General features: G+C 42.0%; 42 protein-coding genes and 1 pseudogene (1 of these 43 running past the window's edge). 21 read left to right on the forward strand and 22 right to left on the reverse strand.

Translation table 11 applies throughout. The annotated features are described in order from the left end of the window. Nucleotides 1–5: 5 nt before the first annotated feature. Complete coding sequence (locus tag AC1F2U_RS04155) at nt 6–3,182, forward strand: hybrid sensor histidine kinase/response regulator (protein WP_480260174.1); 3,177 nt, start codon at nt 6–8, stop codon at nt 3,180–3,182. A gap of 217 nt (nt 3,183–3,399) precedes the next feature. Then, nucleotides 3,400–5,469 (forward strand): prolyl oligopeptidase family serine peptidase, encoded by a 2,070-nt coding sequence (locus tag AC1F2U_RS04160; protein WP_480259970.1) that lies wholly within the window; start codon nt 3,400–3,402, stop codon nt 5,467–5,469. A 28-nt stretch (nt 5,470–5,497) separates the two neighbouring features. Here the strand turns inward: AC1F2U_RS04160 and AC1F2U_RS04165 are convergent, their stop codons facing one another. Continuing rightward, nucleotides 5,498–8,110 (reverse strand): hybrid sensor histidine kinase/response regulator, encoded by a 2,613-nt coding sequence (locus AC1F2U_RS04165; protein ID WP_480259971.1) that lies wholly within the window; start codon nt 8,108–8,110, stop codon nt 5,498–5,500. Between the two features lie 54 nt (nt 8,111–8,164). Next, nucleotides 8,165–9,403 carry a YlcI/YnfO family protein gene (locus tag AC1F2U_RS04170; RefSeq protein ID WP_480259972.1) on the reverse strand — a complete coding sequence of 413 codons (1,239 nt, stop codon included), beginning with the start codon at nt 9,401–9,403 and terminating at the stop codon, nt 8,165–8,167. 161 nt (nt 9,404–9,564) lie between these two features. Between AC1F2U_RS04170 and AC1F2U_RS04175 the strand changes: the two genes are divergently transcribed. Beyond that, entirely contained in the window at nt 9,565–10,041 is a 477-nt protein-coding gene (locus tag AC1F2U_RS04175; RefSeq protein WP_480259973.1) for a Uma2 family endonuclease, read from the forward strand. Nucleotides 10,042–10,433: 392 nt separating this feature from the next. Here the strand turns inward: AC1F2U_RS04175 and AC1F2U_RS04180 are convergent, their stop codons facing one another. Next, nucleotides 10,434–10,901, reverse strand: coding sequence for a hypothetical protein (locus tag AC1F2U_RS04180; RefSeq protein ID WP_334898484.1), 468 nt, complete (start codon nt 10,899–10,901; stop codon nt 10,434–10,436). A 384-nt stretch (nt 10,902–11,285) separates the two neighbouring features. Between AC1F2U_RS04180 and AC1F2U_RS04185 the strand changes: the two genes are divergently transcribed. Further along, nucleotides 11,286–14,102 carry a M16 family metallopeptidase gene (locus AC1F2U_RS04185; RefSeq protein WP_480259974.1) on the forward strand — a complete coding sequence of 939 codons (2,817 nt, stop codon included), beginning with the start codon at nt 11,286–11,288 and terminating at the stop codon, nt 14,100–14,102. Between the two features lie 299 nt (nt 14,103–14,401). On the opposite strand, the gene AC1F2U_RS04190 is transcribed toward AC1F2U_RS04185, so the two are convergent. Next, entirely contained in the window at nt 14,402–15,418 is a 1,017-nt protein-coding gene (locus tag AC1F2U_RS04190) for a sulfate/molybdate ABC transporter ATP-binding protein (RefSeq protein ID WP_480259975.1), read from the reverse strand. Between the two features lie 95 nt (nt 15,419–15,513). After that, a complete protein-coding gene (gene yidD, locus AC1F2U_RS04195) occupies nt 15,514–16,020 on the reverse strand; it encodes a membrane protein insertion efficiency factor YidD (protein WP_480260175.1) in 507 nt (168 codons plus the stop codon). 193 nt (nt 16,021–16,213) lie between these two features. On the opposite strand from yidD, the gene chlP reads away from it, so the two are divergent. From chlP to AC1F2U_RS04230, 7 genes are all read left to right on the forward strand, one after another. Beyond that, a complete protein-coding gene (chlP, locus tag AC1F2U_RS04200) occupies nt 16,214–17,434 on the forward strand; it encodes a geranylgeranyl reductase (RefSeq protein WP_322684096.1) in 1,221 nt (406 codons plus the stop codon). Between the two features lie 248 nt (nt 17,435–17,682). Continuing rightward, complete coding sequence (locus AC1F2U_RS04205) at nt 17,683–19,893, forward strand: argonaute PAZ domain-containing protein (protein ID WP_480259976.1); 2,211 nt, start codon at nt 17,683–17,685, stop codon at nt 19,891–19,893. Nucleotides 19,894–20,108: 215 nt separating this feature from the next. After that, the gene (locus tag AC1F2U_RS04210; RefSeq protein WP_480259977.1) at nt 20,109–21,470 is read left to right on the forward strand and encodes a DUF3370 domain-containing protein; all 1,362 of its coding nucleotides are present in this window, start codon (nt 20,109–20,111) and stop codon (nt 21,468–21,470) included. A 104-nt stretch (nt 21,471–21,574) separates the two neighbouring features. Continuing rightward, a complete protein-coding gene (locus AC1F2U_RS04215) occupies nt 21,575–22,927 on the forward strand; it encodes a pentapeptide repeat-containing protein (RefSeq protein WP_480259978.1) in 1,353 nt (450 codons plus the stop codon). 404 nt (nt 22,928–23,331) lie between these two features. After that, nucleotides 23,332–24,051, forward strand: coding sequence for a hypothetical protein (locus AC1F2U_RS04220; protein WP_480259979.1), 720 nt, complete (start codon nt 23,332–23,334; stop codon nt 24,049–24,051). Between the two features lie 224 nt (nt 24,052–24,275). Continuing rightward, nucleotides 24,276–25,043 (forward strand): DUF1350 family protein, encoded by a 768-nt coding sequence (locus tag AC1F2U_RS04225; protein WP_480259980.1) that lies wholly within the window; start codon nt 24,276–24,278, stop codon nt 25,041–25,043. A 362-nt stretch (nt 25,044–25,405) separates the two neighbouring features. Next, the gene (locus tag AC1F2U_RS04230; RefSeq protein WP_480259981.1) at nt 25,406–26,542 is read left to right on the forward strand and encodes a PP2C family protein-serine/threonine phosphatase; all 1,137 of its coding nucleotides are present in this window, start codon (nt 25,406–25,408) and stop codon (nt 26,540–26,542) included. Here AC1F2U_RS04230 and AC1F2U_RS04235 read toward each other — a convergent pair whose 3' ends face one another. The 4 genes from AC1F2U_RS04235 to AC1F2U_RS04250 form a co-directional block, all read right to left on the reverse strand. After that, the gene (locus tag AC1F2U_RS04235; RefSeq protein ID WP_480259982.1) at nt 26,543–26,869 is read right to left on the reverse strand and encodes an STAS domain-containing protein; all 327 of its coding nucleotides are present in this window, start codon (nt 26,867–26,869) and stop codon (nt 26,543–26,545) included. An 865-nt stretch (nt 26,870–27,734) separates the two neighbouring features. Further along, nucleotides 27,735–28,400, reverse strand: coding sequence for a nucleotide exchange factor GrpE (gene grpE, locus AC1F2U_RS04240; protein ID WP_480259983.1), 666 nt, complete (start codon nt 28,398–28,400; stop codon nt 27,735–27,737). A gap of 101 nt (nt 28,401–28,501) precedes the next feature. Beyond that, the gene (locus AC1F2U_RS04245; RefSeq protein ID WP_289799395.1) at nt 28,502–28,993 is read right to left on the reverse strand and encodes a Dps family protein; all 492 of its coding nucleotides are present in this window, start codon (nt 28,991–28,993) and stop codon (nt 28,502–28,504) included. Between the two features lie 149 nt (nt 28,994–29,142). Beyond that, nucleotides 29,143–29,406: a ParB N-terminal domain-containing protein gene (locus tag AC1F2U_RS04250; protein WP_194043156.1), complete on the reverse strand. Its 264-nt coding sequence runs from the start codon at nt 29,404–29,406 to the stop codon at nt 29,143–29,145. Between the two features lie 115 nt (nt 29,407–29,521). On the opposite strand from AC1F2U_RS04250, the gene AC1F2U_RS04255 reads away from it, so the two are divergent. Beyond that, a complete protein-coding gene (locus AC1F2U_RS04255) occupies nt 29,522–31,219 on the forward strand; it encodes a SpoIID/LytB domain-containing protein (protein ID WP_480259984.1) in 1,698 nt (565 codons plus the stop codon). 269 nt (nt 31,220–31,488) lie between these two features. On the opposite strand, the gene AC1F2U_RS04260 is transcribed toward AC1F2U_RS04255, so the two are convergent. After that, complete coding sequence (locus tag AC1F2U_RS04260) at nt 31,489–31,788, reverse strand: ferredoxin (protein WP_480259985.1); 300 nt, start codon at nt 31,786–31,788, stop codon at nt 31,489–31,491. A 625-nt stretch (nt 31,789–32,413) separates the two neighbouring features. Between AC1F2U_RS04260 and AC1F2U_RS04265 the strand changes: the two genes are divergently transcribed. Together AC1F2U_RS04265 and map are read left to right on the forward strand one after the other, a co-directional pair. Next, entirely contained in the window at nt 32,414–33,430 is a 1,017-nt protein-coding gene (locus AC1F2U_RS04265) for a Gfo/Idh/MocA family protein (protein ID WP_480259986.1), read from the forward strand. Beyond that, complete coding sequence (gene map / locus AC1F2U_RS04270) at nt 33,430–34,215, forward strand: type I methionyl aminopeptidase (protein WP_335001411.1); 786 nt, start codon at nt 33,430–33,432, stop codon at nt 34,213–34,215. The genes AC1F2U_RS04265 and map overlap by 1 nt, the downstream gene beginning before the upstream one ends. A gap of 200 nt (nt 34,216–34,415) precedes the next feature. Here map and AC1F2U_RS04275 read toward each other — a convergent pair whose 3' ends face one another. The 4 genes from AC1F2U_RS04275 to psaK all read right to left on the reverse strand — a co-directional run bounded on the left by AC1F2U_RS04275 (nt 34,416) and on the right by psaK (nt 38,025). Beyond that, the gene (locus AC1F2U_RS04275) at nt 34,416–36,338 is read right to left on the reverse strand and encodes a M48 family metallopeptidase (protein WP_480259987.1); all 1,923 of its coding nucleotides are present in this window, start codon (nt 36,336–36,338) and stop codon (nt 34,416–34,418) included. Between the two features lie 6 nt (nt 36,339–36,344). Further along, nucleotides 36,345–36,932: a LemA family protein gene (locus AC1F2U_RS04280; protein WP_322675516.1), complete on the reverse strand. Its 588-nt coding sequence runs from the start codon at nt 36,930–36,932 to the stop codon at nt 36,345–36,347. A 464-nt stretch (nt 36,933–37,396) separates the two neighbouring features. Beyond that, nucleotides 37,397–37,648 (reverse strand): hypothetical protein, encoded by a 252-nt coding sequence (locus tag AC1F2U_RS04285; RefSeq protein WP_480259988.1) that lies wholly within the window; start codon nt 37,646–37,648, stop codon nt 37,397–37,399. Nucleotides 37,649–37,764: 116 nt separating this feature from the next. After that, nucleotides 37,765–38,025 carry a photosystem I reaction center subunit PsaK gene (psaK, locus tag AC1F2U_RS04290; RefSeq protein ID WP_480259989.1) on the reverse strand — a complete coding sequence of 87 codons (261 nt, stop codon included), beginning with the start codon at nt 38,023–38,025 and terminating at the stop codon, nt 37,765–37,767. Between the two features lie 579 nt (nt 38,026–38,604). Here psaK and AC1F2U_RS04295 point away from each other — a divergent pair. The 5 genes from AC1F2U_RS04295 to AC1F2U_RS04315 all read left to right on the forward strand — a co-directional run bounded on the left by AC1F2U_RS04295 (nt 38,605) and on the right by AC1F2U_RS04315 (nt 44,326). Continuing rightward, complete coding sequence (locus AC1F2U_RS04295; protein ID WP_480259990.1) at nt 38,605–39,915, forward strand: efflux RND transporter periplasmic adaptor subunit; 1,311 nt, start codon at nt 38,605–38,607, stop codon at nt 39,913–39,915. A 615-nt stretch (nt 39,916–40,530) separates the two neighbouring features. Continuing rightward, nucleotides 40,531–40,974, forward strand: coding sequence for a hypothetical protein (locus tag AC1F2U_RS04300; protein ID WP_480259991.1), 444 nt, complete (start codon nt 40,531–40,533; stop codon nt 40,972–40,974). A gap of 489 nt (nt 40,975–41,463) precedes the next feature. Further along, the gene (locus tag AC1F2U_RS04305; RefSeq protein WP_480259992.1) at nt 41,464–42,204 is read left to right on the forward strand and encodes an SDR family oxidoreductase; all 741 of its coding nucleotides are present in this window, start codon (nt 41,464–41,466) and stop codon (nt 42,202–42,204) included. A gap of 75 nt (nt 42,205–42,279) precedes the next feature. Further along, nucleotides 42,280–43,374, forward strand: coding sequence for an alkene reductase (locus AC1F2U_RS04310; protein WP_480259993.1), 1,095 nt, complete (start codon nt 42,280–42,282; stop codon nt 43,372–43,374). A 238-nt stretch (nt 43,375–43,612) separates the two neighbouring features. Then, the gene (locus AC1F2U_RS04315) at nt 43,613–44,326 is read left to right on the forward strand and encodes a rubrerythrin family protein (RefSeq protein ID WP_480259994.1); all 714 of its coding nucleotides are present in this window, start codon (nt 43,613–43,615) and stop codon (nt 44,324–44,326) included. Between the two features lie 269 nt (nt 44,327–44,595). Here the strand turns inward: AC1F2U_RS04315 and AC1F2U_RS04320 are convergent, their stop codons facing one another. Both AC1F2U_RS04320 and AC1F2U_RS04325 read right to left on the reverse strand, forming a co-directional pair. Further along, nucleotides 44,596–45,171, reverse strand: a complete 576-nt coding sequence (locus AC1F2U_RS04320; protein WP_480259995.1) for a TMEM175 family protein — start codon at nt 45,169–45,171, stop codon at nt 44,596–44,598. A gap of 124 nt (nt 45,172–45,295) precedes the next feature. Next, nucleotides 45,296–45,511 (reverse strand): hypothetical protein, encoded by a 216-nt coding sequence (locus tag AC1F2U_RS04325; protein ID WP_480259996.1) that lies wholly within the window; start codon nt 45,509–45,511, stop codon nt 45,296–45,298. A 1-nt stretch (nt 45,512) separates the two neighbouring features. On the opposite strand from AC1F2U_RS04325, the gene AC1F2U_RS04330 reads away from it, so the two are divergent. Further along, nucleotides 45,513–45,752 carry a DUF1877 family protein gene (locus AC1F2U_RS04330; RefSeq protein WP_480259997.1) on the forward strand — a complete coding sequence of 80 codons (240 nt, stop codon included), beginning with the start codon at nt 45,513–45,515 and terminating at the stop codon, nt 45,750–45,752. Nucleotides 45,753–45,929: 177 nt separating this feature from the next. On the opposite strand, the gene hisS is transcribed toward AC1F2U_RS04330, so the two are convergent. The 6 genes and pseudogenes from hisS to pbpC form a co-directional block, all read right to left on the reverse strand. Next, a complete protein-coding gene (gene hisS, locus AC1F2U_RS04335; RefSeq protein WP_480259998.1) occupies nt 45,930–47,324 on the reverse strand; it encodes a histidine--tRNA ligase in 1,395 nt (464 codons plus the stop codon). Between the two features lie 89 nt (nt 47,325–47,413). After that, nucleotides 47,414–47,860: a DUF3598 family protein gene (locus tag AC1F2U_RS04340; protein ID WP_480259999.1), complete on the reverse strand. Its 447-nt coding sequence runs from the start codon at nt 47,858–47,860 to the stop codon at nt 47,414–47,416. 92 nt (nt 47,861–47,952) lie between these two features. Continuing rightward, nucleotides 47,953–49,371, reverse strand: coding sequence for an aldehyde dehydrogenase family protein (locus tag AC1F2U_RS04345; RefSeq protein WP_480260000.1), 1,419 nt, complete (start codon nt 49,369–49,371; stop codon nt 47,953–47,955). A gap of 306 nt (nt 49,372–49,677) precedes the next feature. Next, the gene (locus tag AC1F2U_RS04350) at nt 49,678–50,442 is read right to left on the reverse strand and encodes a red chlorophyll catabolite reductase (protein WP_480260176.1); all 765 of its coding nucleotides are present in this window, start codon (nt 50,440–50,442) and stop codon (nt 49,678–49,680) included. Nucleotides 50,443–50,753: 311 nt separating this feature from the next. After that, nucleotides 50,754–50,996: pseudogene (locus tag AC1F2U_RS04355) on the reverse strand (hypothetical protein); the annotation flags it as partial. A 10-nt stretch (nt 50,997–51,006) separates the two neighbouring features. After that, nucleotides 51,007–53,346, reverse strand: a complete 2,340-nt coding sequence (pbpC, locus tag AC1F2U_RS04360) for a penicillin-binding protein 1C (protein ID WP_480260001.1) — start codon at nt 53,344–53,346, stop codon at nt 51,007–51,009. Nucleotides 53,347–53,842: 496 nt separating this feature from the next. Here pbpC and AC1F2U_RS04365 point away from each other — a divergent pair, with 496 nt between their 5' ends. Next, nucleotides 53,843–57,671 carry the 5' portion of an alpha-2-macroglobulin family protein gene (locus AC1F2U_RS04365; RefSeq protein ID WP_480260002.1) on the forward strand. It continues 1,841 nt past the right edge of the window, so the window shows 3,829 of its 5,670 coding nt (coding positions 1–3,829); the start codon lies at nt 53,843–53,845; its stop codon lies beyond the right edge, outside the window.

A 57,671-nucleotide genomic window follows, 5' to 3' on the forward strand; every position in this document is an offset into this window, starting at 1 on the left:
ATACTGTGGATGAACTATCAGAAACTATTAGTTTTGGGGAAACTTCAGATTCAGCATTATCCGAAGCACAGCTAGGTGAGTTGTTCGACTCTGAAGATGTCGCAACAAATGAATTGACCTATATTCAGATGGACACCACAGAGAATACTGTGGATGAACTATCAGAAACTATTAGTTTTGGGGAAACTTCAGATTCAGCATTATCTGAAGCACAGCTAGGTGAGTTGTTCGACTCTGAAGATGTCGCAACAAATGAATTAACCTATATTCAAATGGACACCACAGAGAATACTGTGGATGAACTATCAGAAACTATTAGTTTTGGGGAAACTTCAGATTCAGCATTATCTGAAGCACAGCTAGGTGAGTTGTTCGACTCTGAGGATGTCGCAACAAATGAATTGACCTATATTCAAATGGACACCACAGAGAATACTGTGGATGAACTATCAGAAACTATTAGTTTTGGGGAAACTTCAGATTCAGCATTATCCGAAGCACAGCTAGGTGAGTTGTTCGACTCTGAAGATGTCGCAACAAATGAATTGACCTATATTCAAATGGACACCACAGAGAATACTGTGGATGAACTATCAGAAACTATTAGTTTTGGGGAAACTTCAGATTCAGCATTATCCGAAGCACAGCCAGGTGATTTGTTCGGCTCTCTCGATGAAAATCCCCAACTGCTGTTTGAAGATGTCGCAACAAATGAATTGACCTATATTCAGATGGACACCACAGAGAATACTGTGGATGAACTATTAGAAACCATCAGTTTTGGGGAAACTTCAGATTCAGCCCAGACAAGTCCAGAAGTTTTAGAGACTGAGGAAAATAATAATTTAGAAACTACCTTTGATACAAGACAAAACACAGTTGTTGAAAATAATTTATTGTTTACAAAAACTACTGAAATAGTTGCTCAAGAAGATGAATTTGCAGACTTGGCAGCATTATTAGGAGAGGACGTAGCACCCATCCCCAAAACTAAAAAGATACCAGAAGTAGATTTTGCTGCCTTGGAAGACTTGCTAAGTACAGATAACAACAGCGATGTCTACGACGGGCTACGCCAACGCCAGCCCTTCAACACTCAACCAGTCTCAGCTAAAAATGCTATTCCATCACCAGCCATAAAAGATGAATTTGGTGACTTAGAGAAATTGCTGGCAGAAGCGAATCAAACAATATCCCATTCTACTGTAGTAAAATCGAACACTAGCCAAGCTACCCGTCCCTCTACTCGTCGGGCTGCGAGATTTGAAGAAACTATGAAGGTTCCAGTTAAGCAACTGGACGATATGAGTAATTTAGTTGGGGAGCTAGTGGTAAATCGCAATACCTTAGAGCAGGATCATGAACGACTGCGACAGTCATTAGATAACTTGTTAATTCAGGTACAACAACTCTCAGATGTAGGCGCAAGGATGCAGGAGTTGTACGAGCGATCGCTACTGGAAGCTTCTCTATTAGCTGGACGTAAAAAGAAAGATCCTGGCGGCTTACAAGCCCCTGATTCCAATGCCGATAGGGGTTTTAGCGAGTTAGAAATGGATCGTTTTACTCCCTTCCATACGCTGTCCCAGCAGATGATTGAGCGTATTGTGCGAGTGCGTGAGTCAGCAAGTGACATTGATTTTGTTACCGAAGAAACCGAGCGCGTAGCAAGGCAGTTCCGCCAAGTAACCACCCAGTTACAAGAGGGATTAACGAGAGCGCGAATGGTGCCTTTTGCTCAAACTATCGATCGCTGGCGGCGAGGAGTGCGCGACAACGCCATCAAGTGTGGCAAACAAGTAGAGTTGGTGATCGAAGGTGGTGATACCTTAATTGACAAGATGATTTTGGATCATCTTACCGATCCGTTGACTCACATGCTGAACAATGCGATCGCTCACGGTATTGAAACGCCAGAAGAGAGGCAAACTGCTGGTAAACCACCTGTAGGAATCATTACTATCCGTGCTTTCCACCAAGGCAACCAAACGATCATTTCTGTAGGCGATGATGGCGCAGGCATCGATTCCGCTAGGGTTAAGGCTAAGGCGGTGAAGATTGGCATGATTACAGAAGCGCAGGCAAAAGCCATGTCTCGTCTGGAAGTCTACGATCTACTGTTCCAGTCTGGTTTTACGATTAAAGACCAAGCCGATGAAATTTCCGGTCGTGGTGTGGGTATGGACGTAGTGCGCTCCGAGATTAGCGAAATTCGGGGAACAGTTAACACCGATTCTGCGATTGGAAAGGGAACCACCTTCACCATTCGTTTACCACTGACTCTAAGTATTTGTAAAGCTCTCTGCTGCGTCTCCGATCGCTCCAGGATCGCCTTCCCAATGGATGGTGTAGAAGATACGCTGGATATCCCAGTCAAAAATATTCAGCATGATGCCAATGGGCAATCATTTATTTCCTGGCGCGATACGGTGTTACCATTCCGACCTCTGAAGGAACTTTTAACCTTCAATCGCCAAATCAGTCGCGGTAATGTCTATGGCGGCACCAGAGATGATGATATGGTTTCTGTGGTTGTGGTGCGATCGGCAAATACCTTGATTGCTCTACAGATTGACCTGGTGTTAAGCGAACAAGAAATTGTAATTAAGCAATTTGAAGGGCCAGCACCTAAACCGATTGGTGTTGCTGGTGCTACAGTCCTGGGTGATGGTCGGATTATGCCCATTGCTGACGTGCTAGAAATAATTGACATCTTCCAGGGACGGATTTCTACTCAAGCTGGTGGCAATTCTTGGCAACAGAAACTCACTCCTCCAGATACCTCTCCCGCGAAGATTGACCCGACAGTGTTGATTGTCGATGACTCAATCACAGTCCGAGAATTGCTATCGCTGACATTTAACAAAGCAGGTTATCGCGTAGAACAGGCACGTGACGGTCAGGAAGCTTGGGATAAACTCCGTTCTGGTCTGCCTTGCGATATCGTATTTTGCGATATCGAAATGCCCCGTTGCGATGGACTGGAATTACTCTCTCGCATCCAGAAGGACTCTAACCTTAACCACTTACCGATCGCAATGCTCACCTCGCGCGGTGCAGACAAGCACAGACAAATTGCCGCTCAACTCGGTGCTAGTGGCTACTTTACCAAGCCCTATCTCGAAGAAGCTCTACTTGAAGCCGCAGCGCGGATGCTGAAAGGAGAGAAACTCGTTAACTAAATCATCCAAAAGACTTCGATTTTAAGGAAAACTCTACACGCTTCTACCTGGATTAAAGCTGATACTATTTTTTAGTAGTACAATTGTTCTATAAGCAAAAATAGCACGTATTGCCCCGTCAGAAGCCGGGGCTTTCTTTTTGAGAGCAATTAGAGTGTATACCCCAAGTCTTGGGTCTATCTTTGTAGTATGTAAAGAAGCACTTTGACCTAAGACTATGCCTTCTTCTGAAAAATCTCTCACTTATCCAACCAGCCATAAGAGCAATCAAGCTGATAATTACCACGGTACTTTAGTCGCAGATCCTTACCGTTGGTTAGAAGATCCTGACTCTGAAGAAACAAGAACTTGGATTGAGGCACAAAATCAAGTTACTTTTGCCTACCTGAGTGAAATTCCTGCTAGGGAAAAAATTAAACAGCGCCTCACCAAACTTTGGGATTATGAAAAATACGGTATTCCTTTTAAAGAAGGCGATCGCTACTTTTATTTCAAAAATGACGGACTGCAAAATCAAAGTGTCTTTTACACCTTGAAAACCCTCGACGACCAACCCCAAGTTTTACTCGATCCCAATAAACTCTCAGAAGATGGCACTGTTGCTCTTTCGGGATTGTCGATTAGCGAGGATGGTAAACTTTTAGCTTATGGTCTATCCTCCTCCGGTTCTGATTGGCAAGAGTGGAAAGTCCGCGATGTTGAAACTGGTGAAGACCTTCAAGACCATCTGAAGTGGATTAAATTTTCTGGCGCATCTTGGACACACGATAATCAAGGTTTTTTCTACAGTCGCTACGATGAACCAAATGAAAAAACTCGATTAGAAGATGTTAACTATTATCAAAAGCTCTACTATCATCAACTAGGGAAACCCCAATCAGAAGACGTACTAATTTATCATCGTCCTGACCAAAAAGAATGGGGTTTTAGTGGCGGCGTTACTGAAGATGGACGCTATCTAATAATTTCAATTTGGCTAGGTACTGACTCTAAAAATTTGGTTTTTTCCAAAGATTTAACTAACCCTAATGCGGAAGTTGTAGAACTAATTAATCAATTTGAGGCAGATTATAGCTTTATCGACAATGATGATAGCGTCTTTTATTTTCGCACAGATTTAAATGCACCAAGGGGAAGAGTTATTGCGATTGACACGAAAAACCCTGCGCCAGAAAATTGGCGAGAAATCATCCCTCAATCAGCAGAAACTTTGGAAAGTGTCGGTATACTTAACAATCAATTCGTTGCTGATTACCTCAAAGATGCTCACAGTCAAATCAAAATTTTTGACCTCAAAGGTGCATTTATTCGAGAGGTAGAACTACCCGGACTCGGTTCAGCCGGAGGCTTTGGTGGTAAGCGTTATGATACTGAAACTTTTTATAGTTTTACCAGCTTTACCATACCAGGCACTATTTATCGCTACGACATGGCGACAGGAAAAAGTGAGATTTTCCGTCAACCACAGGTAGATTTTAATCCTGATGAGTACGAGACAAAACAAGTCTTTTATCACAGCAAAGATGGTACTAAAGTACCAATGTTTATTACCCATAAAAAGGGCATTAAATTAGATGGAAATAACCCTACTTATCTCTATGCTTATGGTGGTTTTAATGCTTCAATGACACCTGGCTTTTCTGTGAGTCTGTTGGTGTGGATGGAGATGGGTGGTGTCTATGCTATGCCTAATATCCGTGGCGGTGGAGAATACGGCGAAGAATGGCATCAAGCAGGAATAAAAGATCAAAAGCAGAATGTCTTTGATGACTTTATTGGGGCTGCTGAGTGGTTGATTGCTAACAAGTATACTAAGACTGAGAAGCTAGCGATCGCAGGTGGTAGTAACGGCGGTTTATTAGTGGGTGCTTGTATAACGCAACGTCCCGATTTGTTTGGTGCAGCAATACCCGCCGTCGGCGTCATGGATATGTTGCGGTTCCACAAATTTACCATCGGTTGGGCTTGGACTTCTGAATATGGTTCAGCAGATAATCCAGAAGAGTTTCCAGCGCTGTATGCTTATTCGCCATTACACAACATCAAACCAGATACAGCTTACCCAGCAACCTTAATTACCACAGCCGATCATGACGATCGCGTTGTCCCTGCTCATAGTTTCAAATTTGCCGCCGCTTTGCAAGAGGCTCATAGAGGTGATGCGCCAACCCTAATTAGAATTGAGACTAAAGCCGGACATGGTGCGGGTAAACCCACGGCTAAAATTATCGAAGAAGCCGCAGATAAATGGGCTTTTTTGGTACGTGCTTTAGATGTGAAATTTTAGCAATTTTGTCGGGTGGGCATTGCCTACCCTACGCGACTAAACTAACTATCGCCCTCACTAACTTCTCTGGCTCTACAGGTTTTGTAATGTGAGTTTGAAATCCTACCTGAAGTGCTCTTTGTTGGTCAATTTCTGCGGCATAAGCGGTCAGTGCGATCGCTCGAATGTTTCCTCCTTGATTCGGTGGGCGAGATCGAATCTGCTGCATCAGCATATAGCCGTCCATCTGTGCCATACCTATATCACTCACTAGCACGTCAAAAGTGAACTGCTCTAGAGCTTGCAAAGCTTCTAAGCCAGAAGCGACGGCTGTCACATTTGCCCCGCTTTGTGATAGCACAAATGCCTGAAACTCGCGGGTATCTGGTTCATCATCCACCAGCAAAATTTGAACGCTGTCTAAAAGCACTTCTGTTTTTGTCTGTGTGTGGATTGGCTCGCATGGGTTGAGCTTTGCTCTTGCCGCAGGCATCGATGTTGCCTGCTGCATGAGGGGCAATTGCATGATGAAGGTTGCGCCTTGATTTTCACCCTGACTTTCTGCTGTAATCCTGCCTCCATGCATTTCTACAATTTGTCGCACGATCGCTAGCCCCAATCCCAACCCGCCAAATTTGCGTGTCGTTGAGCCGTCTTCTTGCCGAAAATACTCAAAGACATGGGGCAAAAACTGTGGATTGATGCCCTTGCCAGTATCGATTACCTGAATCTGAGCTAGCCCATCAAGTTGGCGCAGTTCAATGGTCACTTGTCCGCCGTTAGGTGTGAACTTAACCGCATTGGTAAGCAAATTCCACACCACTTGCTGCAAACGGGCTGCATCCCCAAAAATCGGAGCGATCTCAAAGTCAAGATCGAGAGCGATCGCAATATTTTTTGCTTCTGCTGCCAAACGCACTGTTTCAACGGCGGCAGAAATCACAAAGGTCAACCTGACTGGAGCCGCTGTTAAACTTAGTTTGCCCTGCATGATCCGCGAGATGTCGAGCAAGTCTTCGATTAGTCGCGTCTGTAAATTGGCATTGCGCTCAATAATTTTCAAGGCTTCGGCTCTACGGGTTTCGCTCAGTTTGCCGTTTTGTAGTAAGTGCGTCCAGCCCAAGATCGGGTTGAGAGGCGATCGCAATTCATGAGACAGTACCGCTAAAAACTCATCTTTGATCCGATTGGCGCGATCGGCTGTCTCTCTTGCAGCTTGTTCGCGGGCAAGGAGTTGTTCTCGTTCTGCCTGAATGCGTTTTTGCTCAGTGATATTGAGTACAGTGCCGACAAAGCGCTGTGGATTGTCGGCAGCATCAAAGTAAGCCTGTCCTCTTGCCGCAATCCACCGTTCAACTCCATCCTGAATCCCGATCGTGCGATATTCTACGTCATATTTGCCGCTGCTTTTTGGATTCAAAGTCCATTGCACCACCTGTTCTAGTCGTTCGCGATCGTCAGGGTGCAGTCCGGCAAAAAAGACCTCAATACTGCTCTCGGCTTCTGGTGGTAAGCCAAACATGGCTTTGCAACCCTCATCCCAAATCAATTGATTAGTGATGAGATTCCAGTCCCAGGTGCCTAATTGGGCAGATTCGATCGCCATGCGAAAGCGGTTTTCGCTGTCGCGCAGTGCTGCTTCGGTGCGGGCGCGTTCGACTGCCGCCCAAGTACGCTCGGCTACTTCTTCCGCCAAGGACACCTCGTTTGGTGTCCAAGCTCGCGACGCAGATGTGTGAACTGCCAGACCTGCTACAAATTCTCCCTCTTTGACCAGGGGTATGCCGATGTAAGCACCGATCTCAATGGCGGCGTAAGCCGATCGCTGATCTGGGGAGAGGTTGGGATCGGCTTGCACATCGGACGCGAACACGGCGCGACCAGTGCGGTAGGCTGCGAGCAGTTTGGGGCCGAACGAATCAATCGGGTAGTTGCCAGCGAGTGCTGCGGCTTTGTAAACATAATCACGCTCAACGACATAATCAGCGCCGCGAACCTCGAAGTACGCTACACGGTTCGCGCCGAGATATTCGCCAAGCACACGGCTGGCTGTAGCCTGAATCTCTACTGGGTCGGCAAGTGGGCGAAGCGCGTCGGAGAGAGAGACGCGGAAAGCATTAAATTCGGCGGTTCGCCACGAAAGTTCTTCTGAGAGTTTGCGATCGCTAATATCTTTGAAGACAATGGCAATTTTTCGCGCCTCCGGCTCACCCATACGACAGGCATAGACATCGAACCATCGGTTCATTGCAACAGAGCCATTTTCAAAGCGAGCAGGTTCACCCGTTAGAGCAACTTGACCGTAAATTTGAATCCAATGGTCTTCTAAATCTGGAACTAACTGACGCGCCGTTTTCCCGACTGCTTGTCGAAGTCCCGTTTGTTGCTCAAAGATAGGATTGATCTCTAAGAAGCGGTAGTCGATCGGCGTATCATTTTCGTCAAATAGCACTTCAATAATGCAGAAACCTTCATCAATCGACTCAAACAGCGTCCGGTAGCGTTCTTCGGATTGACGCAGGGTTGTGGCAGTTTGAATCTGCTCGGTAACATTCCTGAAATAAACGGCGATCCCATTTGGAGCGGGGTAGGTGCGAACTTCGTACCAGCGATCGTGATCCGGGTAAAACGCGGTCATTGACGCAGCCACACGATCGCGCATAGCGCTCCAGTAAATCTGCTCCAACTCATTGCCAATCAGTCCTGGATATTCTTCCTATAAATTCTTGCCAACTAAATCGCCTGGAGTGCGATCAAGTAGTGTTTCGGCAGATGGATTCATATAGGTAAACTGCCAGCTCTCATCCAGTGCAAAGAAGGCTTCAGCGATACTCTCCAAAATATTTCGAGTCTGCTCCTCGCTTTGGCGCAAGGCTTGCTCTACCTGTTTGCGCTTGGTGATGTCTCGCGCCACACCTGCCACTGCATCTACTACGCCGTTTATACCCATAATTGGTACAAAAATGTATTCATAGGCGCGCATACCGATTGCGCTAGTGTAGGACATTTCATCCTTGAGCGGCTGGCGCGTGGCGATCGTCTGTTCAATCTGTTGCTGATGTCGGGTCGCTAAATCGGTTGGATAATCCAGTTCAAAAAAGTTCTTTCCCAAAGCTTCATCCGAAGTTTTCTGCCAAAGATTGAGCAACGCCGGGCTGACATACGTGAACCGTCCCGCCAAATCAAAGGTGTAAATAAAATCGGGAATTGCCGCGACGATCGCGTTGAACTTCCGCAGTTGCCCTTCGATTTCGGTGCGGCTCTCACGTAATGCTGCTTCAGCACGGGCACGCTCAACGGCGGCCCACGTCTGCTCTGCTGTTTCCTCGACTTGTTTCACTTCATCTTCCGTCCACTGGCGAGGGTTTGCCTGATGCACTGCCAGCAAAGCGACAAATCGATCATTCTTGATCAGCGGCACATCAATATGCGCGGCAATATCGATCGATCGATACCTTGCCTTTTCGCTGGCTGTGTATTTAGGGTAGTTGGCCACATTGGGAACGATCGCCGTTCGCCCTGCTCGATGGTCGTCTGTCAGGTTGCGTCCGAAGTCTTCTAGATGGTACAGGCCACTCAATTCGGCAACGTCGTTCGTGTAGTTTTTATGAACGATGACCTCCTTGCCACCAGGTAACACTTCAATGTAAATGACGCGGCTTGCGCCTAGAGACTCGCCTAGAATACGGGCAGCGATCGTCTGAATCTCATTAGCATCAGTCAGCGGGCGTAGCGCATTGGTGAGCTTGACTCGAAACGCATCGGCTTGGGTAACTTGAGGCAGGGAGTTTTCTGCCCTTGCCTTGCGATCGGCAGCCCATCTCTGGCGGTGTTGCATTTCCCGTTCTAAAGCCTTAACTATTAAATCATTAAATGATTCGCTACCTTCCTTGAGTTTCCTGGCTTTTGCAAGCAAGTCAGGCGGAAAACAGATTGTTAAGGCTTCGCGTTCCATAGCAATGAGTGTAACTAGATATCGATACCATTTATTGTATTGTGCCCATAGAATAGTACGACTGAATTTGGTTTCACTCTCCTTATCTGCAATCAGAGGGTGAGTCTTAATATTGATAGATGAGTTAAAATTCAATCAATCACTCTAGGCAGATATTAACCATGAGATGGGAAGAAGTTTGCGAACACAAACAATTACAAGATTTACCCTTCAAAATTGAATTAAATAAATGGGGACAAATTGTAATGAGTCCAGTCAAAATTAAATATTCTTTTTATCAAGGAAGAATCCAACGTTTATTAGAATCTTTATTGAATACGGGAGAAGTAATGCCAGAATGTGCTATCAACACATCAGACGGTGTGAAAGTTGCTGATGTTGTCTGGTGTTCAGAAGAAAAATTTTCTCAAATTGAAGATGAAGTATCAGCATCTATTGCACCAGAAATTTGTGTAAAATTCAAATCTAGTGGTAACACTTTGGAAGAAATGGAATTTAAAAGAAATTTATATTTAGAAGCTCAAGCTGTGGAAATATGGTTATGTAATGAACAAGGTCAAATGACATTCTATAATGAGCAAGGGGAGTTAGAGCAATCTTTGTTAGTTTCTAAGTTTCCTAGACAAATTAAACGGTAATTTTAGAGAATAAGGGAGAAAGCGATCGCCTAAATTAATTATTTTTAAAATGTATCTTAAAAGTCTTGATAATCTTTAATTAAAACTTGCATAGAATAACCTTTACTTAATTTAAATTATCATCTATTTCATAAATAATGCAATATCAACCTTAACAAAGGGTTAAGCAATAATGATGAAGGCAAACAATTATTTACCTTCACCCTCAATACGCTTCGGTTAAGATTTTTTGATGAAAATTCTAGATTATTAAAGATGCGATAAATCACCCTCTCTACGAAGGAATGATTATTGTAGAGACGGCGATTCATCGCGTCTTGTCTTAATCGAACAGTATTACCGCTTTTCCCGATGCGAGCAAGAAGTTTAATATTTTTATCCTTCTTGTGTAGTTAAAACGCGACAGCTTGGGCTGTACCAGTCAAATGGATTGTCGTATAAGTTTGTCTTTGCCCCTGGTTGAATTTAGGAATCACAGAAAAGAGGTTTGTTGTTGTGATTCCCTTAGTTTCTACTGCGGCTGAGTTGCTTTTTCCAAGGTTTACACGGGGTAAGATCAAAGTAAACACGGTATTGCCAGTATCTACTGTCTTACGGATAGTCACAGTTACTAGTGTACCAATTTCTGTTTCTACACTACGGATCTGCTCAGTACCTTGAAAGTTTAATGTCTGTTGCTTATCTTTATAGGTAAAAAGGGGCTTGCCAATAAAGCTTGTCGTTGAGTAACTAATGCTGACATTCTTACCTTGAAACTGGTATAAGTTTGGTATTACTTCTGAGGCATTAGCTGATAATACAGGTATTGCTGTTAACAGCATACCTAATGTAAACGATCCAATTAAGTTTCTTGTTTGCATATCTAAAAAAGTTTTTGCTAGTTTGACAGAGATACTTACCCGAATGGGATGACAATAAGTATCAAACTAATTTTAAAAGTAAATATTACTACAGTCGTGTAAAATGGAACACATTGCAATGCTTGTTAATATATTTGCAATAATTTCTAATATTCTGTAAAAGTTCGATCTGCGAACCTGATAACCCTTGGGTAGTTTTAACAAATGCACCCAGATATGCTATGGGCAAAAAGTAGTGCAGCAATAAATTTATATATTCTCTCCTTTGAAGGGATTTGATTTCATTTTTGTCTTATTCCCTCAATAACTAGCAACTTGAGTTAGATTTAAATTTTGAAATACCCTTTGGGGTTTTATTTTAAAATTGGAAATTTTGTATTGCTTATGAAACGGCGATCGTACATGCTTTTAGGATTTTTCCTCAGTCTTATTTTAACTATCGTGCCAATGCCTGGCAATTTCACTAATGCTGCAACACCAACAGCAGTAACACCTGTCTCAGCTCTCTCATTCACCCAAGGAGTGCAAAAAACGGTATTAGACAACGGCTTAACGGTGTTAACCAAAGAAGTTCATACTGCTCCAGTGGTGAGTGTGCAAGTTTGGTATAAAGTTGGTTCGCGCAACGAGGTAAAGGGAGAGAATGGTATTTCTCACCAGCTAGAACATTTGATGTTCAAAGGTACAAATGACCGTCCTGTACAGTTTGGACGGTTGTTTAGTGCTTTGGGTAGCCAGTTCAATGCTTTTACTAGTTATGACGAAACAGCTTACTTTGGCACAGTGCAGCGAGACAAATTGGAAGCACTGCTGACACTAGAAGCCGATCGCATGGAAAATTCCTTAGTTGGGCCTGAACAACTCACAAGTGAAAAGCGGGTGGTAATCTCCGAGTTACAGGGATACGAAAATTCACTAGGTTATCGTCTGAGTCGGGCAGTGATGCGAGCTGCTTTCCCCAATCGAGCTTATGGCTTATCGGTGGGAGGCACAAAAGCCGATGTAGAGAAATTCACGGTGGAGCAGGTACGGAATTATTACCAAACCTACTACAGCCCAGAAAATGCCACGTTGGTGATTACCGGGGATTTTGCTACAAAACCCGCACTCAAAGTTGTCCAAGAAACTTTTGGTAAGTTATCGCAACGGGCAAAAAAGGATACGGCACTCCCTAATGCCAGGAGAGCAATTGATAATTCCTCGGCATCTTCTTCCATTGCTGACGCTTCTCCGTCTACCCCTGTTGCGAAAAAAGCACCGATTGTCCTCAAGCAACCTGGAAGTGCAGCACTATTGCAAGCGGTGTATCCTCTGCCAGATATCAAACATCCTGATGTCCCAGCAATTGATTTGATGGATGCCATTCTTACAGGTGGACGTAGTTCTCGACTTTATCAGGCTTTGGTGGAATCTGGACTCGCTAGTTCAGTGAGTGGTGGTGCTGCCGAACTCATCGAACCGGGTTGGTATGAAATTGATGCTACGGCGGCTCCCGGTCAAGAGTTGGGGAAAATTGCCCAGGTACTCCAGGAATCTTTAGTAAAATTGCAACAGCAGCCAGTTACCTCAGAAGAGTTGAAGCGGGCGAAGACGCAACTGCAAGCTTCGTATATTTTGGGAAACCAAGATATCACTAGTCAGGCTAATCAACTGGGATATAACCAAACGATCGCAGGGGATTATCATTTTATTGAAAGGTATCTGGCTGCGATCGCGAAAGTGACTCCTGCTCAAGTCCAGAAAGCAGCGAAAACTTATCTCAATCCGGCTCAACAAACCATCGGCTTTTTTGAGCCGACTCAACCAGATGGTAAACCAGGAACTTCTAGCGCTGGTTCTAGTCGCACGGTGGAAAATTTCAGCCCTGGTAAGCCTGTAGATCCAGCAGAACTGGCAAAATATTTGCCACCTGCTACATCAGAGACAGATTCCAATAAACAATCACTACCAGAAGAGTTTACCTTAAAGAATGGTTTGAAGGTTTTGCTGTTGAGCGATCGCAATCTTCCCACTATTAACTTAAGCGGACAAATTGACGCTGGTACTGAATTTGATGGCAATCAAAAAGCTGGATTAGCGAATCTAACTGCAAGCAACTTAATGAATGGGACGCAGACTAAAAATGCTCTGACCCTAGCAAAAACCTTAGAAGACCTGGGAGCCGGTTTGAGCTTCAGTGCTAGCCGTGAGGGAGTTAACGTTAGCGGTGAGGGACTTTCAGCAAATTTGCCAATATTGATTCAAACTCTGGCAGATGTGTTAGAAAACGCCACTTTCCCCGCAGATCAGTTAGAACTGAGTCGCCAAAGGGCATTGACAAGTCTGAAAGTCCAACTGGATGACCCTAGAGGTTTGGGAAGGCAAGTATTCCAACAGGCAATTTACCCTGAAAATCATCCATTCCACAGCTTTCCCACAGCCGAGAGTTTAAAGACTATTACTCGTGATGATTTGCTTGGTTTCTACCAGACACACTACCGACCGGATACTACGACGATCGCAATAGTTGGAGACTTTGATTCAGTTAAGGTAAAACCTTTGCTAAATGAGGTGTTTGGTAAATGGCAAGCCACAGGTAAGCCACCTGTTCTCAAAATGCCGACCGTAAAATCACCACAAACTTTGACACAACTAAACAAAATAATTCCCGGTAAATCTGAGGCTGTCACCTACATCGGCTATAACGGCATCTCTCGGAAAGACCCACGTTATTATGCAGCACTGGTGCTAAATCAAATTTTGGGTGGTGATACCTTATCGAGCCGCCTGGGTACAGAAGTGCGCGATCGCCAAGGTTTAACCTACGGTATATATAGTGCTTTTGCCGCCGGGATTAATCCCGGGCCGTTCTTGATTCAAATGCAGACTGCTCCTGGAGATGCTCAAAAAGCGATCGCCAGTACTCTCGCTTTACTAAAACAGTTACGCGAGCAAGGAGTAACTGAAGCTGAATTCAACACAGCAAAACGCTCAATTACTAATAGCTATCCTGTGGATTTAGCTAATCCTAGTGATGTATCAAGTATCATTTTGGATAATGCTGTTTTAGGGCTTTCACGCTCAGAAATCCGAGAGTTTCCCCAGCGGATTCAAGCAGTCACTATGGCTAATATGCAACAGGCAATTGAAGATTTAATTAAGCCAGAAAATCTGGTGATTGTCACCGCCGGGCCTGGAGATAGTGTAACCAAGGGTAGCTAATTATTTCAGAATAGCAGGAGGCAGGAGGCAGGAGGCAGAAGGCAGGAGGTAAAAACCTTGCTATTCCTGAGATTTACGCTTGTCATTATGTCCTAATCTACCTGGCAACTGCTATAAATAACAATCCTATCTGATTGGTAAAAATCGCAATAAAAAGATCCCCAACTTCTCTAAGAAGTCGGGGATCTTTTTGTTCACGAATGATTTATACCATTTTACGAAATGCTTGATACAAATGATTTGTCTCTAACTCTGCTCCCCTGCTCCCCTGCTCCCCTGCCTCCTGCCTCCTGCCCCCTTCAAATTGAATAAGACACTGGAAAAGACTTTGCATCCTTTGGCTTCACATACACTCGTTGTAGAGGTTCTAACTCTAAGTCATTAAAGCGATCGCGTGTTAAATGCGCCATCACTACTTGCCCGTCATCGAAAGTTAATTCCACCTGAATTTCCCAACCCAAATGTATTAATCGGCTTACTGTTGCAGGTGTAGTGGTACCGTTAGCAGCCTTTTCTAAAATCACATCTTGCGGGCGCAAAAATACTTGTGGGTGTGGCGCATCAAACCCGCTGCTTTGAAAAATCTTCGAGGTGCTGGGTAACACATTCACCGGGCCGATGAAGCTCATTACAAATGCCGTGGCAGGATTATCGTAAATTTCTGCTGGTGTCCCCACCTGTTCCACACGTCCTTTATTCATCACCACAACCTCATCGGAAACTTCCATTGCTTCTTCTTGGTCGTGGGTGACGAAAACTGTGGTAACATGAACCTCATCATGGAGGCGGCGTAACCATGCCCGTAAGTCTTTGCGGACTTTAGCATCAAGTGCGCCAAAGGGTTCATCTAGCAATAAAACTTCCGGTTCTACTGCCAATGCCCTGGCTAAAGCTACCCGTTGTCTTTGACCGCCAGAAAGTTGTGATGGATAGCGATCGCCTAATCCAGTCAATTGCACCAATTCGAGTAACTGTTCTACTCGTCCTTTAATCCTCTTTGGCTGTGCCTTACGAATTTCTAAGCCAAAGGCAATATTTTGCTTAACAGTCAAATGCTTGAATAGGGCATAGTGCTGAAATACAAACCCAATATTTCGCTGTTGCACACTTTGGTATGTAGCGTCCTTACCGGTAAGCAGAATTTTGCCGCTATCTGGCATTTCTAAACCGGAAATCAACCGTAATAGCGTAGATTTACCCGATCCCGATGGCCCGAGTAACGCAACTAGCGAACCACTCTTAATTTCCAGGCTGACCTCATCAACTGCCTTGAAACTCCCGAATTGTTTGGAGACGTTCTCAACTACTATACCCACTGCTACTATAACCTCTGCAACTAAATCTACAGATCCTTGGTAGGATTACTGTGTCCTACATATACCATATATCGTTATTTATGGATGAACAAGATTTAGCTACTGCAACTGCCGCAATCGAGGAAGCTACAGTCAGCACCACTGCAATCTAGGGAACTACAATCAGCAGCACCACAATCTAGGGAACCACAATCGGGAGTTATGCTAACGATCTCGACACAATTACAGCCCAAATCGGCACAATCAAAACAGTTAGTATTGTCGCTACTAATAAACGAGGATTTTTGAGCAACTTTACCACGTGCTTGTCGTTGCTGTATGTCCGCTTCATCCTGTGTGGATTCTTCTGAGTTTTCGCTCTGCATTCGCAAAATTTGGTTGGCTTGCTTGCAAGCTTGAAATCGTTCGCGGGAATTAACAAAAGCTGCTTTTAACCCTTCCTTGACAACTACTTGCTTAATGTATTGAGAGCAAGATTCGCCGCCATATAGTCTTCTGTAGGCACAAGCAAAACCTTTGTGCGGAGAAATATGTTTTTGATATCGATTAATTGCGACAGTACTAACTTGTCTAGTAAAAGAATCGAATAAGGAAATCTGCATATTGAGGACTGGGGACTGGGTAGGCAATATTCTTCATTCTTCCCAATCCGCAATACCCAATCCCCAACCGCCATTCGTATCGAAACATTAAGGAATATTGCATTTGTGCAGAAACCTAGAGGAAAAGCGCCAAATCACTAGAAAGACCGTGGTAGTATGCTCTCGGTAAATGTGAAGATTGGGAGAAAGACCTTTGACACTACGGGTTGCTGTTATTGGGTCAGGCCCTGCTGGTTCATCTGCCGCTGAAACACTGGCAGCCTCTGGGATTGAAACCTACCTGTTTGAGCGGAAGCTAGACAATGCAAAGCCTTGTGGGGGCGCAATTCCCCTGTGTATGGTGAGTGAATTTGACTTACCACCAGAGATTATCGATCGCCGAGTACGGAAGATGAAAATGATTTCGCCTTCCAATCGCGAGGTTGATATCAATCTGGTAAATGAAGATGAATATATAGGAATGTGCCGCCGGGAAGTGCTAGATGGCTTTTTGCGCGATCGCGCGGCAAAAGTCGGCGCAAATTTAATTAATGCAACTGTTCATAAACTCGATATACCAGGAAACAATACCGATCCCTATACGATTCATTACATTGACCACACAGATGGTATATCACAGGGTATTGCCAAAACTCTGAAAGTGGATCTGATTATTGGGGCAGATGGGGCTAATTCCCGCGTTGCCAAAGAAATGGACGCTGGAGATTACAATTATGCGATCGCCTTCCAAGAGCGAATCCGCTTACCCGAAGACAAAATGGCCTACTATAACGACCTCGCCGAAATGTATGTCGGTGATGACGTTTCTACTGACTTCTACGCTTGGGTTTTCCCCAAATATGACCACGTAGCTGTCGGTACTGGCACAATGCACATCAATAAAGCCAGCATCAAACAGTTACAAGCTGGTATCCGCGCCCGTGCTTCCGAAAAGCTAGCTGGCGGTAAAATCATCAAAGTCGAAGCCCACCCAATTCCCGAACATCCCCGTCCCCGTCGTGTCGTCGGTCGCATTGCTTTGGTGGGAGATGCTGCTGGTTACGTTACCAAGTCCTCTGGTGAAGGTATTTATTTCGCTGCTAAGTCTGGGCGGATGTGTGCCGAAACCATTGTGGAAGCATCTAACAGTGGTAGCCGTATTCCTACAGAAGGCGACCTCAAGGTTTACCTAAAACGTTGGGATAAAAGATACGGACTCACTTACAAGGTGCTGGACATTCTGCAAACCGTATTCTATCGTTCTGATGCTACCCGCGAAGCCTTTGTGGAAATGTGTGATGACCTCGATGTACAACGGCTAACATTTGATAGCTATTTGTATAAGACGGTTGTCCCAGCTAATCCCATCACCCAATTGAAGATTACTGCCAAAACCATTGGTAGTCTAATTCGGGGTAATGCCCTTGCACCTTAATTGAGGGCAAAGGACTGGGAATTCCAACAAATAAATTACTCAATTTTGTGGGGTGGATATCTTGCGCGCTGATTAATCAGGGCGGCAAGATGCCCACCCCACAATATATATTGTTATCATTTGATAAGCTTTTTGATATATCTTGTTACTTTAAATAACAGTATTTTATACAGAATGCATATCCAGTAACGGTTACAGCCTTAGCCTAACTATCTGTACGATTGCTCATTTACCTCCTCAATCTCCTTATGATAATTCCACTTAATTTTAAAGAAGTTTCTATCGTATTGAATCGTTTTTTCGTTAAGCAACTTACCAAGCCCGATCTTACAGTTCATGAATATAATTGCAGCTTCAATCAAAACCCCGAACATGGAGAAGAACAGAAAGCGATTGCTAGAGTTTGCTACAGACTTGGAACTCCTGCGATTCGATTGGGTAATAAAATTATTACCAAAACCCCCATCCATTCAGATTACTTGCAGGGAGATGGTTGGAAAGTAGAGTTGATTGCCGAAAGAATTTTGGATTGTACCAATCCTGCTGAACGGAAGGGAATTGAGCAGTTAGAAAGAAAAATACTAGAGAATGGCCTAAAAAAGTGGAACAAAACTTCGATTGAAAAGGCTCCTGAAGGTGGGTTAATTTGGTGGGTTACGGGAGAAGCAGGAACAGAAAAATGTGGTCAAGGCTGGGAAATACACAAGGGAAGAAGAATAGATGTGAGTATTGGCATCGATTCTACACTTTACTTAGAAGTAGACATACATCATCACTTTTATACTCCTTGGACACTCCATCAATGGCAAGATGAATACCCTGACGCACCGATTAATTATGTACGCAACACCTACAAGGACAAAAATCAACAATACATCAATTGGCAATATGAAGATGTTTCCGACCAACAACCAGATAAATTTATTCTAGAAGGTTTAGGAATAACGCTTGCGGATTATCATCGGCAAATAGGAGCTACTGAAGAAGAAACTCAAAACTCTCGCGTTGTCTATGTAAAACGAGCTAATGATTGGAAGACACAATTAACTGCTCACTTATCTCGTCGGCTTTCGCCTTGTTTGACAATGGAGATGTTAGCTAGGGTTGCGGAAATATCTGACCTTGAAGAGAAGCAAAATGTACAAGGAGTATTTGATTATATTAGAAAGTCTTTAGATGTTCGCCTCAAAGAATCAGAGAAAACCGCAAACCGAATTATTAATCAAGTTTATTCAATTTCTACAATTTCTCAAGCGTCGGTTGTAACTGGATACATCCTACCTCAAGGAAAACTCTTTGGTAAAAATGGAGAAGTGGATAAAGCTGGTCAGGTTCGCTATAAAGGTTGTGTAAAAGTTGGAGAAAGTAAGTTTGGCTGTCTTAATCTCTATAATGATCGGCCAAAATATCCCGACGAGGTTGAAAAGTGTCTAAAAGAAGTAGCTAAAAATAGTGATGCCGCAATTGAATATGAATCTTATAAAACATTAGAACAACTGCCGCAAGACGATCTAGATCGACAAATGTTTTGGCTAGAATGGGCACAAACTGGTATACAAACAATTTTGGTTGTTGCTCCTTGGTTGCCTAATGCTCGTAAGAAGCAAATAAGAGTTGAGGCATTACAACATGGCATTGCTACCCAATTCATGTTGCCTTTGCCGAAGGCTAATGCATATAAGGCTATAAATGTAGTTTTGGGATTGCTATGCAAAGCAGGATGGCAAACTGTACGCTTAGAGCCACTGGAGCATCCTCAAGCCGCAGACTTGATTATTGGTTTTGATACGGGAACGAACCGTGAGCTTTATTATGGCACATCAGCTTTCGCAGTACTGGCTGATGGGCAAAGCTTAGGATGGGAACTACCTGATGTGCAGAGAGGAGAGCGTTTTTCAGGACAAGCAGTTTGGCAAACAGTCTCTAAACTCATTCTTAAGTTTCATAGGATGTACAATCGCTATCCCAAACGCTTGCTGTTGATGAGAGATGGATTAGTTCAAGAAGGAGAATTTCAACAATCCATAAAAGCACTACAGCAGAAAGGTATTCCTGTTGACCTTGTGGGTGTTCGCAAAAGTGGTGCAGGAAGAATGGGGTGTGAAGTTTCGGGAGCATCAGAAAAAGTATATCGTGATGCCCAAATTGGTAGTGTTGTGTTTATGCCTCAAGAGCGTTCTTTTATTTTAGTAACAAGCAAACCAATCCAGACAAAGACAAAACAAATTATTGGCAGTGCCAGACCTATACGGGTTGTTCATGAGTATGGTGATACCCCTCTGGAGTTATTAGCCTTGCAGACATATCATTTAACTCAATTACATCCTGCTAGTGCCTTTAGTTCTTCCAGGTTGCCTTGGGTTCTGCATTTGGCAGATAAAAGTAGTAAAGAATTTCAGCGTATTGGTCAGATTGGTATTCTCCAAAGCCTTAATCGAGAGAAACTAATTGCTGTTTAAATGATCCTACAATTATCCTTAACTGAACCGTATTTATTGGGTATTGCCCCTAAAACGAATACTCATTTACCTCGACGAAGGAGTAAGCATAATAAAGTGATTGCTCCAGACTGTTAAAGTCAGAGTTTTGGCAAACCTCTTCTAACTTGTCATGCTTGGGTGGAGGTTAGGTATGCTGTATTCTGAACTTCAGCGATAAATTGCTTTTTGAATAAATGCTTAATTTTATTTCCTATTTGTTTTTAGCTCAAGCATCGCCTTCTCCTGCACCGCAAGAAATCTTCGTTCCCCAACAAACAAGACCTTTAACAGGACATCTTGACGAAGTACCAGTATTTAACAGTAATAATCCAGAAGTAGTTAAGAGTGAAGGAATTCTGCTATCTACATTTCCTCCTCAAGGCAAAAAAGTGCCCAGCGCCCACCTAAACTTTCCATTTCAGGGAAGGTTTGATTTATTTTCTCACCATATTGCTAGAGCGATTGAGACGCCAAATGATTTGCGGACTCTTTATTTGGGAGTGATTGTTTACAATCCCAGCGATCGCTCTGCAACTGTCAACATCTTGCAAGCAGCTAGTTATGTGAGTCAACCTGATGCACCTTTTGTCAAGCTGCCTCCTATGCTGTCAAATAATTCGGGAAACATTTATGCTGGGCCGGGCGATCGCGTCATGAATGATCTGCTACGAGTCAGACGACAAGGATGGCCAGCCCAGTTGGTAATTCCACCAAAACAAAGCCGGATGTTAATGAATCATCCAATTCCAGTGCGGACTTTAACGCCGCCATTAAATGGACGTTCTACTTTGTTACGTTTGTATAGCGATCGTCCTGTTTATATGGCGAACCTGGCCATGTTTGCCAAACCCAATCCCGATGGTAGTGAAAGAGCGCCTACTTTAGAAGAATGGGAGAATTTATTAGAAAATAGTGATTTTGCAGGGCCCCGCGAATCGGCTCCCAGTCCTCCAGATAAACTTGCAGGGGCAACAGAAATTTACGGACGGGTAGCAGGGGTAGCTGTTGGCTCTCGTTGGCAAGCACAAGTTACCGACTCTAATAGTTCATACCTGACAATTCCCGAATCAGGACAAGCTTTTTCTTACGGTTTAAGTACTCTTTTGGCTGGCAAAATGGGTACTGGACAAAACCAAACTGCTAAACTCGTAGCGCGTTATCCTGGTACTGCTTACGAAGCTCACGGCAACTACGGCATTGAATACAACATCTCTCTACCATTATTCAACAATACGGATAAGCCGCAAACTATAAATGTACTTTTCCAAACGCCTATCAAAGAAGATGAGTTAAGTAAACCAGGGCTTCGCTTTTTTTCACCACCCGCACCATCTGTCTTTTTCCGAGGCACAGTTCGTATTCGGTACAATGACGATAATGGCTTACCCAGAACTCAATATTGGCATTTAGTTCAACAACGGGGACAGATGGGAGAACCGCTTGCTCAATTAAAAATATCTCCTGGACAGCGCCGACTGGTAGAAGTGGATTTTCTCTACCCACCTGATGCTACGCCCCCTCAAATGTTGACAATTCAAACTGTAGACCAAAATTAACAATTTAAAATTCCAGAAGTATTGTAGGAATACAAGTCTTGAGTTGAGTGCAATTTCTGATAAAACAGATGTTGTTCTGAATCTACTGGGGCAAAATAGAAAACATGACGATTGAATCCAATTCCTCTAATCTACCAACCCCAGAACCAGGCCCCGAAAACGATTCGCAACCAGATGACTTTGACGGGAGTGCAGCCCAGAAGAACCTAAACTCAGAGGCACTAGCGACGCAACAAGCTCTAGCGGCGATCGCATCTTTAAAATCTCCACAAAATACAACTGCTTTACAACAAGCCCGTTCTGACTTCAAACAACCCATTAGCAAGCAATTCACAGTTAAGCCGAGGGCATTGCTGATTATTTTAATAGCGATCGCCATCACCTTCATTGGAATTATCCTCAATAACTGGATCGTCGGCATTATCGGCACGCTGATGGCTTTGCTGTTATCCCTTGCGATATTATTGCCTTGGTTGCAAGAAGTTTTAGACGAATGGTTTTCACCCCAAGAACGTACCCTGTTTGTGGCCTTTTTGGGACTAATAGTAGCCATCATCGGCACGATTAGGTTCACAGGTATAGGCGATCGCTTGCTGCTTTTAGGACGCCAGATTAACTGGGAAACTGCTGGTAGCCTTGCAGAATGGTTTGGCGCTTTGGGGCAAATTCTCATCGCCATCATTGCCGTTTACGTAGCATGGCGACAATATGTTATTTCCAAAGACTTGACAATTCAGCAAAATATGCTGACAGTTCAGCAAAATATCATTACCCAGCAACAGACAATTGATTCCTACTTCCAAGGCGTTTCAGACTTGGTATTAGATGAAGAAGGATTATTAGAAGATTGGCCCCAAGAAAGAGCGATCGCTGAAGGACGCACTGCGGCAATTTTAAGTAGTGTCGATGGTAGTGGGAAAGCGAAAATTCTCCGTTTTTTGTCACGTTCCAAGTTACTGTCACCCCTAAAACGCGATCGCTTATTAGGTCGAGCCATTCTTGATGGAACTGGCGGATATGCAGAAGACCGCCTCGAAGGTGTGCGCGTCATCGATTTAGGCGTAATGCTAGCCGCAGCCGACCTTTCTGGTACTGATTTACGTTGGACTGACCTCAGCGAAGCTAATCTTGTCCGCGCCAATCTGAGCGGTTGTGATTTAGTAAAAGCCAACCTCTCCCGCACAATTTTATATGGTGCGAATCTCAATGATGCTGACATCAACGGGATTCGCCTATTCTATGGTGTAGTAGATAAAGCCTCACCCCGCAGTCGCACTGAACCACCAGATTATGAAACAGGCGAACAAACCGGCGCTGTGGTAGAAAATGCCGATTTCAGCAATGTGCAACGAATGTCTGAATCTACACGTAACTACTGTTGCACTTGGGGTGGCGAAAAAACTAGAGGTACTATTCCTGGTGGTTGTGAAGGTATTCCGAATAAGTTGGGAAGATAGTTACAGCAGAATTTAGAATTCAGCAGTAAAACACCCTTTAGGGACTTCCAGACAATCAAATATACAAGCAATAATAATGATAATTATTATGAGAGAGGTTGCCGTTAGCAGCCTCTCCTTTACCCCTTTTTATAGCAAATTCGATGATTCAATTTTGGGTGCTTTATGAAATACACAAGCTAAGTCTGTTACCCAGGTATAAAGTGTGTTTTACTCCTAGATTCTGAATTCAGAATTTAGGAGTAAATAGTTATTCTGGCAAAAGAGTATCATATTGTACAAAAATTCTTGACATTGCCTACAAGTATTAATGTGCTTGAAAAAGTTTAGACAAAATGCCAGCATTATAGAAATTTGATTGCTATATTAGATTAAATAACTATTCTGGCAAGGGTTTAAAAGCTGTGCGGGATGATTTACAAGGATTGGAAATTAGTCAAAACGATCTGCAAAAGCTGACTAATTTACCTGTCAATGAGAAACTTTTAATCATTACAAATCCTCTCAAGAGATTAGTAAATTTATATATACAAAAACTTCAAAGCTCTGAAGGAGCGACTGTAGTTTTTATTGGATTTTCTACATTTCTTTTTGTCTATATTTTATTCGATCTAATTATTAAAATATTTGTTACGTGGATAACAATTCCATCATGGATATTATTAATTTTTTTAGGGATTTGGGTTGGTGGTCTGACGCAAAGCATCTTATATTTTATCTGGAAAACTAAAAGTAAGCTTGTTAAAGCTAATATGACAAAATCTCTGCAAATCTTGTTAAACGAGGTTAGTAGATATAATACTGTTATTAGAGTTATAGATATCAATGACCAAATAGAAGAAGCTGGTAATCCAGAAGCGATTATAAAGGAAAGAGAGGATGTAATCGAAGCACTTAAACTCACCAAAGCTGATTTAGTTCGCGCTTTAAAGACAGAAAGGATTTTGAGAGAAAATAAGAATTTTATCCTCAGTAATACAGAACTATTTGTCAACAATTTAGCAACTTTAACAGCTATGCAAGTAACAGAGGAGGCTACTGAACATGGAAGGTTACTTAATGAAGCATTACAAATTGCATTAGATGTGCAATACGAAATGAAAAGATTACAGACTCAACGTTAAGATAATTCGTAATTCGTAATTCGTAATTCGTAATTAAGTTTTGTAATGGGGTAGGAAGAGTTGGAGAAAGCGTAGGTGCTTCTGATAAATCCATAGACGCTGCTGGGTGGGTTGGTTTCCAAGCTACTCGCGAGAGATTATCAATGGCTTTTTCCATAATCTTTCCCACGGTTGCAATCCCCGGTCTAACATAAAGAATAATTGTAAAGCGATCGCTTATCCGTATGGACTGGAAAGAAATTAGAGGGAACTGGGTAATCATTCCCCGAAATCCCATAGGTATCGTTCATTTTTTAGGAGGTGCATTTGTCGCCACTGCACCGCACATCACTTATCGCTGGTTACTCGAACAACTAGCGAGTAAAGGCTACGTTGTAATTGCTACACCTTTCGTCAATACATTGGATCATACTGCGATCGCAAAATCCGTGCTGTTAAACTTTGACCGCACCCTCGAACGATTGCACGATTCTGGGGCATTACGCAAGCTTTACTTCCCTATCTACGGCGTTGGACACAGTATGGGCTGTAAACTCCACTTGCTGATTGGTAGCCTGTTTAAAGTAGAACGTGCAGGGAATATTTTAATATCCTTCAACAACTACGCCGCTAAAGAAGCTATCCCTCTAGTAGAGCAGTTCAATTCTACTTTTGCAATCGAATTTACCCCCTCGCCGTTGGAAACTAACAAACTTGTCCAAGAAGATTACAATATCCGGCGCAATTTATTAATAAAATTTAGTAATGACACCATCGATCAATCGGCAGCTTTAACCAAAATCTTACAAGAACGTTTTGATGAGATGGTGACAGCACAAACGTTACCAGGAAATCATACAACACCTTTGGGTCAAGATATTAAATGGCAAACAGGAACATCTTTTACCCCCTTTGATGCTTTAGGGCAATGGTTCAAGCAAGAAGCATACCGCGACTTAAACCAGTTAAAAAACAGCATCCTTTTATGGCTAAATCCTTTGGGAACGCCATAATATTTTATGACTGTTAAATAGTCGTAAATTCGATGAGCAAATAGAAATGAGTTATAGTGCTTTTAATTTGAGTTTAATAAAGACCAAATCCTCAAATCCTTAAGCCTGTTGTTACAACAAAGGGTACTCTCTCTTTCTTTTTAAGAGAGAGGAATCAAAGTATATTGCATCCATAGACATGTAGCGACTACTTTAATAGTTCTCCGTTCGCGCTAGCCTTTCCCCTTGGGAGAAGCAGTATCCGCAAGGTACGATAAGCGCTATAGCATCTCTATATTGATACTACTAGCTTATTAGCTTACATCATATTTTATTTTCTATTTTGACAAAAAATTATTAATGAGTGTTTTCAGCAAATTTATATGTTTCAAATACTAATAATTGATGACGACTATTCAATAAAAATACTCCTGAAAAGGATGTTGGAAAAACAGGGTTATGAAGTAGTGACTGCCAGTAGCGGTGAGGAAGGAATAGAAAAGGCACTAGCTTATCGTCCAGCACTAATTATTTGTGATTGGATCATGCCGGGGTTGAATGGTCTGGAAGTTTGCCACCACATTAAGACAGACCCCAAATTTTTCACTACATTTTTTATTTTATTAACATCCTTAGATTCCGTTGCCGATTGCGTCAAAGGCCTAGACGCTGGTGCTGATGATTTTATCTCTAAACCTATTGAGCATAATGAATTACAAGCACGGGTAAGAGCAGGATTACGCCTGCATCAGTTGAGTAGAGATTTGCAGGCTCAAAAGTTGCTTCTAGAATCAGAAATGTCAGAAGCAGCAGAATATGTGCGATCGCTGCTACCTCTTTCTATGACTGAACCCTTCAATATAAATTTTCGATTCATTCCCTCACGACAACTCGGCGGTGACTGTTTCGATTACTATTGGCTCGATAATGACTGTCTGGCAATTTACTTACTCGATACTGCCGGACATGGACTCAAAGCTACTCTTCCTTCTGTTTCAGTGCTGAATTTGCTGCGTTCCCGTGCGCTCAAAGGTCTCAATTACTATCAACCTAGTGATGTATTGAAGGCTTTAAATGACACTTTTCAAATGAATTATCAAAATGATAAATACTTTACAATTTGGTACGGAGTTTACAACCGAATCAACCGCCAGTTAATTTATGCTAGTGCAGGTCATCCACCAGCAGTTTTAGTAACCGGCACATCTCCAAGAAAGTCTGAAGTTCAACTCCTAAAAACCTCTGGTATGCCAGTTGGCATGTTTCCAGAGGCAAAATATGTTGATGGGTTTTGCAATATTGAAAAATTCAGTACCCTTTATATTTTTAGTGATGGCGCTTATGAAATAACTAAATCAGACGGCACACTTTGGAGTTTGGATGCTTTTATTCAGCTACTAGTTAGCTTACAAGATCCTGTTGATAGCCAACTCGATCGCGTACTCAGTTATTTAATAGCTTTAAACTCCAAAGATGCTTTTGATGATGATTTATCTATTTTGCAAATGAAGTTTGATTAATTACGTATTAGAGACTAAAACCTGATTAAATGCATCTTGGCTGGGAAAGATTTCAAATACTTTATCCATATTAGTCAGTTCAAATAATATTCTAACTTGCTCATTAATTGAGCAAAGAACAAGCTTAGTATCGGCAGCTCGCAAGGTTTTAAAAGCTAATACTAAAGCTCCCAAACCCGAACTATCCATAAACGTTACATCTTTAAAATCAACTAACACAATTTTCGCACCACTTTCTATAATATCTGTGATATTTTGTCGAAAGTCTTGTGAAGTTGTGGCATTCAAATTACCACTGAGCTTAATAACTTTTACTTGTTCTCTCATAATTATGTCACTCTGACTTATGTAAATAATACTCTGATTTCGCTATTATAGAACATTTAAAAATGCTTGTAAAATAAAATTTAAGATTAGATATTGAGTAATCATTGATAATTAATCGGGATAGAGAAAGATTAATTATAAAAATTTGAACCTATTTTTTTGTAGCTAAAAAAAATTATGAGCTTAATTAAGTATATTTTTTTTACTATAAATAGACCAACTATAAATCAACTAGCTAAGTAATTTGGCACGATCGAAAACTGGTATATTTAGTTTTGTAAAGATGTTAGAATGACCAATTTATAAGCCGTTCGTTGATTTGATGTTCTATCATGTATGTTGGTTTTCTAACGCCGACTTACTTGCATCTTATCGATTTAGATATATATTTACTTACTTACATACAAGCTCAAATTACTGCTTTTCAGATTATTTACCAAAAATTTTTGCAAAACTGAGATTCTCCAATAAATCTCACGATCGTAGTTGTCATTAAGCAATTCAAAATTCAAACAGTCTGAACTACACTTACGTATAGCTAAACCTGGTCTAGCAGCAGCTTTTCCTCCGTGAGTACTTATAATAGTAACTAGGATCTACATTTATTTATGTCCAATTACTTACATAATTGAAAGAATTTACCTCTGGACTACCGCTCTAGAGCCAAAAATTTAGATTTAAACAGCGCCAAGCAAGCTAGAACCGACACCAAGGCTTTAAAAGAAGTTTTCTGAACGCGATCGCCTTTGCTATTTTAGTATTCCCAATATCTGTCATTTATCGACAAATAATACAAAAAGTAAAGAGTTATGAATTTGTTACTCCTGTACAGACGCGATTAATCGCGTCTGTACTGCTCACGCTCTCAAACAGGACTCACTTTAGCTCTGTAAAGCAGTTTCTCACCTTGAAGGTAGCCAGTGTAGCGTACTTTGACTGTTTCTCCAGGTTGTGCAGTTCCCTCCAGCAATTGGTGCAGTTGGGGATCGTAAGGTAATTCTGCTCCCACAGGGGCGATCGCTTCCACTCCCCACGCCTGTAACAGCTTTTCCACGGGTTTCTGCACTAAGGGTACTATTTTGACTGCTGCTAGTTGGGGATTCTCCTGTGCTTTCTGTGCTGCTGTTGGCCATTGCAATAATAAAGACTCCAGCAGTTGCAAACTCGACTGCTGGAGTTCTTGTAGCAATAATTCTCGCTGTTGCTTTAATTGAAGCTGCGAGCGATCGTATTCTTTTCTTAAATCTGTAATTTCTTGTAACAACTCCTGAGTAGGCGCTGTTTTCTCTTGTAATAACTCTACGGTTGAAAAAGTTGCGATTAATTCATTCAATGGCATCTGTAGCACTGGCGAAAGCTTAAGCAGCACATCTACCCGCATCTGCTCTAACTTTCCTTGGCGTAAGCGTAAAAGTTGACGCTCTGAGACACCAGCAGCGCGACTCAGCCCTTTAAAACTAGAAAGACCTACCTGTTGCATTAAATCTTGCAACTTTTGGGTATGGGGCATTGGGCATTGGGCATTGGGCATTGGGCGTTGGGTATTGGGTATTGGGCATTGGGCATTGGGTATTGGCGATTAAGTTTTTCTCTATCCCCTATCCGCCATTCCTTATGCCCCATGCCTCAGTACTATTCTTCCAGTAAACTTCTCAACATCCAAGCTGTCTTTTCGTGTACTTGCATCCGCTGAGTCAATAAATCGGCGGTAGGTTCGTCGTTAACTTCCTCTATCACTGGGAAAATAGACCGTGCAGTTCTGACTACGGCTTCTTGTCCTTCCACAAGTTCGCGAATCATCTCCACAGCTTTAGGAACTCCGGGAGTTTCTGGAATCGAACTCAGTTTGGCATATTCGCTGTAGGTTCCTGGTGCGGGATAGCCAAGCGCTCTAATTCTTTCGGCTATTAAATCAACTGCTAAGGCTAATTCTGTATACTGGGTCTCAAACATCAAATGCAATGTTTGAAACATCGGCCCCGTTACATTCCAATGGAAGTTATGAGTTTTCAGATACAGTGTATAAGTGTCAGCTAACAGGTGAGATAGACCATCGGCAATTTTAGCCCTACTCGCCTCGTCAATGCCGATATTTACATTTTTGACTGTTACTTTCGATGACATAATTTTCTCCTAATTAGGTTATATGTAATGGGTGATTGGAAATTGGGCATTGGGAATTGGGCTTTGGGGATTGGTTATTAATTATTCTCCCTCATCTTCCTCATCTTCCCATTCCCCATTCCCCATTCCCCATTCCCAATTTCCATTCTCTATGCCAAGTGCATCTTCAAAACGCTACGGGGTGCTTTACGAACTCTGGCTAAAACGGTTTCTTTGCCTAAACGCTGGCAAGCTTCATACCGATGGCAACCAGAAAAGCCATAATATTGTCCATCTACTTCTAGGACATCAATAGGTTCTTGCTGCCCAATCTCCGCAATCGATTCCATTAAGGCTTGTACTTTATTTGGATCGTTTGTACGGGGCAATGGCCGTTTTATCTGATTTAATGGAATTTCTTGGACTCTAACCATAAAGAGTTTATCCAACTAGTTCTGTTTTTTGTCTCTAAATAAATCATAGTCATTATGACTTCGTTTTGCAACTAGTATTTAGGGCAAAATTGGTAATGGTATCATTGGAGCATTCATGCGACAAAAAAACCGCGCTACAAAGCAATTGGAAAATCAGCTCCAACGACGCATTAAGGGGCAGAAGACGCTTGAGTACTCGCTATCGCTTCCCTATCAGGTAGCCATGAAATTTTCGTTTTGGCGTTTTCCCCACGCTGTACTTACAACATTTTGTCTATTGGGACTGACTGCTGCATCAGGGCCTGAGAGCAACATCCAGGATATAGAACTTAAAATTGGGATTGTGCAACGATTTGGCGCCGAAGCCACAGCCAAGCTGCAACTGGAACCCATAAAAGGCGATCGCTTAAAGCTAAAATTTCAAGCGGGCAATAAGCAGCAAGTCCTGTTTACTAAGAATCCTGTAAAGCTGGAAACAGTCATGCAAGCTTTACCACAGTCAGCAGTCGAAGAAGTAGTCGTTTTGGGCACATACCGCACCTTTGAAACTGCGGAAGACAGTGCTAATAAATGGCGTTCTCTAGGAATGGAAGTGGAAATAGCCCAGCCAGAACGCTGGCAGGTTTGGGCTAAACGAGATGTTTACAGCACCCCTTTACTGCGACGCTTGTTATTACAAAACATCCAAGCTTCTACCCAAGAAAAAGTATATCTTGATACTAAAGTTTTGAAGCAAGTGCCGCGAGTGAGTTGGGTGGTGGATGGTAATCGCTATAGCCCGAATGATTTGGAAATTAGCACTGATAAAAATTTGATTCGGGTAAATAAAAGCGAAAAACCAGAGTTTGCTCGTCTTTATGCCGGTCGAATGAATTTGCAGCCAAATTCTTATGGCACATACACTCTAGTTAACCAAGTACCTTTAGAAACTTATTTGCGTGGGGTTGTACCTTACGAAATAGGAACAGATGCCCCAAAAGCGGCGCTAGAAGCTCAGGCAATTCTTGCTCGGACTTATGCCTTGCGAAATTTACGTAGGTTTGCGGCAGACAATTATCAGTTGTGTGCTGATACTCACTGCCAAGTTTATTATGGGTTGAAGGGAGCAGCTGCCAAAACAGACCAAGCGATCGCCTCAACTAAGGGTAAAGTCCTAACTTATAAAAATGAACTCGTAGACGCCCTGTATTCTTCTACCACTGGTGGCGTCACCGCTTCCTTTAGCGATGTCTGGAATGGCGAAGATCGTCCCTATCTGCGCCCTGTACTGGATGCTCCGACTAATTTTTGGGACTTATCTAAGCAGAATTTAGCAGATGAAAAGAATTTTCAGAAATTTATTAATACGCAACAAGGATTTAATGAAAGCAAGTGGGATATGTTTCGTTGGCATAAGGAAACGCCTTTAAAAGATATTATCAAGGACTTGCAGAAGTTTTTACAGGTGACAAACAGTCCCCATGCCAAATTTAAGACAATTCAGGCTATGGCAGTAGTGGAGCGCAGCCAGAGTGGACGTATCCTGGAACTTGCGGTTAAAACCGATCGCAGTACCTTTATTTTGCACAAAGACGAAGTTCGCAGTGCTTTTGCCGCTCCTACAAGTACGCTTTTTTACATCGAACCCCTGAATAAAGGCAAACCAGAACTCTGGGGATACGCTTTTATTGGTGGTGGATTAGGACATGGAGTCGGATTGAGTCAAACTGGCGCTCAAAATTTAGCGAAACTAGGTTGGTCAAGTCCAAAAATCCTCCAATTTTACTATCCTGGTACTCAGATTCAAATTCTCAATAAAGAGACTAAGCTTTAAGCTTATTGGCATTCAAGTTGCATCTTTCGCTAGGAGTCGGGAGTTAAGACGAGACAAAAAGTAGACAGGAAACTCCATACTTAAAAAATTAAGCAGGAACACAACATTTACTGTGTTCCTGCCCACGATCAAATTAGACCTTTTGTCAAAGTCGCCTTCAGAGGTACACACGGCATTGCATTGCAAGGGTGTTAACTCTAGATATCCAGTTTGTATTTTGTCAACATTAGTAACTCTTGCAAGAGGTTTATGTTTGAGTCGCTTAACTCTTAGTAAAGGTCTTCTTCTTTGTGAGTTTCGATGGTTATGTCAGAGGTTGGGTAGGCGACACAAGTCAGTACATATCCTTTCTCTATTTGTTCATCATCTAAGAATGACTGGTCACTCTGATCGACAGTACCCTTGACGATTTTACCTGCACAGGTCGAGCAAGCACCAGCGCGGCAAGAATAAGGCAAGTCAAGACCACCTTCTTCAGCAGCATCTAGAATATAAGTATCGTCATCAACATCAATTGTTGTGTTAAGTCCTTCAGCCTCGTTGATTAGTGTCACTTTATAAGTTGGCATTGAGTAATCCTCTCTTTTGCGAACGGCAGTATAAGTTATCTTAAGGCAAAGGTCACGGCTGTTCTGTGGGATTAGCCGTTGGTTTAAATTTGCTTCAATTCTGATACTACGAGAAAAATTAAACGATGTGACTGGAAATTGAACCCGATTAGTAATGAAATTTAGTTACTTAATCCCGATAAGTTTTATTTATATTATTTTCGACCCTAGTCAGGTTGTGATTAGAAAAAGTTATATACTTAAAATGTAAACATGAGTAAGATTAATGTTACCGATCTTTTGGAGAACTTACGTAGAAGAGATTCCTCAACTCCTTTAAAAAATAGGGCTGTTTCATTTCTAATCTGATTTAAATGCGCCCGTTATAACAGTAGAGATGTAATTTTTCTTTTGCCATTTTTTTGTTCGTGATATTGACAAATTTCTGAAATTATGGATAAAAAAGGGCTTTTGTTTTGAAGTCTTTCTTTTTAAATACACGTAATTCTATCTAGCTTCAAATAAAGTCTTATCGATCCTTGAGAGGGTAGGACGAATGTTGTAGAGTCTAGACTGGTGAACCCCATGAAGAGAGAATCTGACTACTAGAAGCGTGGGAAGATCGAAAACAGAACTAATGAGGATCATGTATAATTCAGAAGCAGCTTTGGAAAAAGCAAGAGTGCGTGTAGGTTTGGTAGGTACTGGGTATGCGGCAAAGTTTCGAACTGAGGCATTGCTTCATGATGAGCGATCGCACATAGTCGCAGTTGTTGGTCATACAAGAGAAAAAACCGAAACCTTTGCCAGAGAGTACCAGATTGAAGTCTTAAGTACTTGGCAAGAGCTAGTAGGGCGTGAAGATATAGACCTAGTAGCGATCTCCACTGTTAATCGAGATCATGGTGCGATCGCTCGTGCAGCACTTAGCAACGGCAAACATGTAATTGTAGAGTATCCTCTTTCGTTGGATGTATTTGAAGCTGAGGAACTGATTGCCTTAGCCAAAGCACAACAAAAACTCCTGCACGTTGAACATCTGGAACTTTTAGGTGGTTTGCATCAAGCTTTGAAGCAAAACTTAGACAAAGTTGGTGAGGTGTTTTATGTTCGCTACAGCACCATCAATTCTCAAAATCCTGCACCCCGCAAATGGACTTATAACCACGAGTTGTTCGGCTTTCCCTTAATTGGTGCCCTGTCTCGCCTACATCGCCTCATCGATTTATTTGGTACAGTATTTACTGTTAACTGTCACCAGCGATATTGGGAAATAGAACCGGAATACTACCGAACTTGTTTCTGCACTAGTGAACTGTCCTTTAACAGTGGACTTTTAGCCCAAGTAGTGTACGGCAAAGGCGAAAGTATTTGGCAATCAGAACGCAAGTTTGAAGTTCACGGTGAAAAAGGTGGTTTAATTTTTGATGGCGACACCGGAATATTCGTCCAGCCAGGGGAAACAACACCTATAGAGGTTGGGCCTCGTCGGGGTTTGTTCGCCAAAGATACGAGTATGGTGTTAGACCATCTTTTTGATGGAACTCCTTTGTACGTTACCCCAGAGGAAAGCTTGTATACCCTCAAGGTTGCTGATACTGCACAAAGAGCTGCACAGACAGGCTTAACTATGTTTATGAAAGATACTTTAGATAAAAGTTAATGAAAACTGAACTAATTGTTATTTTATCCCAACGAGAAATAGAGAAAATGCGTCAAGCTGGGCGTTTAGCAGCTAAACTTCTTCAGCATCTAGAACCCTTTGTGAAACCAGGGGTTAGCACTCTCGAACTAAATGATGAAGCCGAACGTTGGACGCAAGCGCATGGAGCAAAAAGCGCACCCCTTGGCTATAAGGGTTATCCTAAATCGATTTGCACCAGTGTAAATGAGGTAATTTGTCACGGCATTCCCAACGCCAAGCAAATTCTTAAAGAAGGTGACATCATTAATATTGATGTCACACCGATTGTTGAAGGTTATCACGGCGATACATCCAAAACATTTTTTGTTGGTTCTCCTTCCCCAAAAACGAGAAAGCTGGTAGAGGTGACAGAAGAGTGTTTGCGTCTAGGTATTGCTGAAGTTAAACCTGGGGCACGCATTGGCGATATTGGTGCAGCCATTCAAGAGTATGCTGAAGGGCAAGGCTTTTCTGTAGTGCGAGATTTCGTTGGCCACGGCATCAGTAATATTTTCCATACTGCGCCGGATGTTCCCCACTATGGCACACGCGGTAAGGGCAAGCGCCTCAGACCAGGGATGGTTTTTACCATTGAGCCAATGATTAATGAAGGTACTTACGAAGTCGAAGTTCTCAGCGATAAATGGACGGCGGTAACGCGCGATCGCAAGCTTTCTGCTCAATGCGAGCATACCTTAGCTGTAACTGAAGATGGGGTTGAAATCCTTACCTTACCTGAAGGCGAGAATTACTGGGCTGTATGATTAATAATTAATTAGGACTTACGCAAAATAATGAAAAAACGAACCGCCTTCTCTTCGAGAGGCTTTCGCCAACGCGTTAGCGTCTCCCCTTGGAAGAAGGACGCAAAGGACGCAGAGAAATAAGAGTTTTAGAGAGTTATTGCGTAAGCCCTGTTAATAATTCATAATTATGGGATTTGCAACTTGATTAGGGACTTCCGTCACTTATGAGGTTGTTTCTGTTTTGAAAGACTAGGCTGAGGATTTAAAAATGGGGGGATGGGACACTCTAGCGTCATGGCGATCGCTCTGAGTAAATCTGCTTCTGAAGGAGTAACTTTGTTATCTAATAGTACCGTGTGAGCGCAAGCATCAACAATAGCTTGTTTGAGTTTGGGAGTGGCAAGACGCAGGCGCTCAATACTTTTCTTTAGTTCAGTAAAATTACAACTTAATGGCATTTCTGGTTTTTCTTGCTCTCCGGCTTTGGGAAGTCGAAAAACTCCAGAACGAAAAGCATAGGCGATGTCTTCAGTAGACGCATCAGGTTGGGAGTGTCCGACACGAGCAATTACGGACAATATTAATAGACTATCTGGCCAAATCTGTTCGATGGAGGTGAATTCTACGGTTGTAGTAGATGCAGGATTTATACTAGGTTGCAGACGATGCCACAGTATTAACTGCAACACAAAATGCCACAGCGATAAACTTCCCGTGGCTACAACTAAACCGTGGACGCATTTGCATAGCCTTTGGCATTCTTTGGCAGAGTTTTGGCGCAATATAGGCACTGCCAAATCCACAAGTGGCAAGCGAATTCTGGGATCTAACTGACTAATTTCGCTACTTAGTTCCAAGGTTTTCTCTACCAAATCAGCAGGCTGTACCTCTCGTAACCAAGCAATTTGACGTTCTTGATTTTGGAGATTCTCCGTATCTAAAGCTAGCGCCAAAGCGATCGCCATTGCACTTTCCTGCTCCCGCGCACCCAAACGCAAAGATTCTGGTAACTGCGATAACAGCGCTTGAGCATGGGCAAAATGCTCTGGTGTAACGCTTCCAACTTGGTTTACAACCTGTTTTGGTGTGGCGTTAGAACTACCAGCAAAGCCCATTGTTAGGGATTCTTGGGAAGGGGAACGCATCTGATTGCGAGATGGCATTGCTGCTAAATTGCTGACGTTCAAACCCCCAACGCGGCGGATACGTTCTGCTAAAGGTGGGTGGGTAGAAAACATATCTTCCCAGAAAGAGGGGTTGAGGGCATTGCCGAAAAACATGTGGCTAGAGGCTTCTGCACCCGGCGATATTAACCGTGAATCCATCTGTTGGAGTTTTTGGAAGACTCCGGTAAGCCCGTTGGGGTTGCGAGTGAACTGTACGGCTGAAGCATCAGCGAGAAATTCGCGTTGGCGAGAGACGGCGGCTTTAATCAAGCGTCCACAAAGTAATCCGATACCGCCAATGGCCATTAGTGCCAAACCAAACGCCCAGATAGGTAAACCCTTGTCTTCCTTTCCTAAACGGAAGCTACCGCGAATTTGCCACAGCAACTCCCCAGTTAAATAAATGAACAAAATCCCATGCAATAGTCCCACCAAACGCAAATTTAGCCGCATATCTCCATTGAGAATATGGCTGAATTCGTGGCCGATAACTCCTTGTAGTTCATCCCGGCTCAAGTTTTCCAAAGTTCCACGGGTAACTCCAATTACTGCATCATTGGGCGTAAATCCGGCAGCAAAGGCATTAATGCTGGTTTCTCTGTCGAGGAGATAAACTTGTGGGACAGAAATACCAGAAGCGATCGCCATTTCCTCGACAATATTTAATAGTTGTCGCCCTTGTTCGTCGGCCATTTCTGGTAGCAGGAGTCTTCCTCCTAACTCTTGGGCAATGACGCTTCCGCCCTGCCGGAGACAAGCAATTTTATACAAACTTCCGATTGCGATCGCAATTATTGTAATCCCAGCTACGTAAATAAATAACCCTGGATGCCACCAAACACGAGGAGCCATGCGAAACAGAAATAAACTGGCAATATAAATTGCCATAATCATGACTGCGATCGACAAAGAAAATAATCCGATTAATTGTTGCGTATTTTGGCGTGCCCGATCCTGATGTTCAAAGAAGTTCATAGACACCTAAAAAGATACGCGTGGAGCATTTCTTATTTCTGGGGTAGCTTCGGGGAGCAATTCTGCAACAGTAAAGTTAAATGTATTTGCTACAAGGTTGCTGGGAAAAGATTCGCTCTTGGTGTTGTAAAGTGTCACCGCGTCATTAAAAGCCTGACGTGCAAAAGCAATCCGGTTTTCAGTGGAAGATAATTCCTCCATTACCTGAGTCATGGCGCGATCGGCTTTCAATTCTGGATAAGATTCTGAAAGTACCATCAACCGACTTAACGCACCCGTCAGCGCCCCTTCAGCATTGCCCAACTGTTGCATTGCTTGGGGATCTCCAGGATTTTGTACCGCACGACTGCTAGCATTAATTGCAGAATTCCGGGCGGCAATAACTGCTTCTAAGGTTTCTCGCTCATGTTTCATGTACCCTTTGGCAGTTTCCACCAAGTTGGGAATTAAATCATAGCGGCGCTGTAATTGAACGTCGATTTGAGAATAAGCATTTTTGTAACGGTTGCGATACTTAACTAAATCGTTGTAGGCATTAATGATAATTACAGCAACAATGGCAACTAAAGCAACAGAAAATATTAAAAGCCCCATATTTTTAGATTATTTCCATCAGATACTTACTTTTTTACAGCTTTACCAATTACGGTAATCCTGATATCCAGCAGAATTTATGTGGATATAAAGATGAGTCTACTTGTAGCGAGTTGGCTTCGTCGTCTGTAAAATTAGTTACGCAAGTTTACTGATGTAGGATTTTTTAAATAACCGCAGAGGCGCAGAGAACGCAGAGTGAAATAAACACAGAGACAAGAGAAATAATTTACAACAATTCCAAACTATTTGTGAACTCTAAGTATTTAGGCATAAATAAATTAAAGTTTGTAGTAAGGACTTTAGTCCTGATAATCCTTGCTCTGAGCGAGAAATCACTCACTACAAACTAAGAGTTTATTTTATTGTATTTAATTATGTCTACCTACTTACCTACTTATCATCTCTCTTTTCTCTGTGTACTTTGCGCCTCTGTGGTCGATTAAAAATTCTAGCCAGATATATCACCTATGAATCTGAATAAATAGAGAATAACCACTGACAGCAAAAATAAAAAGGATGGCGGTAGGAAAAATTACTACATCCCTGACAATAAATAAAATCCAATCTTTTCTTAGTTCTTGTTTAAACTTGAGTTCTCGCAGTTTTCGCTCAAGTTCTACGTCTTCTTCTGACTGCAAGTTGACAGGTGGCAAAATTAGCGGATTATCGCCTTTGCTGGCAATTCTTTTTGATAAATCTGTTATATCTGTCATGCCGTTGAGATACTGATATTACTTAGTGTCTCATAAAAAAGAGCCAGAGAACTAACTCTCTGGCTCAAAGCTGGAGACAAAAGAATCATCAAATAAAGGCTAACTTGGGTAAGAACCTAAATTCTTCCCAGGTTATGCAGCCCTAAAATAGTGCCCACACCTAAGATATGGCCAAAGGCAGCACTTGCTATAAAGGCTGGTAAACCAAAATTACCAAGGAAATTGGCTGAGGGTAGTTTTGGTTCTGCATTGGGATACTTGATGCTAGATTTGCCAAAGGCAATGGCAACGATATTAGCAATAATCATAATCAGTCCAACTGTAGGACTCCATTGCAGAGGTGTAGTTGCAGCAGCGAGTAAGGTTGAAGTCAACACCTAGATTTGCTCCTGAAATTTATTAATGGTTGAAAACATAATCTGAAATTTTCCGAAGCAAATTCAAGAAATTACCCGATTTTGCATCAATATTTAACAGTTATTCTTACTACTTAATACAATATGAGTTCAACGCAGCGAGCTGATTGTGGTAGCTAGTTTGAATTTCAATGTCTGAAATAAGCGAACTGTTAGTATTGATTTATACTTTCTGTAGAATTAAGAAGTAAAATACGCTTTATATCTGGGTAACAGACTTAATTTGCGTACCTCACGAACTTGAAATCTGCTGTAGATAAAAGTGATTCCGATAAAATTATGTCAATGTATCTATAGAAATCTGTGCAGGAGTTATGAACAAAATCATCCCTAACTTTTTGAAAGATACAGTTGAACTCAGAAATTTAAGGAGCGGATTCACCTTTTGGTAGATTTAGACAGAATCATCAAAACTGTATATTTGGATGAGGTAACACATAATTTGCTGCAAAACCTCGTGCTAAATCAGTAATTTCAAGAACGACAGATGAAATTTTGATTGAATTCTAGTTAATTTGTTCCTTAAGTTCCTCAAAAGCCATGACATCCCCTGAGCCTCAAACTGATTTTGGAGAAAAAGCTCCACAAACGTCATTTGAGCCACCTTCTGGAAAACGGCGGTGGCTTTGGTTGAGTTTAGCCGCACTCTTATTATTAGGGGGCGGAGCAGCTATAGTTTGGCGTTTACTCACTCCACAAAATTCAGCACCTTCAAATGCTAACGTTCAACCTCAAGGGGTAAGAGTCAAAATATCAACAGTACAAAGCGGCATAATTGAGGAAAGTTCAGATTTTATTGCGAGTCTAAAATCCCTGCGCTCAGTCACGCTTCAGCCGAGAATTCAGGGTCAAGTTACCCAGATACTTGTAAAATCGGGAGATCCAATTGTCGAAGGAGCGGCAATTGTCCAAGTCGATTCTACACCACAGGCAGCGATCGCTAAGAATAATCCTGTGCCTCAAGCATTTTTAATGCAACTGGCAAATGCCCGCGCCACACTCAAATCTTTAGAAACAGAACGACCCTCATACGTTGCGAATCTGCAATTGTACCAGCAGAACTACGAAAAGTTTGTCAGCCTAGCTGAACAAGGAGCCGTGTCTCGACAGACTAGCAATCAGTTTGCTAATCGTCTTGCCAATGCTAAGACTAGTTTGGATGCAATAGATTCGAGGATTCAAGCACAACGAGCCACCATCTTGCAGGCTGAAAAATCTTTGCAGCAATCGAATGTAAATGCTCAAACACAACAGCCCCAGTCTGACAAAATTACCGCTCCTTTTAGTGGCACAGTTGGCAACATCCCTGTGAAAGTCGGTGATTTAGTTAATACTTCTACACCATTAGTTAATATCACGCAAAATCGACCTTTAGAAGTGAATATCTCTGTGCCGCTACAACAAGGGCCCCAATTGCGTAAGGGTATGCCAGTAGAGGTGATGAACACGCAAGGTCAAAAGCTTGGTAGAAGTAGGATATTTTTTATTGCACCTAATGCCAGCAATGAAACACAAACGATACTGATTAAAGCACTGTTTGACAACACTAATGGTCAGCTACGCGCAGATCAATTGGTCAGGGCTAGAGTGTTCTGGAATCAGCGCCCCGGAGTTTTAATTCCCACAACAGCAATGACTCGTATAGGCGGGGACACTTTTGTTTATGTAGTTGAAACAGAGACATCTCCCCAAAGTGTATCCCAACAAGTAGCTCGGCAAAGGCGAGTAAAGCTAGGCGAGATCAAAGATAATAATTACCAAGTTATTGAAGGATTACAGCCAGAAGATAAAGTTATTATTTCAGGGTTGCTCAATCTCAGGGATGGTGTTGCGATCGTTCCAGAATTTTAATTAAGGGGAGTAGCACTTCGACTCCTTTCAACTTCGCTACCTCGGCTTCACCCTTCTCTACGAGAGGCTGCACTTCGACTACGCTCTGTTACCACGCCAACGGCTACGCTCAGGACAGGCTCGGCACAAGTCAAGGCAAGTCGCTCTGTTATCGAGGAGCAGGGAGAAGTCTCAATCTTCTCTTCTACCAATCTTCATCCAAGAGCGTTACTATAGCGATCGCTCTTGGTTGGAGAACTTATAAAGTAGTCTCTAGATGCCTATCTATGCAACACACTCTGAACTCACTTCCATTTTTTTGGTGACATTTTAAGATATAACTCGTTTTGTCAATAGTGATTACGCTGTAAATTATCATGCTATCGAGTATCTACTTAAGGTTTATACTAAATTTTATGGCAAGGATGAACGATGTTTTTAAATATGCGTAGGCGTAGCTAGTCTTGTCTATGAAACGCTATGCGAAAGCATCACAGGCTGGAAATTTACGTTTGTAACCTCGATTTTGACTAAATTTAATCACCACTACTTATTGGTGACAGGTTAATGACCTTAACCTGTCACCAATGAGTAAAAGTAAGCAATTACTTGATTACATAACAGAGGTAGACAATTATGTCAGTGAAAATCATCCAATCTAAGTTTGGTTTTGTTTTAACTTGTTTACTTGGACAAATAATGTTGTTGGCTGCGCCAGTACAAGCTGGAGTGGAGGGCAAAAGCTACGATGTCAATTTTAAGCCGAGTCAGGGAGAAAATTTTACTGCTTGTTTGGAATTTAACGCCAATGGTAGCAGCCTTCGCTTTAGTAATGGTAGCAGCCTTCCCTTTGATATAAGAGATGCTACTTATAGCCGTACAAATCTAGGTCGGGATCAGAGAAATTGGCAAGCAGTAACAAATCCAAGTTCAGAAGAAAGTATCGCACTTAGCGGTCAAGTAAGAGGAGACTTGGTTCCAGATCGGAGGATAAGTGGTAATGGTATTAATGCCAACGGCACTACTTATACATTTAATGGAACACTCTTATCTGAGCCAACATGTCCAATTGAGAATTAATCCGAGATAGGTTCAGAAAATCCCTTCTTAAAATAATTTAATCTACGCAGATATGATAAACCAGATGAGCTTTTGGTTAGCGAAGACAGACAATTTATAAAAGATGTTTGTAGACTATGGTCAAGACAATACCTGTGTCATCAGCACTTAAATTCTGTCAAGTTCGGTAGGGCGTAGTTTACTACCGTAGGCATTGTGTTTAGCTCAATGAAGACTCAGAAATTCGATTTAGCTCAACATATTCAACAATATTCGCCAAGCCGTAGCAAATCTAATCTGCTGTGAAAATGCCGCCAAGAGGACACGTATCTTCACCTTTTGCAAAGTATTTTCATTTCTCCCGCCTGAGAGTTACTTGAATTCACTGGCGGGATTTTTGCTGGAATGAAGTCGGAAGTTTTAGCAGCGATCGCTAAATTTAATCTTGGTACAAGTACCTTTAACAATAGATAATCACTTTAGTTAACCAAAATTAAACTCGATTAATCTATGGCATCATTAACAGGGAAGGTTGCAATTATCACTGGTGCATCGCGGGGAATTGGACGAGCGATCGCACTCAAGTTAGCTGGTAACGGCGCATCTATTGTCGTCAACTATGCGGGGAATGTAGGCAAAGCACAAGAAGTTGTTGCAGAAATTGAAAAGTTGGGAGTAGAGGCGATCGCTATCCAAGCTGATATTAGCAAAGTACCCGACATCCAACGGTTATTTGAACAAACACTTGAACGTTTTGGTAAAGTCGATATTTTGGTCAACAATGCCGGAATTGCCTTCTATAAACCAATTACTGAGGTGACAGAAGAAGATTTCGACGCGATTTTTGCCATTAATGTCAAAGGCACTTATTTTACTTGCCAACAAGCCACGCAACACATGTCAGAAGGAGGACGGATTATCAACTTTTCCTCATCTACTACGGCGATGATGCTGCCAACTTATAGTGCTTATGTAGGAACCAAGGGTGCTGTTGAACAAATCACGCGGGTACTAGCTAAAGAATTAGGTGCAAAAGCGATCGCAGTTAATGTTATTTCTCCTGGCCCCACCGATACAGAACTATTCCGAGAAGGCAAAACACAAGAACAGATAGATCGTTTAGCCCAAATGGCTGCTTTTGGCAAACTGGGAGATGTGCAAGAAATCGCCGATGTAGTAGCGTTTCTTGCTAGCGACGAAGCTAGGTGGATCACTGGGCAAAACATCCGTGTCAACGGTGGAATCGCGTGAGGAAAAGCTCTCCTAACGATCCCCGTTTTAAAACCTCACTCAGTAATCTGCAACGCCGTAATAGAAATTTAAGCCATGAATTCCAATATCAATCTTTTCACACCAGTTCGGCTTGGCCCTTATACCCTACCAAACCGAATCGTAATGGCACCGATGACACGTTTACGGGCAATTGCAAGCATCCCCAACTCGCTAATGGCAACTTACTACACCCAACGCGCCAGTGCTGGACTGATCGTTACCGAATGTACAATGGTTTCCCCCCTGAGTTTAGGATACATTAACTGCCCAGGAATTTACTCAGAAGAACAAGTGGCAGGATGGCAGTTGATAACTAATGCAGTACACGAACAAGGGGGCAGAATTTTTTTGCAACTTTGGCATTCTGGGAGAGTTTCTCACTCAGCTTTACTTAATGGAGAATTGCCAGTTGCTCCCAGTGCGATCGCAGGGATTGGCTCACTCCACACACCTATAGGTAAAGTATCGTTGGAAACTCCCCGCGCTTTAGAAACCCCAGAAATTTCCGAGATTGTTGAGCAATTCCGCAAAGGTGCCGAAAATGCTTTGGCAGCTGGTTTTGATGGGATTGAACTTCACGGTGCATTTGGCTATTTAATCGACCAATTTCTCCAAAATGGCTCGAACCAGCGGACAGATGAGTATGGCGGTTCAATAGAAAAGCGTAGCCGATTCCTTTTAGAAGTTGTGGAAGCAGTCGCTAGCGTTTGGGGTGCAAATCGGGTTGGTATCAAACTTTCACCAAGTAACACTTTTTATGGAATGCATGACTCTAACCCTCAAGAAACTTTTGGTTATGCAATCAATGCTCTTAACCGCTTTGGACTTGCCTATCTTCACCTGATGGAACCGAACGAAGTCGATTTAGCAACCCGCGAAGTCATGAACCCAGTTACACCCTACTTTCGGCAAATATTCCAAGGTACTTTGATTACTAATGGTGGCTACGATCGCCAAACAGGAGATAGCATTCTTGCCAGTAGCAATGCAGATTTAGTTTCTTTTGGCAAGTTATATCTTGCTAATCCTGACTTACCAAAACGCTTAGAACTTAATACGCATTTGAATGCTCCAGATCCAAAAACATTTTATGCCCCTGGTGCTACAGGATACACCGACTATCCATTTTTAGAACTTCAGACAAATTAAAGCAATCACAATCATCTCTAAGTCAAAAATATAATTTGTCAGTTGCACAATTTTTCGGTTTTATAATTGTCCAAGTAGGAGAACACAGCCGTGCTAGCTTCCGATTAAAACGGATTGCTAAATATAGGATGACAAAGTTTGTATAAAGCATTTATAACTTATACAAATAACGGCTGATTATCCGGTTGTAGAGTCTGTGCTTTTGCACTAAATATCACTTATCAGGCATTAAACAATTATGGATTTGTCCAACTTTAGTACACTTCAAAACTTAGAAGCTGCTTTCGGTGGTGAATCGATGGCAAATCGTAAGTATCTGTTTTTCGCTGAGGTGGCGCGTCAACTTGGGTTTACAGACTTGGCGAAACTTTTTAAAGAAACAGCAGATCAAGAAACTGAACACGCTTTTGCACATTTTAAGTTACTACATCCAGAACTTGTCGTAGAAGATGCAACTGCTTTAACTGATGAACAAAAGCGGGAAATTGTATCTCGCTGTTTATCTTTGGCAATTGAAGGCGAGACTTACGAATATACTACAATGTATCCAGAGTTTGCCGCAGATGCCCAACGCGACCGCGATAATCCGGCAGCTGAAGAATTTCTCAAACAAGTTCAAGAATCTACCGATCATGCCAATACATTTCGAGAAGCTGCTCACCGTTTTGGCTTGTTAAAATTCATCGAAAATTACCACGCCGATCGCTACGCTGAAGCCTTAGAAGTATTAAATGGAGGACAAGCAGCAACTAGAGTTGCTGGTGAAGAACCTAAAACTCGGAAATGGATTTGTAAACAATGCAGCATGATTTACGATCCCGTTGCTGGCGATCCTGATTCGGGAATTGCACCTGGTACACCTTTTGAAGAAATTCCTGAAGACTGGGAATGTCCGATTTGCGGTGCTAGCAAAAAAACCTTTAAACCATTTGAAGAAAAAGTTGCAGCTTAAAACGACAATTAATTAGGCAATCTTTTTTAGCATATAAACGCGAAGCGTCTTAAAAGATACTTCGCGTTCTTGATTTTTTATACACGTCATCATTAGACATCTTGCAAAAGTAACTTTTGCTTTCCGGTTAGGGAAAGGTTAAAGGTAAAGGGGAAATTCCATCCCTTTTCCCTTTAACTCTTCCCCTTTCCCCCACTTCTGCAAGAAGTCTATTCATTAGGTAGATGTACAAATTAAATGCGTAACAGTTTAGGTAATTCGTAATTCGTTTAGGAAGTGAAAGTCTTCTCAATACGACGGTCAGGAATCAGCCACATGATTGCGACTAAAACGTACAATGCACAAGCAAACCATGAGTTCACAAAGGCAAGTGGAATTGCCACAGCATAGACAACTACTGATACTTTTCCTTTGAAGTCTTCACCAAGTGCGATCGCTAGAGTCGAATCCTTGCCGTGGTAAGAAATCAGGGTGCGAGTCAGAATGAAGTAAGCGATCGCATTCAACAACAACACCGTACCATAAAGGGCAACTGGCATGGCGGCAAAGTGATTCTCGCCCATCCAACCAGTGACGAAGGGAATTAGCGACAACCAAAACAGCAGATGCAGATTCGCCCAAAGGATACGCCCATTAACCTGTCGTACTGCTTGTAATAGGTGATGGTGATTGTTCCAGTAGATGCCGATATAAATAAAACTCAGCACATAGCTCAGAAATACTGGGATTAGTGGACGTAGCGCAGCTAAATCGAACCCATGCGGCACTTTGATTTCTAGCACCATGATAGTGATGATGATGGCAATCACCCCATCGCTGAATGCTTCTAATCTCCCTTTTCCCATGTACGCATTCCTTTTCTATTTATTTGAGAGTTAAGTTGTGAGACTCTGTACTTTATCGTACCAAGTAGTTGCCATTGATGAAAATTCTCGGCGGGCTACGCCAACGCAAAAGCCAAATAAATATTTAATTCTCACTTGCCAATTTCCGCCGTAATTCCCGAATAGCAGCGCTAGTATTGCGCTCGTAGGCAATTCTCAAACACTCTTTAACTACTTCTGACACATTGATGTTAGGGAAATAACGGCTACTGGTTTCAACAGTGTAGCGTAGACGCGAAGCGGCTTGTCGGTAGACATCGCCTTGCAATCTGTAAATTACAAGCTGGTTCTTCCTGAGCACTATGAGGTATCTATCCCCAGGTGATGAAGTTGGAGAAATTCTGGATGGGTTATTAGAACTTTCACAAGAGGGGTTCCAGAATCGTTTCATCCGAGAGTCACAGAAATCAGAACCAATACCCTGGATTGACTGGTCTGAAGAAGAAATGTTGGATTGGATGACAGATTACTACAACGAGATTGTTGATTACTACCAGAGTGCTGTCAGGCAGCACAAGGCTCTCTTACTTTACCTTACTTAATTTCTGTAATGTTTTAAATATCAACTGCTGCGGCTGAAGAATACAGCAGCTATAACAATTAAACCTAAAAGTGCTAGAGGAACCCAGAGATTAGGGAGATCGGACAAACTCATAAAGGACTTCCGAATAAGTAGGGTGTATGAGACAGATTGCAATAGACAGTCACTACTTGATAAATCAACTTTTAGGTAAGCCTTTTTTAATTTCCTCAGCTAAATTTTCTAGCAGTACTTCTACTTGCTCGCCTGTTTTCAAATCTTTGAGCGAGGATTTGTGCGCTGCTGCTTCTTCAGAACCAATAATTACGCAAAATTGAATTCCTTGTTTGTCTGCTAATTGAAATTGTTTACCCAAGGGACGCTTATCAAAGCTAGTTATAACATTAATTCCCGCCTGACGCAGATGTTGAGAAACTTTTAAATAAGTGGGCATTAAATCTTCTTGCATATTTACTACCATCACTTGGGCTGGTGTAGCAGCTAAGGTATTTAGAATACCAGCTTTTAACAAGCGACTAATTAAGCGAGTTAAGCCGATAGAAATACCGACACCAGGCATTTTTTCACCCAAAAATACCCCGACTAATTCTTCATATCTCCCGCCAGAACAAATACTACCTAAAGCTTCATGCCCTAATAGAGTTGTTTCGTAAACTGTGCCGGTATAGTAATCAAGACCACGGGCAATGGATAAATCAATACAGAAACGGTTTTCAGCAACACCGAGATTACGAACTCCAGCAATTACCGTTTCTAATTCGGTAACTCCTAAACTCAATTGCTCGGTTTCTGGCAGATTTTGGGCGAGGTGCTTGAGCTTATCTAAGACTTCATCAACGGAGCCGTCAATTTTAATAAATTCAATAATTTTTTGTGATTGTTCGGCTGCAATCCCTTCTTTCTCTAAATCTTGTTTGACTTTACTTTCACCAATTTTTTCTAAAGTATCAACAATACCAATACAAGATTTTATTTGATTTTCGGCAATCCCCAATGATTTAAAGAAACCAGTAAGAACTTTTCGGTTATTGATGCGAATCAGAAAATCACCAATATTAATTGCTTCAAATATCTCAGTGATAATTGCAGGCATCTGAGCATCATAGAGCAAGCTGAGTTCACGACGAGCAACTACATCAATATCACACTGACGAAATTGACGAAAACGCCCATCTTTTGCGCGTTCTCCACGAAAAACTACATCGGTTTGATAACGAGCAAAGGGAAAGGTTAATTCATTCAGGTGACGGGCAATATACGCCGCTAAAGGAACTGTTTGATCGAACTTCAAAGCTCTTGCTTCCGAACCTGTTTCGCCCGATCTATCTCTTTCGGCTTGTCGATTTGGTGGCAATATGGGATTAATTCCATAAATGATATTATCGCCTTGATTACCTTTAGCTTGTAGCACTTCTAAACGTTCTACAGCAGGTGTTTCGATGGGCGTAAATCCATAGCTTTCAAAAACTCTACGGATGATATCTAGCAAATATAATTCTAGACGCTTTTCGCTAGGCAGAAACTCTGGAAACCCACTAGGGGTAGAAAAGTTTATTTTGTCACCTTTGGCCATGTATGTACCTTACTAAGTTGAAATTTGAGATGAGAGTTATATCATGTTTGCTTGATTACTGAAACCCCTGACGGGTTTCACTTCTATGTCTATTTTATCCGTTCTTCTTGCACCAATGTACGCTGATACAGTCGATCGTTCTTAAACCAATGCCAGGTGCGGAAACGATAGTTATTGCAAAGGCTGAGGAAAATCACTTCATACAAGTAAGCACCCGGAACCTTCTTAAAAGTAAATCGGAACATAATAGTTGCATCGTCTACTTCCCAGGCATTACCCTCAAGACGTTCGGTGTCAAACCACACTTTTTTATCTCGATATAAACCAGGGAAATGGTGTTCCTCTTGTTTACCATTAGGCCATTTGTAGCGATTTATTTGGTGATAGGAATAGGGGGGATTTTCGATAAATTTGCAGCTTAAATGAGAAGTATATTTATCTAAGATTTTTCCTTCTGTATCAACTAGTGTATAAGAACCCGACCACTCTCCTTCTTGACGGGCCATGAGGGGCATTTCTGTTTTCATGGTAGCCATGTTCAACTCCTATTTCTATAAGCTTTATTAGAGACTGTTATTTTTCATTTGTCTTTTATTTTTCCTGTTATCAATTCTCTATTATCCCTTCACTATTCTTGATTATCAAACCACCAGGGGTCACTCGTTGAGTTGGTTTTAATCAAAATAGCTTTTTTTCGCATAAACCGTTTCAACGCCGCTGCACCCATACGTGACTGTCCCAAACCGGAGAATTTGAAGGCGTTTTTCTCTCCTTCATGCATAATGGCGGTGAGTCCAGCATCGTTGATACTAATAGCACCTGCATCTATCTGGTAAGCAACTTCTAAAGCTTCTGTTTCTGAGGCAAATACAGCAGCACTTAATCCATAAATTGAGTCATTGGCTAATGAGACTGCTTCACCTACTGTGGAAAAAGACATAACTGGCATAATCGGGCCAAAAGTCTCTTCAGTCATGACTTTCATGGAATGATTAACTTGGGTAAGCACTGTTGGACGACACCACCAACCCCCACCTAAATCCTCGATGACACCGCCGCAGTGAATTACTGCTCCTTTTTCCACTGCATCTAGAAGATGATCGCTAATAACGGCTGCTTGTCTTTCGGCGATGATGGGGCCAATTTCTCCACTTTCGACTGTGGGATAGGCTAGCTCAAGGCGATGTGCTTTGGCTACTAGTTGATGGTAAAACTTTTCAAATATGGAGTCTGCAACATAAATTCGCTCAATTGAGAGGCATGACTGTCCAGTGTTGACAACGGAACTCCACAATATTGCTGAGGTTGCTAATTCTAAGTTGGCTGATTCTAAAACGATCGCAGGATCTTTTCCTCCTAATTCCAAAAAAGCTGGAATAAACTGTTTTGCAGCCGCTTGTGCAACTTTTCTCCCTGTGGCTACACTGCCTGTAAAGCACACCAAATCTACATTCTCAATTAAAACAGATCCGGTTGCACCTGCCCCTTCCACAAAAGTTAATACCTCGTGCAGCTTGGGAACAGTGTTGAGTGCTGTAATCAGTGGTGCTACGAAGCGGGGAGTAATTTCACTGGGTTTGACAATGACAGCACAACCTGCCAACAATGCCGGAATGGTATCAATAGTAGACAGTGACAGCGGAAAATTCCACGGGCTAATTACCCCAACTAAGGGATAAGGAACAGATGTTTGTTGCAAGGCAATAAAGGGAATGGCTGTATTTTTTGCCGATTCTTGCAGCAATTCCGGTGCTAACCGACACCAGCGATCGATGCTGGAGAGGAAAGAATCTATTTCTAATACTGAGGCTGACAATCTTCCTGTATCATTTACCAAAGCTTCCGTGAGGCGATCGCGTCCAGATAATATCGAATCCTTCCACTGCTGTAAAGCTTCAATTCTCCCCTCTAAGCCCAATTTCTGCCAGCGAACTTGTGCCCGGCGCGTCCGCTTACATTGCTGTACCACCAACCTTGGAGGCGGCGGGATAATTACGTAGTCAAATTTGCCAGTTCGGGGATTGCGGACTTCTATTGGTTTTGTCATTTGTCATTTGTCATTTGTTATTACTTCCTAATCCCCAAATTCCCATTCCCAAATTCAAATCATCCCCAGGTTGGTGAAGCACTCAATGGTGGTTTGCTGTGTTTACAGGAAGTATTTGCGGTCTACTTCTCTTTCCAGCATAGTATTAGCAGGGTAAAAGTGTGATTGGCGATCGCGAGTGAAGGTTGATTGCATAACAGGTAACTTGCGATGCTAAAGCGCAGTACGATTCTAAATTAGTGGACATGGAAAATTGAGAGCCATAACAAATGACCAATGACCAATGACAAATGACAAATGACTAATTTAGAGAATACGATCGCCACCCCAGAGCGATCGCACAAGTTTGTCTGTCAATTCCGAGCCAAACATCTGTGCGGCAAATTTATTACCTGGATCGCGTTCAGCACTGATACGGCGGAGCGCCAAATCACGAGCAGCTAAAGCCTCCCGTGCATCTTCTGGCACAGGTTCGGCTGCATCTACCCAAGTTAACCAGCGATCGAGTGTTTCGTGTGCAAGTGTGCGAGTTAGTTCGAGAGTTTCAAAAGTAGGTGCGCCTGTGTAACACAAGCTAACAGGCGATTGAAATAGACGAATATAAACACTTTTGCTGGTAAATACCTTGAGCCGCGAATCTTGCTGTAACTTTAAGAATGTTTCATTAACTGGCTCATAGTAGCGATCGAGAGATGCCAAATCAGTTAAAAGCTCAGTTCGGGGAATGTAATCTATATAAAAGAAAATATTTGGAAGTGTGCCAAACTCGAAGGCCAAATGAGGAACCTGAATATGGGACTTCAACCAAGTAGTAAGACGCATAGTCCCAAAATTTGATTTTTCCGGGTTTCCCAACCACGAATGCACTAGCCACTCAATTTCTTCCCCAGAAAAAGCAGTCAGCGAACCTTTCATGTTGCCATCAAGACTGCTATATTGCTGTAAATTTTCTACAGAAGGGTCTGGATGTAACTGAAAACGAGCCTCTAATTTTTGGCGGAGTTCCTTTGTAATCTCCCACAACTGCTCAAATACAGCTTTATTATCTAAATCAGTTGGTTGCTGAGTCATGGTTTGAGTTTGCAGTTTTTCTATAAACTTCATATTTAGTTTGACACTTTCCGGTATCTAATTCGTTACTGCTATCGAGCAACGCATTCATCGAATTCAAGACTGTGAGAAACAGTCCATCAACAAAGCGCGATCGAGCTATTGCAGCAACATCTTTTTTTTACAGCAGAGTTGCAGCAATTTATCTCAGTCGATGATTCTTCATTTAGATGCTTTTGCCCTTAGCACAAGCTTCAGTGATAATACTGAAACTATATGTAAAATTATTTTTATATACTTAATTATAAAGATAAAAATAATTTTGTTGAGAATTATAGACAAATTGGCGTTGCTGAATCCAAGTATGAATCTGCGATCGCCTCAAGCTCGCGGGCGTCACGCGCCTGCTGCGCCACGGAACCGTACTTGAGATAATGTATTACTAATCGAATAGAGAGTTTAAGCATTTCCTCTGATTTAGAGTAACAAAAATTTTTACGATGTAGCCTAGCCAAATAATGTCTAAAACGACTATTTTCACACATCACGAGTGTCATATAAGTTTTACTAACAATCGTTGCTATTTCAATTATTACTAATAGAAAATCCTCGACGCGTAGGTTTAACATTAGCTAACTCCACCTGAAAACTTACTTTGTCGCTCATTTCCCCGCTTCTTGCTTCCAAAGTCCACTTACCAGGACGTAAATTCCAAAATAAAGAATTAGCTGAGTTTGTATCTAACTTTTCGCCATTTAACCACCACTCCACTGGTGCAGATTTATTTCCCGATAGCTTAAATTCGAGTTTTTGCTTCGTTTCTTCACCAGGATAAACTAAAAATAAATCACCATGATGCGGAGATAAAATTCTCAAACTGGCAGAAGTAAAATTTGACTGCTGTTGTTTTGCTAACCATTCATCATACTCTGGTGGCAAATTGAATTGATGCTCGCGTTCGTAATTACTTTTATCTTCAGGATAGAAATATTCCTGCACCACTGAGGTACAATCTGGGGTAGGCCGTAATCCAGAAATTGCACAAACAGGTAATTGCACTAAACCTTTTGGAGATGGAAAACCTGCTGGTTCTTGATGTTCGTGCAGATGTAACATAATTCGATTCCATAAGGGTGCTGCGCCCGTCACACCTGAAACTTGTCGCATCGGTTCGCCGTTGAAATTGCCTACCCAAGTAGCGACGGTGTAATCTGTAGTGAAGCCAACAGTCCAAGTATCACGAAAATTGGAAGAAGTGCCAGTTTTAACAGCAACAGGAAAGGGTAAATTTAACACCGAATCTACACCAAATGCTGTTGCACGAGCATAGCTGTCACTGAGTATGTTAGTGATTAATTGCCAAATTGTTGGATTTTGGACTTCGACTTCGCTCAGTCGAACGATTTGAGATTTGGGACTTCGGCTTCGCTCAACCGAACGATTTTGAATTGGGGAATTGGAAAATGTGCTTACTAAAGGAATCGCCTCTCCTTCTCGTGCTATGGTCAGATAAGCACGGGCTAATTCCCAAAGACTGACTTCACCACTACCTAGAGTCAAACCCAAACCATAATGTTCTGGAGTTTGATTGAGGTGTTCAAATCCCAGTTGATGCAGTCGTTCTAAGAAAGTTTCCACACCAACTTTTTCTAACACCTTTATTGCAGGTACATTTAAAGAATTTGCTAAAGCGATTCGTACCCGCACAGGGCCGAGAAATCTTTCGGTATAATCTGTGGGGCTGTAAAGTTTCGCGCCGGGAATTGCATAATGGGCAGGCACATCTGCCAAAATGCTGTTTGGGCGAATTAAACCTTTTTCTAAAGCTAATTCATAAACAAAAGGCTTGAGGGTAGAACCTGGTTGACGTAGTGCTTGCACTCCATCATTGCGTCCCAGTTTGGCTTCATTAAAGTAATCAGGTGAACCGACATAAGCCAAAACTTCACCAGTGTGGTTATCAATTACCAACGCCGCTGCATCATGGACATTGTTGGCGGCTAGGGAAGAAATTACCTGCTGTACCTGTGCTTCTACAAACTGTTGCAAAGAGCGATTTATAGTCGTGCTGATGGGGGAATTTTGTTCTGTTTGCGTCTTATCAAACTGATTGGCTAACCAAAATAAAAAGTGTGGTGCAGCGATAATTCCCCCTTGGCGAGACTGAAACACAACCTTTTCGGTGTGTGTTCGGGTTGCGATCGCACTATTAATATACCCTTCCTGTACCATTCGATTAAGGACATATTTTTGTCGCTGCTTCAGCCGTTCCCAATGTTCGTAAGGATTAAAATATGTGGGATTATTGGGAATAGCAGCCAACAAACTAGCTTGAGCAAGATTCAACTCACTAGCTGGGATGGAAAAATAAGTCTGCGCGGCTGCTTCCACACCATATATATTCCCGCCCATTGGTAGCCGATTGATATATGCAGCCAGAATTTCATCTTTGTTCATCCCTGCTGCTAACCGCCAAGATAGCCAAATTTCACTCAGTTTACCAGAGAAGCTGCGTGGCACTGGATCTAACATCCGCGCTAACTGCATAGTAATTGTGGAAGCACCGGAAACAATTCTTTTGGCGTGGATGGCTTCTTTGCTGGCGCGGATAACAGCTTTCATATCCAACGCCCCATGATGGTAAAAGCTGCCATCTTCGGCGGCTAAAATAGCATGGATAAACTGGGGCGAAACCTGATTTAGGGGTACTACTGATGTATGCTCTTGGTCGCGGGTGAGCAATGTTCCTAATGGTAAACCATTGCGATCGCTAAATTGCATTGCCAACTGATTTTGGGCAATATCTGCGGCACGAATGGGCGCAAAATAAGGGAGTAAGCGTACCAGCAGACAGATTAGCAGCACAGCTAAGATAACTTTACTAGTGCGCTTAAGTTTGAGTAGCGATCGTAAAATTAGTTTCATCAGGGAATCCCCTGTCCAAGAAAACCTACCTTAATCTTGACGCAGCGATTACATCTACATTAGTAAATATTTCAAATCCTTAATAATTAATTTTTACTAACTCAGCAGATGTAAATTAATGTTTGCGAAATTTAAATACTTCTTTATAGTTAAGAATTGTAGTCATTTTTGGAACAATAACAATAGATTAGTTATCTATGTAAATAAACATACGTTACATCCGCAGGTTGTGTAAAAGTAACTAGTTATTTTGCGTCCTTTATTAAGGTTGGCATTTCCGACTCCATCAGGTAATGCAAGTTTTTATTTGCTATAGTGCGTAAATTTTTTATTTTTAATTACTAGAAAAATGATTATCAGAGTTTTACTGCGTTTCCAGCATAGAATAACCTATCGCGTTCTTAGGGTTATTGGCAGTTCGGTAAAAAAAATTAGGCGTTCTTCAAGCCGGAAGAGAACAATACAGTTTATCTTTCTCTTTACATTTATATTAGGGATGGCAGGGTGTAATTTTTTTGGTATAAACTCAAGTAAAGAACAACTGCCAGCAGTTTCCTCACTCACACCACCAAAATTACCAGACTGGATTGAACAAATAAGTCCCATTGGAGATGCAAAACCTCTCAATCAAATCCGCATCCGTTTTAAAGAAGCTTTAATCCCAGTTGAAAGTCTTGATAGTCCAGAACAGCAAAAAATATTACAACAATTTACCCTTTGGCCGCCTTTACCCGGTCAATTTCGCTTTTTAACACCGCGCATGGTGGGATTCCAAGCGGAAAAAGCATTACCAATAGCAACACGGTTTCAAGTTACTCTTAAAGCAGGTTTAGCCGATTTAAAAAATCACCGTTTAGACAAAGATTTACCTTGGACTTTCAACACAGAATCTATTAAATTAACTAATTTACCCGGTGTCAATCCCATAGAGAAAGTTGATATCGAACCAATTGATTTACAACAAAAGTTACAGTTTACTTCAAATGTTGAATTGGATTTAGCTTCTGTACAAGAACATTTACAATTAATTCCCGAAGTTAAAAATAAAGGTATAGGTTTTAAAGTCGAATTAAACAAAGAAGAAAAACCATTAAAAAATGAAGAAGATCCTTTAGCAAAATTTGACCCTTCAGCACGCAATTGGATTTATAATCTCATTCCACAGCAAAATCTGGAAAAAGCAACCAGTTATCGCTTAGTATTTTCTCCAGGAATACGTCCTGCTTATGGCAATCTAGCGACAGAGAAAGAATTTGCCAGTAAATTAGCAACTTATTCGCCTTTAGCTTTTCAGAAAATTAACTATTACGGACAGCCAGATTCAGGCGGAACATTTGGACGATTTGTTAAAGGCAGTCCCCAGCTAGAATTTAATAACATTTTATTAGCAGATTCAGCGAAAGAAAACATTACTATTAATCCAGCACCAAAAGAAATTTCGAGAATTTTGGAAGTTAACGATGAAGATAAAATTGTCGGAATTAATCCTTATGCGCTAGAACCTGCCAAGACTTATACAATTACTATCGGCGAAAATCTCAAAGATAAGTTTGGGCAAACTTTGAGCAAACCTGTCACCCTTAAATATGATACTGGAGATTTAGCTGGGGATATTTGGGTGCCATCAGATTTGAATATTTTCCCTACAAGTAAAAATTTACAGCTAAATATTAGTACGGGAAATCTGCCAGAATCCAAATATAAAGCAGCTTATCGAGTAGTTCAACCGACAGATTTAGTTTATTTTAATAATAGTAGTGATTTATTACCACAACCTTCTGAATGGCAAAACTTTAAGGTATCGGGTAAGAAAAATCAATCAGTTGATATTGCTGTTCCTCTGCGGGAAAAAATAAATTCTACTACGGGGATGTTAGCTTATGGAGTCCAAGCCCGCACGAATAAATATCAGGAGAATGGGAAGGAACTGTGGCGCGAACCTACGACTTATGGCATGGTTGAATTGACAAATTTGGGCGTATTTACTCAGTGGTTTCCTGAGTCAGGGTTAATTCGTGTCAATCATCTTACAGATGGTTCGCCAGTTCAAGCGGCTGCTGTTGAAATTTATCAATCAAAATTACAAGCAAAATCTCGTCCAGAACCAGTACCTTGTGCAACAGGTAAAACTGATGATAATGGAATTTTTAGAATTGTTGGTGAAGGATTACAGAAATGTTATTCTGGCAATGAAAGCTCTAGTAAATCACCACAGCTATTAGTAATTGCCCGTGAAAATCAAGATTGGGCATTTGCTAGAACTGAAGAATATAGCGGTGTTTATGGCTACGGCATTGATGCGGGTTGGCAAGATAAGAAGCCAGAATCACGCGGGGTAATTTTCTCGGATAGACAGTTATATCAACCAGGCGAAAAGGCTTGGTTGACTGGTTTTGCAGACTATTTACAAAATGGTGTAATTCAGCAAGATAAAAATGCTGCTTACCAATTAACTTTGGTAAATCCCGATGGACAAAAAACTAGCTTAGGTACGCAAACCACAAATGAATTTGGTAGTTTTTCTCTGGAACTGCCAATTAAAACTACTCAGCGCTTAGGCTACTATACAATTCAGGCGAAAGGTAAAAATGGACAAGAAATTTCTGGAGAATTTCGGGTAGCTGAGTTTAAGCCACCCAACTTTAAAGTCGAACTCAACTTAGATAAAGAATTTGCATATATTGACGAAAAAGTTAATATTAATGCTACAAGCAATTATTTGTTTGGTGCGCCTGTAGAAGGTGGAGAAGCAAAATATTTTATTACTCGCCAGCAGGCTGATTTTGTTCCTAAAGGTTGGGAGGGATTTACTTTTGGTAGGCAATGGTTATGGCCGGAGGAAACCCCTACTATATCTACTGATGTATTGCAAACTAATGCCCAACTAGATGCTAATGGTAAAAGTAGTCAAACTGTAAATGTGGCTAATGATTTACCATATCCGATGACTTACCAAGTAGATGTGCAAGTTGCAGATGTTTCTAATTTGTCTGTAGCGAATTCCAAAACATTTACAGCTTTACCGAGTAATCGCCTTATTGGATTAAAAAGTAATTTCATCGCTGATGCTGGTAAGGCTTTTCCTGTTGAAGTGATTGTTACTGACCCTACAGGAAAACCGATAACAGACCAACGGGTGCGCCTGGAATTACAACAGATTAAATACAGCAGCGTTACGCAGTTGGTGGAAGGGAGTAGAACACCAAAAAATCAAGTTGAATATAAAACGGTAGGACAAGCTGAAATTACATCTGCTAGCAATCCGCAATCAGTAAGTTTAACAGCGCCAGAATCTGCTTCATATCGGATTAGAGTTAATTTTAGCGATGCCAAAAGCGAATTAAGCGCCACAGATTTACAAATTTGGGCAACTGGAGGAAATCCTGTATTTTGGGGTTCTAAGGAAGATGATGTCTTAGAAGTTAAATTAGATAAAAAAGAGTTTAAACCTGGTGAAACTGCTACTGCACTAATTCAATCTCCCTATGCAGATGCAGAATTGTACTTTGCCGTAATTAAAGATAAACCCCTTTATCAGCAGATAATAAAAGTTCAGGGAGGCGCGCCACAAATACAGTTTCAAGTTACGCCAGAAATGCTGCCAAATGCAGCCATTGAAGCTGTGTTAGTTAGACAAGGTAAACCCATTAACCAAGTGGAAGCGGGAAGTTTAGATAACTTGGTGAAGATTGGTTTTATACCTTTTAAAGTTAATTTAGAGGATAAGTATTTAAAACTGCAAGTTAAGCCAGTGCAAGCATCATTAGAACCTGGTGCAGAGGAAACAGTACAGCTAGAGTTGAAGGACAATCAAGGAAACCCCACCAAAGGACAGTTTACAGTCATGGTGGTAAACGAGGCGGTGTTACAACTTTCTGGTTATCGTCCGCCAGATTTGGTAGATACAGTTTATGCAGAACAGCCAATTTCTACGCGCTTTAGTGATAATCGACCAGATGTCATATTACAAGCACAAGATGTAGCTAAACCCAAAGGTTGGGGTTATGGCGGTGGTTTCTCAACCGGTGCAGCCAATACTCGTGCCCGCACAGATTTTCAAGCCTTAGCTTACTACAACGGTTCTGTTCTCACCGATGCAAATGGTAATGCACAGATAACCTTTAAATTACCGGATGACTTAACTACATGGCGAGTGATGGCTGTCGCCACTGATGGGAATCTGCGTTTCGGGAATGGGGAAGCGACGTTTATCAGCACTAAGCCACTGCTAACTAATGCCATCTTGCCACAATTTGCCCGTCCAGGCGATCGCATCCTCGCTGGTTTATCTGTAACTAACAACACTGGGAATACAGGAAATCTCT

It is taken from the genome of Nostoc sp. LEGE 12454, from assembly GCF_056620565.1.

What these genes read in the sequence shown, in the direction of transcription:
- AC1F2U_RS04160 (WP_480259970.1), top strand. Translation starts at nt 3,400, where the DNA reads ATGCCTTCTTCTGAAAAATCTCTCACTTATCCAACCAGCCATAAGAGC.
- AC1F2U_RS04165 (WP_480259971.1), bottom strand. Translation starts at nt 8,110, where the DNA reads ATGCGCGATCGTGTGGCTGCGTCAATGACCGCGTTTTACCCGGATCAC.
- AC1F2U_RS04170 (WP_480259972.1), bottom strand. Translation starts at nt 9,403, where the DNA reads ATGGAACGCGAAGCCTTAACAATCTGTTTTCCGCCTGACTTGCTTGCA.
- AC1F2U_RS04175 (WP_480259973.1), top strand. Translation starts at nt 9,565, where the DNA reads ATGAGATGGGAAGAAGTTTGCGAACACAAACAATTACAAGATTTACCC.
- AC1F2U_RS04180 (WP_334898484.1), bottom strand. Translation starts at nt 10,901, where the DNA reads ATGCAAACAAGAAACTTAATTGGATCGTTTACATTAGGTATGCTGTTA.
- AC1F2U_RS04185 (WP_480259974.1), top strand. Translation starts at nt 11,286, where the DNA reads ATGAAACGGCGATCGTACATGCTTTTAGGATTTTTCCTCAGTCTTATT.
- yidD (WP_480260175.1), bottom strand. Translation starts at nt 16,020, where the DNA reads ATGCAGATTTCCTTATTCGATTCTTTTACTAGACAAGTTAGTACTGTC.
- AC1F2U_RS04205 (WP_480259976.1), top strand. Translation starts at nt 17,683, where the DNA reads ATGATAATTCCACTTAATTTTAAAGAAGTTTCTATCGTATTGAATCGT.
- AC1F2U_RS04210 (WP_480259977.1), top strand. Translation starts at nt 20,109, where the DNA reads ATGCTTAATTTTATTTCCTATTTGTTTTTAGCTCAAGCATCGCCTTCT.
- AC1F2U_RS04215 (WP_480259978.1), top strand. Translation starts at nt 21,575, where the DNA reads ATGACGATTGAATCCAATTCCTCTAATCTACCAACCCCAGAACCAGGC.
- AC1F2U_RS04225 (WP_480259980.1), top strand. Translation starts at nt 24,276, where the DNA reads ATGGACTGGAAAGAAATTAGAGGGAACTGGGTAATCATTCCCCGAAAT.
- AC1F2U_RS04230 (WP_480259981.1), top strand. Translation starts at nt 25,406, where the DNA reads ATGTTTCAAATACTAATAATTGATGACGACTATTCAATAAAAATACTC.
- AC1F2U_RS04235 (WP_480259982.1), bottom strand. Translation starts at nt 26,869, where the DNA reads ATGAGAGAACAAGTAAAAGTTATTAAGCTCAGTGGTAATTTGAATGCC.
- grpE (WP_480259983.1), bottom strand. Translation starts at nt 28,400, where the DNA reads ATGCCCAATGCCCAATGCCCAATGCCCCATACCCAAAAGTTGCAAGAT.
- AC1F2U_RS04245 (WP_289799395.1), bottom strand. Translation starts at nt 28,993, where the DNA reads ATGTCATCGAAAGTAACAGTCAAAAATGTAAATATCGGCATTGACGAG.
- AC1F2U_RS04250 (WP_194043156.1), bottom strand. Translation starts at nt 29,406, where the DNA reads ATGGTTAGAGTCCAAGAAATTCCATTAAATCAGATAAAACGGCCATTG.
- AC1F2U_RS04255 (WP_480259984.1), top strand. Translation starts at nt 29,522, where the DNA reads ATGCGACAAAAAAACCGCGCTACAAAGCAATTGGAAAATCAGCTCCAA.
- AC1F2U_RS04260 (WP_480259985.1), bottom strand. Translation starts at nt 31,788, where the DNA reads ATGCCAACTTATAAAGTGACACTAATCAACGAGGCTGAAGGACTTAAC.
- AC1F2U_RS04265 (WP_480259986.1), top strand. Translation starts at nt 32,414, where the DNA reads ATGTATAATTCAGAAGCAGCTTTGGAAAAAGCAAGAGTGCGTGTAGGT.
- map (WP_335001411.1), top strand. Translation starts at nt 33,430, where the DNA reads ATGAAAACTGAACTAATTGTTATTTTATCCCAACGAGAAATAGAGAAA.
- AC1F2U_RS04275 (WP_480259987.1), bottom strand. Translation starts at nt 36,338, where the DNA reads ATGAACTTCTTTGAACATCAGGATCGGGCACGCCAAAATACGCAACAA.
- AC1F2U_RS04280 (WP_322675516.1), bottom strand. Translation starts at nt 36,932, where the DNA reads ATGGGGCTTTTAATATTTTCTGTTGCTTTAGTTGCCATTGTTGCTGTA.
- AC1F2U_RS04285 (WP_480259988.1), bottom strand. Translation starts at nt 37,648, where the DNA reads ATGACAGATATAACAGATTTATCAAAAAGAATTGCCAGCAAAGGCGAT.
- AC1F2U_RS04295 (WP_480259990.1), top strand. Translation starts at nt 38,605, where the DNA reads ATGACATCCCCTGAGCCTCAAACTGATTTTGGAGAAAAAGCTCCACAA.
- AC1F2U_RS04300 (WP_480259991.1), top strand. Translation starts at nt 40,531, where the DNA reads ATGTCAGTGAAAATCATCCAATCTAAGTTTGGTTTTGTTTTAACTTGT.
- AC1F2U_RS04305 (WP_480259992.1), top strand. Translation starts at nt 41,464, where the DNA reads ATGGCATCATTAACAGGGAAGGTTGCAATTATCACTGGTGCATCGCGG.
- AC1F2U_RS04310 (WP_480259993.1), top strand. Translation starts at nt 42,280, where the DNA reads ATGAATTCCAATATCAATCTTTTCACACCAGTTCGGCTTGGCCCTTAT.
- AC1F2U_RS04315 (WP_480259994.1), top strand. Translation starts at nt 43,613, where the DNA reads ATGGATTTGTCCAACTTTAGTACACTTCAAAACTTAGAAGCTGCTTTC.
- AC1F2U_RS04320 (WP_480259995.1), bottom strand. Translation starts at nt 45,171, where the DNA reads ATGGGAAAAGGGAGATTAGAAGCATTCAGCGATGGGGTGATTGCCATC.
- AC1F2U_RS04330 (WP_480259997.1), top strand. Translation starts at nt 45,513, where the DNA reads ATGAGGTATCTATCCCCAGGTGATGAAGTTGGAGAAATTCTGGATGGG.
- hisS (WP_480259998.1), bottom strand. Translation starts at nt 47,324, where the DNA reads ATGGCCAAAGGTGACAAAATAAACTTTTCTACCCCTAGTGGGTTTCCA.
- AC1F2U_RS04340 (WP_480259999.1), bottom strand. Translation starts at nt 47,860, where the DNA reads ATGGCTACCATGAAAACAGAAATGCCCCTCATGGCCCGTCAAGAAGGA.
- AC1F2U_RS04345 (WP_480260000.1), bottom strand. Translation starts at nt 49,371, where the DNA reads ATGACAAAACCAATAGAAGTCCGCAATCCCCGAACTGGCAAATTTGAC.
- AC1F2U_RS04350 (WP_480260176.1), bottom strand. Translation starts at nt 50,442, where the DNA reads ATGACTCAGCAACCAACTGATTTAGATAATAAAGCTGTATTTGAGCAG.
- pbpC (WP_480260001.1), bottom strand. Translation starts at nt 53,346, where the DNA reads ATGAAACTAATTTTACGATCGCTACTCAAACTTAAGCGCACTAGTAAA.